The 57671-nt window shown below is 41.5% G+C and carries 65 protein-coding genes, 1 pseudogene and 2 other annotated features (1 of these 68 running past the window's edge); of the genes and pseudogenes, 6 read left to right on the top strand and 60 right to left on the bottom strand.

The window, feature by feature from the left end:
* From CSV80_RS17475 to CSV80_RS06035, 32 genes are all read right to left on the bottom strand, one after another.
* A protein-coding gene (locus CSV80_RS17475) for a LysM peptidoglycan-binding domain-containing protein (protein ID WP_158231865.1) crosses the window boundary here: on the bottom strand, positions 1-384 show its start. The gene continues 699 nt to the left of window position 1, outside the view; 384 of the gene's 1083 nt are visible here — the first part of the coding sequence; its start codon is at positions 382-384; its stop codon lies off the left edge, out of view.
* Positions 385-858: 474 nt separating this feature from the next.
* Positions 859-1743: a prephenate dehydratase gene (gene pheA / locus CSV80_RS06185; protein WP_099670055.1), complete on the bottom strand. Its 885-nt coding sequence runs from the start codon at positions 1741-1743 to the stop codon at positions 859-861.
* A 31-nt stretch (positions 1744-1774) separates the two neighbouring features.
* A complete protein-coding gene (locus CSV80_RS06180; RefSeq protein WP_029053700.1) occupies positions 1775-2230 on the bottom strand; it encodes an ACT domain-containing protein in 456 nt (151 codons plus the stop codon).
* A gap of 31 nt (positions 2231-2261) precedes the next feature.
* Positions 2262-3554, bottom strand: coding sequence for a GTPase ObgE (obgE, locus tag CSV80_RS06175; protein WP_099670054.1), 1293 nt, complete (start codon positions 3552-3554; stop codon positions 2262-2264).
* Between the two features lie 3 nt (positions 3555-3557).
* A complete protein-coding gene (locus tag CSV80_RS06170) occupies positions 3558-4091 on the bottom strand; it encodes a Spo0B domain-containing protein (protein ID WP_099670053.1) in 534 nt (177 codons plus the stop codon).
* Between the two features lie 329 nt (positions 4092-4420).
* Positions 4421-4714 (bottom strand): 50S ribosomal protein L27, encoded by a 294-nt coding sequence (gene rpmA, locus CSV80_RS06165; protein WP_029053698.1) that lies wholly within the window; start codon positions 4712-4714, stop codon positions 4421-4423.
* Positions 4715-4726: 12 nt separating this feature from the next.
* Complete coding sequence (locus CSV80_RS06160) at positions 4727-5053, bottom strand: ribosomal-processing cysteine protease Prp (protein ID WP_029053697.1); 327 nt, start codon at positions 5051-5053, stop codon at positions 4727-4729.
* 6 nt (positions 5054-5059) lie between these two features.
* Positions 5060-5368 (bottom strand): 50S ribosomal protein L21, encoded by a 309-nt coding sequence (rplU, locus tag CSV80_RS06155; protein ID WP_029053696.1) that lies wholly within the window; start codon positions 5366-5368, stop codon positions 5060-5062.
* 13 nt (positions 5369-5381) lie between these two features.
* Positions 5382-5458 (bottom strand) — a sequence feature (ribosomal protein L21 leader region).
* A 70-nt stretch (positions 5459-5528) separates the two neighbouring features.
* On the bottom strand, positions 5529-6146 hold the full coding sequence (locus CSV80_RS06150) for a metalloprotease (RefSeq protein WP_099670052.1): 618 nt from the start codon (positions 6144-6146) through the stop codon (positions 5529-5531).
* A complete protein-coding gene (locus CSV80_RS06145) occupies positions 6143-6685 on the bottom strand; it encodes a peptidoglycan DD-metalloendopeptidase family protein (protein ID WP_099670051.1) in 543 nt (180 codons plus the stop codon). Before CSV80_RS06145 ends, CSV80_RS06150 begins: the two co-directional genes overlap by 4 nt.
* A 100-nt stretch (positions 6686-6785) precedes the next feature.
* Positions 6786-7586, bottom strand: coding sequence for a septum site-determining protein MinD (minD, locus tag CSV80_RS06140; RefSeq protein WP_099670050.1), 801 nt, complete (start codon positions 7584-7586; stop codon positions 6786-6788).
* A 1-nt stretch (position 7587) separates the two neighbouring features.
* Positions 7588-8259: a septum site-determining protein MinC gene (gene minC / locus CSV80_RS06135; RefSeq protein ID WP_029053692.1), complete on the bottom strand. Its 672-nt coding sequence runs from the start codon at positions 8257-8259 to the stop codon at positions 7588-7590.
* 19 nt (positions 8260-8278) lie between these two features.
* Positions 8279-8800: a rod shape-determining protein MreD gene (gene mreD, locus CSV80_RS06130; RefSeq protein ID WP_099670049.1), complete on the bottom strand. Its 522-nt coding sequence runs from the start codon at positions 8798-8800 to the stop codon at positions 8279-8281.
* Positions 8797-9690: a rod shape-determining protein MreC gene (gene mreC, locus CSV80_RS06125; protein WP_099670048.1), complete on the bottom strand. Its 894-nt coding sequence runs from the start codon at positions 9688-9690 to the stop codon at positions 8797-8799. Before mreC ends, mreD begins: the two co-directional genes overlap by 4 nt.
* Positions 9691-9714: 24 nt before the next feature.
* Complete coding sequence (locus tag CSV80_RS06120) at positions 9715-10728, bottom strand: rod shape-determining protein (protein WP_099670047.1); 1014 nt, start codon at positions 10726-10728, stop codon at positions 9715-9717.
* A gap of 169 nt (positions 10729-10897) precedes the next feature.
* Positions 10898-11596: a RadC family protein gene (gene radC / locus CSV80_RS06115; RefSeq protein ID WP_029053688.1), complete on the bottom strand. Its 699-nt coding sequence runs from the start codon at positions 11594-11596 to the stop codon at positions 10898-10900.
* On the bottom strand, positions 11596-12195 hold the full coding sequence (locus tag CSV80_RS06110; RefSeq protein WP_158231864.1) for a Maf family protein: 600 nt from the start codon (positions 12193-12195) through the stop codon (positions 11596-11598). The genes radC and CSV80_RS06110 overlap by 1 nt, the downstream gene beginning before the upstream one ends.
* Before the next feature lie 85 nt (positions 12196-12280).
* Positions 12281-12907 (bottom strand): hypothetical protein, encoded by a 627-nt coding sequence (locus CSV80_RS06105; protein WP_099670045.1) that lies wholly within the window; start codon positions 12905-12907, stop codon positions 12281-12283.
* A 91-nt stretch (positions 12908-12998) separates the two neighbouring features.
* Positions 12999-13754, bottom strand: a complete 756-nt coding sequence (locus CSV80_RS06100) for a prepilin peptidase (protein WP_099670044.1) — start codon at positions 13752-13754, stop codon at positions 12999-13001.
* An 11-nt stretch (positions 13755-13765) separates the two neighbouring features.
* Positions 13766-14452, bottom strand: coding sequence for a pilus assembly protein PilO (locus tag CSV80_RS06095; RefSeq protein ID WP_099670043.1), 687 nt, complete (start codon positions 14450-14452; stop codon positions 13766-13768).
* Positions 14445-15152, bottom strand: a complete 708-nt coding sequence (locus CSV80_RS06090) for a PilN domain-containing protein (RefSeq protein ID WP_099670042.1) — start codon at positions 15150-15152, stop codon at positions 14445-14447. Before CSV80_RS06090 ends, CSV80_RS06095 begins: the two co-directional genes overlap by 8 nt.
* Before the next feature lie 7 nt (positions 15153-15159).
* A complete protein-coding gene (gene pilM / locus CSV80_RS06085) occupies positions 15160-16152 on the bottom strand; it encodes a type IV pilus biogenesis protein PilM (RefSeq protein ID WP_099670041.1) in 993 nt (330 codons plus the stop codon).
* Between the two features lie 252 nt (positions 16153-16404).
* Positions 16405-16731: a type II secretion system protein gene (locus CSV80_RS06080; protein WP_099670198.1), complete on the bottom strand. Its 327-nt coding sequence runs from the start codon at positions 16729-16731 to the stop codon at positions 16405-16407.
* A gap of 171 nt (positions 16732-16902) precedes the next feature.
* The gene (locus tag CSV80_RS06075) at positions 16903-17355 is read right to left on the bottom strand and encodes a prepilin-type N-terminal cleavage/methylation domain-containing protein (protein WP_099670040.1); all 453 of its coding nucleotides are present in this window, start codon (positions 17353-17355) and stop codon (positions 16903-16905) included.
* 118 nt (positions 17356-17473) lie between these two features.
* Positions 17474-18685: a type II secretion system F family protein gene (locus CSV80_RS06070; protein WP_099670039.1), complete on the bottom strand. Its 1212-nt coding sequence runs from the start codon at positions 18683-18685 to the stop codon at positions 17474-17476.
* Between the two features lie 2 nt (positions 18686-18687).
* Positions 18688-19725 carry a type IV pilus twitching motility protein PilT gene (locus CSV80_RS06065; RefSeq protein WP_099670038.1) on the bottom strand — a complete coding sequence of 346 codons (1038 nt, stop codon included), beginning with the start codon at positions 19723-19725 and terminating at the stop codon, positions 18688-18690.
* A gap of 11 nt (positions 19726-19736) precedes the next feature.
* The gene (locus CSV80_RS06060) at positions 19737-21404 is read right to left on the bottom strand and encodes a GspE/PulE family protein (RefSeq protein WP_099670037.1); all 1668 of its coding nucleotides are present in this window, start codon (positions 21402-21404) and stop codon (positions 19737-19739) included.
* Between the two features lie 15 nt (positions 21405-21419).
* Complete coding sequence (locus tag CSV80_RS06055) at positions 21420-22868, bottom strand: VanW family protein (protein WP_099670036.1); 1449 nt, start codon at positions 22866-22868, stop codon at positions 21420-21422.
* A 39-nt stretch (positions 22869-22907) separates the two neighbouring features.
* A complete protein-coding gene (locus CSV80_RS06050; protein ID WP_099670035.1) occupies positions 22908-24932 on the bottom strand; it encodes an autotransporter outer membrane beta-barrel domain-containing protein in 2025 nt (674 codons plus the stop codon).
* Entirely contained in the window at positions 24916-25404 is a 489-nt protein-coding gene (locus CSV80_RS06045) for a prepilin-type N-terminal cleavage/methylation domain-containing protein (protein ID WP_099670034.1), read from the bottom strand. Before CSV80_RS06045 ends, CSV80_RS06050 begins: the two co-directional genes overlap by 17 nt.
* A gap of 15 nt (positions 25405-25419) precedes the next feature.
* Entirely contained in the window at positions 25420-25854 is a 435-nt protein-coding gene (locus CSV80_RS06040; protein WP_099670033.1) for a PulJ/GspJ family protein, read from the bottom strand.
* A 107-nt stretch (positions 25855-25961) separates the two neighbouring features.
* Positions 25962-27173 (bottom strand): bifunctional folylpolyglutamate synthase/dihydrofolate synthase, encoded by a 1212-nt coding sequence (locus CSV80_RS06035; protein WP_099670032.1) that lies wholly within the window; start codon positions 27171-27173, stop codon positions 25962-25964.
* A 59-nt stretch (positions 27174-27232) separates the two neighbouring features.
* Between CSV80_RS06035 and CSV80_RS06030 the strand changes: the two genes are divergently transcribed.
* Complete coding sequence (locus CSV80_RS06030) at positions 27233-28099, top strand: ATP-grasp domain-containing protein (protein WP_099670031.1); 867 nt, start codon at positions 27233-27235, stop codon at positions 28097-28099.
* Positions 28096-28887 (top strand): ATP-grasp domain-containing protein, encoded by a 792-nt coding sequence (locus CSV80_RS06025; protein WP_099670030.1) that lies wholly within the window; start codon positions 28096-28098, stop codon positions 28885-28887. The genes CSV80_RS06030 and CSV80_RS06025 overlap by 4 nt, the downstream gene beginning before the upstream one ends.
* Before the next feature lie 184 nt (positions 28888-29071).
* On the opposite strand, the gene CSV80_RS06020 is transcribed toward CSV80_RS06025, so the two are convergent.
* Positions 29072-29491 (bottom strand): hypothetical protein, encoded by a 420-nt coding sequence (locus CSV80_RS06020; protein ID WP_099670029.1) that lies wholly within the window; start codon positions 29489-29491, stop codon positions 29072-29074.
* Between the two features lie 34 nt (positions 29492-29525).
* The gene (locus CSV80_RS06015) at positions 29526-29720 is read right to left on the bottom strand and encodes a DUF6980 family protein (protein ID WP_099670028.1); all 195 of its coding nucleotides are present in this window, start codon (positions 29718-29720) and stop codon (positions 29526-29528) included.
* Between the two features lie 158 nt (positions 29721-29878).
* Between CSV80_RS06015 and CSV80_RS06010 the strand changes: the two genes are divergently transcribed.
* Positions 29879-30463, top strand: a complete 585-nt coding sequence (locus CSV80_RS06010; RefSeq protein WP_099670027.1) for a helix-turn-helix domain-containing protein — start codon at positions 29879-29881, stop codon at positions 30461-30463.
* A gap of 20 nt (positions 30464-30483) precedes the next feature.
* Here the strand turns inward: CSV80_RS06010 and CSV80_RS17305 are convergent, their stop codons facing one another.
* The 24 genes from CSV80_RS17305 to CSV80_RS05900 all read right to left on the bottom strand — a co-directional run bounded on the left by CSV80_RS17305 (position 30484) and on the right by CSV80_RS05900 (position 53351).
* On the bottom strand, positions 30484-30660 hold the full coding sequence (locus CSV80_RS17305; protein ID WP_143560463.1) for a dienelactone hydrolase family protein: 177 nt from the start codon (positions 30658-30660) through the stop codon (positions 30484-30486).
* Positions 30651-30773 carry a hypothetical protein gene (locus CSV80_RS17990; protein ID WP_255407638.1) on the bottom strand — a complete coding sequence of 41 codons (123 nt, stop codon included), beginning with the start codon at positions 30771-30773 and terminating at the stop codon, positions 30651-30653. Before CSV80_RS17990 ends, CSV80_RS17305 begins: the two co-directional genes overlap by 10 nt.
* A gap of 176 nt (positions 30774-30949) precedes the next feature.
* Positions 30950-31399: a hypothetical protein gene (locus CSV80_RS06005; RefSeq protein ID WP_099670026.1), complete on the bottom strand. Its 450-nt coding sequence runs from the start codon at positions 31397-31399 to the stop codon at positions 30950-30952.
* 37 nt (positions 31400-31436) lie between these two features.
* Positions 31437-31955, bottom strand: a complete 519-nt coding sequence (locus CSV80_RS06000; protein WP_099670025.1) for a GrpB family protein — start codon at positions 31953-31955, stop codon at positions 31437-31439.
* Between the two features lie 46 nt (positions 31956-32001).
* Positions 32002-32601 carry a hypothetical protein gene (locus CSV80_RS05995; RefSeq protein WP_099670024.1) on the bottom strand — a complete coding sequence of 200 codons (600 nt, stop codon included), beginning with the start codon at positions 32599-32601 and terminating at the stop codon, positions 32002-32004.
* A gap of 17 nt (positions 32602-32618) precedes the next feature.
* Positions 32619-33650, bottom strand: coding sequence for a S66 family peptidase (locus CSV80_RS05990; protein ID WP_099670023.1), 1032 nt, complete (start codon positions 33648-33650; stop codon positions 32619-32621).
* Positions 33651-33663: 13 nt separating this feature from the next.
* Positions 33664-33918, bottom strand: a complete 255-nt coding sequence (locus CSV80_RS05985) for a hypothetical protein (RefSeq protein WP_099670022.1) — start codon at positions 33916-33918, stop codon at positions 33664-33666.
* Between the two features lie 22 nt (positions 33919-33940).
* Positions 33941-34426 carry a GNAT family N-acetyltransferase gene (locus tag CSV80_RS05980; RefSeq protein WP_099670021.1) on the bottom strand — a complete coding sequence of 162 codons (486 nt, stop codon included), beginning with the start codon at positions 34424-34426 and terminating at the stop codon, positions 33941-33943.
* A 237-nt stretch (positions 34427-34663) separates the two neighbouring features.
* The gene (locus CSV80_RS05975) at positions 34664-37309 is read right to left on the bottom strand and encodes a valine--tRNA ligase (RefSeq protein ID WP_099670020.1); all 2646 of its coding nucleotides are present in this window, start codon (positions 37307-37309) and stop codon (positions 34664-34666) included.
* Positions 37310-37362: 53 nt separating this feature from the next.
* Positions 37363-37581, bottom strand: a binding site (T-box leader).
* A gap of 227 nt (positions 37582-37808) precedes the next feature.
* Entirely contained in the window at positions 37809-38432 is a 624-nt protein-coding gene (locus tag CSV80_RS05965) for a hypothetical protein (RefSeq protein ID WP_099670019.1), read from the bottom strand.
* 165 nt (positions 38433-38597) lie between these two features.
* On the bottom strand, positions 38598-39893 hold the full coding sequence (gene hemL, locus CSV80_RS05960; RefSeq protein ID WP_099670018.1) for a glutamate-1-semialdehyde 2,1-aminomutase: 1296 nt from the start codon (positions 39891-39893) through the stop codon (positions 38598-38600).
* Between the two features lies 1 nt (position 39894).
* Positions 39895-40875 carry a porphobilinogen synthase gene (hemB, locus tag CSV80_RS05955; RefSeq protein WP_099670017.1) on the bottom strand — a complete coding sequence of 327 codons (981 nt, stop codon included), beginning with the start codon at positions 40873-40875 and terminating at the stop codon, positions 39895-39897.
* Entirely contained in the window at positions 40872-41636 is a 765-nt protein-coding gene (locus tag CSV80_RS05950; protein WP_099670016.1) for a uroporphyrinogen-III synthase, read from the bottom strand. Before CSV80_RS05950 ends, hemB begins: the two co-directional genes overlap by 4 nt.
* Positions 41629-42558, bottom strand: a complete 930-nt coding sequence (gene hemC, locus CSV80_RS05945; RefSeq protein WP_099670015.1) for a hydroxymethylbilane synthase — start codon at positions 42556-42558, stop codon at positions 41629-41631. Before hemC ends, CSV80_RS05950 begins: the two co-directional genes overlap by 8 nt.
* Positions 42559-42573: 15 nt before the next feature.
* The gene (ccsA, locus tag CSV80_RS05940) at positions 42574-43404 is read right to left on the bottom strand and encodes a cytochrome c biogenesis protein CcsA (protein ID WP_099670014.1); all 831 of its coding nucleotides are present in this window, start codon (positions 43402-43404) and stop codon (positions 42574-42576) included.
* A 221-nt stretch (positions 43405-43625) separates the two neighbouring features.
* Positions 43626-45002, bottom strand: coding sequence for a glutamyl-tRNA reductase (gene hemA / locus CSV80_RS05935; RefSeq protein WP_099670013.1), 1377 nt, complete (start codon positions 45000-45002; stop codon positions 43626-43628).
* A 129-nt stretch (positions 45003-45131) separates the two neighbouring features.
* A complete protein-coding gene (gene yihA, locus CSV80_RS05930; RefSeq protein ID WP_029053656.1) occupies positions 45132-45713 on the bottom strand; it encodes a ribosome biogenesis GTP-binding protein YihA/YsxC in 582 nt (193 codons plus the stop codon).
* Positions 45710-48031 carry an endopeptidase La gene (gene lon / locus CSV80_RS05925; protein ID WP_099670012.1) on the bottom strand — a complete coding sequence of 774 codons (2322 nt, stop codon included), beginning with the start codon at positions 48029-48031 and terminating at the stop codon, positions 45710-45712. Before lon ends, yihA begins: the two co-directional genes overlap by 4 nt.
* Before the next feature lie 130 nt (positions 48032-48161).
* On the bottom strand, positions 48162-49430 hold the full coding sequence (clpX, locus tag CSV80_RS05920; RefSeq protein ID WP_099670011.1) for an ATP-dependent protease ATP-binding subunit ClpX: 1269 nt from the start codon (positions 49428-49430) through the stop codon (positions 48162-48164).
* A gap of 210 nt (positions 49431-49640) precedes the next feature.
* Positions 49641-50927: a trigger factor gene (tig, locus tag CSV80_RS05915; RefSeq protein ID WP_099670010.1), complete on the bottom strand. Its 1287-nt coding sequence runs from the start codon at positions 50925-50927 to the stop codon at positions 49641-49643.
* A gap of 244 nt (positions 50928-51171) precedes the next feature.
* On the bottom strand, positions 51172-52137 hold the full coding sequence (locus tag CSV80_RS05910) for a tetratricopeptide repeat protein (protein WP_099670009.1): 966 nt from the start codon (positions 52135-52137) through the stop codon (positions 51172-51174).
* A 30-nt stretch (positions 52138-52167) separates the two neighbouring features.
* The gene (locus CSV80_RS17470) at positions 52168-52344 is read right to left on the bottom strand and encodes a hypothetical protein (RefSeq protein WP_158231863.1); all 177 of its coding nucleotides are present in this window, start codon (positions 52342-52344) and stop codon (positions 52168-52170) included.
* Between the two features lies 1 nt (position 52345).
* Positions 52346-52633, bottom strand: a complete 288-nt coding sequence (locus CSV80_RS05905; RefSeq protein WP_099670008.1) for a diacylglycerol kinase family protein — start codon at positions 52631-52633, stop codon at positions 52346-52348.
* Positions 52634-52721: 88 nt separating this feature from the next.
* Positions 52722-53351, bottom strand: a complete 630-nt coding sequence (locus tag CSV80_RS05900) for an SIMPL domain-containing protein (RefSeq protein WP_051210503.1) — start codon at positions 53349-53351, stop codon at positions 52722-52724.
* Between the two features lie 142 nt (positions 53352-53493).
* Here CSV80_RS05900 and CSV80_RS05895 point away from each other — a divergent pair, with 142 nt between their 5' ends.
* Entirely contained in the window at positions 53494-53682 is a 189-nt protein-coding gene (locus CSV80_RS05895; RefSeq protein ID WP_099670007.1) for a hypothetical protein, read from the top strand.
* A 364-nt stretch (positions 53683-54046) separates the two neighbouring features.
* Here CSV80_RS05895 and CSV80_RS05890 read toward each other — a convergent pair whose 3' ends face one another.
* Together CSV80_RS05890 and CSV80_RS18145 are read right to left on the bottom strand one after the other, a co-directional pair.
* Complete coding sequence (locus CSV80_RS05890; RefSeq protein WP_099670006.1) at positions 54047-54673, bottom strand: HD domain-containing protein; 627 nt, start codon at positions 54671-54673, stop codon at positions 54047-54049.
* A 476-nt stretch (positions 54674-55149) separates the two neighbouring features.
* Positions 55150-55314, bottom strand: a pseudogene (locus CSV80_RS18145) (peptide-methionine (R)-S-oxide reductase); the annotation flags it as partial.
* Positions 55315-55710: 396 nt separating this feature from the next.
* Between CSV80_RS18145 and CSV80_RS05880 the strand changes: the two are divergent.
* Positions 55711-56346 (top strand): DUF1232 domain-containing protein, encoded by a 636-nt coding sequence (locus tag CSV80_RS05880; protein WP_099670005.1) that lies wholly within the window; start codon positions 55711-55713, stop codon positions 56344-56346.
* A 23-nt stretch (positions 56347-56369) separates the two neighbouring features.
* Positions 56370-57446 (top strand): LCP family protein, encoded by a 1077-nt coding sequence (locus CSV80_RS05875; RefSeq protein WP_081657877.1) that lies wholly within the window; start codon positions 56370-56372, stop codon positions 57444-57446.
* Positions 57447-57671: the final 225 nt, after the last annotated feature.

Below are 57671 nucleotides of genomic sequence, written 5' to 3'. Positions count from 1 at the left end.
GGCCGGTTGCTGTTGCATCGGCGGTACTTGCGGCATTGGCTTTTGCTGCATCGGCGGCATCTGTGGCGCTTTTGGTAGTTGCGGCACTTGATTCGTTGATGGTTTCGTTTGTGGAGGTGCCGGTTTTGAAGGCTTCTCCTGGTGTGGCGGCTTCATCGGTTTTTCCTGATGTGGTTTCTCAGTTGGCTTCTCCTGCGGTTTCGTGTGATCACCTTTATGTTGAGGCTTTTTCTTATCCATCGGCAAAAATATTTTCATGCCGGGAACGATATAGTCCGGATTCGCCAGGTGCGCATTTACCCGCTTCAATTCCTCGAACGGTATACCGTATTGTCTTGCGATCTTCCATAATGTATCACCCTTGACGACAATATGAACTTCCACTTACAATTCCCCCTTCCATCAATCCATCGTATGAACGGACGCCTACTTTTGTGACAATGTGTGTAGGCCTCCTCTCTTGTTATGTATATTCGTAGGAAAATGGTTTATTCCAAATAAATAACCATCCTGTTGAATAGAGGATCGTGGAATGAAGTCATTTCATATAGAGTGGTCACGGGATTGAAACTCCAGCCGGCAGATACTTTTCCATGAGCCCACGGTGAGCGAGCTTGTCACGGCTCTCGTTCCTTTGTTGTTCTGCTAATCGGGCTGGCCCATCAAGAGTCGCCGTCTGCTTCCGCTTCAATCCTACTTTTTTAGTGGATGGCCGTAGAACTCTTATTTGCGATAGTGCGTGAATTAGTAAAGCCCTTGAACTTAGTTAAGTTCAAGGGCAGTTCAAGTTCTTTTTCAAGTACAGTTACGTAATACATGCCAATCTACTGATGCATGCCATTGCCAGCCTATCCTAACTCAGGAGATAAATTCCCCAGACTCATAGGCATAGTACGTTCCGAACGAGCGTGCTGTGCAGCCTAGTGCGTCTAGCTCTTCCATTGCGCCCTTCATCATCGGATGGTCCTCAGATTCATTAATATCAATAATAAAGAAATAATGACCAAGGCCCGTCTTTAACGGTCGTGACTCAATCTTGCTCAAGTTCAGTCGGCGCCACGAGAACACTGACAGAATTTGATGCAACATCCCTGGACGGTCATCTTCAGGCAACTTCACCATCAACGTCGTCTTCATCGTAGAAATATGCTTTGAATGCTCCAGCTTCTCCTTGCGCAACGACAGCACGACGAAGCGTGTATGGTTGAAGTGGAAGTCGTGAATATTTTCCTCTGCTATATGTAAACCGTACGTTTCTGCTGCCAAACGGTTGCCAATTGCTGCCACACGCAGTTCTGGCTGTTCAGATATAGATTTCGCTGCCGCCGCCGTAGACGTTGTCTGAATTAGCGGAACTCCTCGGTAACGATACTGCAAAAACTTATGACATTGCGCCAACGCATGCGGATGAGACTGAATCGAATCCAATTCCCCCAAATGATTCACCTGTGATTTATTCACTAACATATGTTGCTCAATTGGCGTGGAAATTTCAGCAGTAATGAACAACTCTTCACTATTGAATAAATAATCAATCGTTAACGGAACGGATCCCTCAAGTGCATTCTCCAACGGGACGACCGCGTAGGCAACATGTCCTTCTGTCACCGCTTCTATACAATCTGGAATCGTCGGACGTGGCGTTAAGCCTTCCATGCCGAATAAATCGGACGCTGCAATATGAGTGAATGATGCTTCAGGTCCCAAATATGCAACGGAAGGTACATACTTCTTTTCTGTCATGATTCTTTCATCTCCCCACTGATTTAAGAGGTTAGAAAACCCCTGAACTAATTAAGTCAACGGAATCAATAAATCGAGGTGCTTTGAGTCGCTGTAAAAATGCTTCTACCTTAATTTCCATTTCCGTCACATCCAACGATAACGTAATGTTCGCGCGCCCCTGGACAGGAATCGTCTGGTGAATCGTCAATACATTACACTTCGCCTCTGAGACGACTTCCAAAAGCACAGCTAACGAACCTTTTAAATCTTCCAGTTGAATAAAAATCGTCAAAATCCGGTCCCGTGCGATCGATTCGAACGGGAACACGGCATCACGATATTTATAGAAGGCACTGCGTGACAGACCGACCCGTTTGGTTGCTTCTTGGATCGTCGTCACTTCGCCCCTTGCCATCATACGTTTAGCTTCCAGCATTTTCTGCATTGACTCGGTCAATACATCTTCGCGGACTAAATAAAACTGGCCTTCCCCGATTTGTTCCATTTTGCTCCCCCCAAAACGAGCCAATCCGGTCTTACTCCAAGAACTCGAACTCGTAGCTCATGATACGTACGATATCGCCGTTTTTCGCACCACGTTCACGTAACGCTTCGTCGATTCCCATACCACGCATCTGACGCGAGAACTTGCGGACTGATTGATCGAAGTTGAAATCGGTCATCTGGAACAAACGCTCCAACGTATAACCCGACAACATGAATGCCCCATCATCGTCACGTGAAATAATGAAATCAGGTCCAGTCGTTTCATGCTTATACAATACAGAGTTACTGGCTTCTTCATCCGCATCAGTCAACATCGGGAATTCCGGTGTAGTTTCAAGCAGATCTAAAATTGCATACAGTAATGGATCTAAACCTGTTCTCGTCAATGCTGAAATCGGGAACACTTGAATCTCTTCATCACCAAGCGCTTCTTTAAATATTTCCAGATTCTCTTGCGCATCCGGCATATCCATTTTATTTGCCACAATAATTTGTGGACGTTCAGTCAAACGCATATTGTACTGCTCTAGCTCTTTATTGATCGTCTGGTAATCTTCAAACGGCTCACGACCTTCAAGTCCTGACATATCGATGACGTGCACGATTACGCGCGTACGTTCGATGTGACGCAAGAATTGATGTCCTAGTCCAATCCCTTCATGCGCGCCTTCAATCAACCCAGGCAAATCCGCCATGACGAATGTACGGTGATCATCCGTTTCGATCATTCCGAGGTTCGGAACTAATGTAGTAAAGTGATAATCCGCAATTTTCGGCTTCGCTGAAGAAACGACTGACAGTAACGTGGATTTACCAACACTCGGGAATCCAACAAGACCAACGTCAGCGAGAACTTTCAATTCAAGCACGATATCTTTACTAACACCTGGCTCTCCTTTTTCAGAAAGCTCAGGCGCTGTGTTCTGTGGCGTAACGAAACGGCTATTACCGCGTCCTCCACGCCCACCACGTGCGATGACTGCTTGCTGGCCATGTTCCACCAAATCCGCGATAATCGTTTCGGTTTCCGCATCTTTGACGACTGTGCCAGGCGGAACTTTTACAATCATATGCTTACCGCTACGACCGTGCATATTTTTACTCTGACCGTGTTCTCCGCGATCCGCTTTAAAATGACGCTGATAACGGAAATCCATTAACGTACGCAATCCTTCATCCACGATAAAGATGACATCTGCGCCTTTCCCGCCATCGCCACCGGATGGCCCACCATTAGCTATATATTTTTCACGACGGAACGAAACCATACCATCGCCACCGTCGCCACCTTTTACAAATACTTTAACGTGATCCACAAACATAATTTATAATCCTCCTAATTGTCCACTGATGGTAAACGTCCATTGATTCGGTTCACCGAGGACTTCGACCGTAAGCTGAGATGAATGTTCTGGGATGTCTAGTTGCTTCGCGTACAGCTCGGTAAATGTCAGTTGCATACTCCAAGAAGCAGTTTCCGTCGTGACTTCAATCGTCACAGGACAATCTGCGTAGCGCTGGATTTTCGCTTCCACAGCCAGCACAACTTGTTCCAAGTATTCGACCAGCTCTTGGTCAATTTCACTTGAATCAATTTTTTCTGTAATATCACAATACAATTGCACCTTTAGAACTGGATATCGCCACCCAAGTGTCGTGATCCATTCCTCAGTAAGTGGCATGTCCATTTTTTGCAGCAATGCCTCTCGCTGCATGTCCCCCGTTTTCTCGAGAATGCAGTTTCGCGCTTCTGTATATTTCCCCATATCAATATTCATGAGGATTAATTGCAGATCATTCATGTGATCGTGTCGACTAAATCTCACTGCCTGCGACACATTTAGCTCATTTTTCCCCATATTTTCACCACCAGCTGTTTTCGTACTTCTTAGTATAGCATTTTCGCGCGCAAATCACTAAAAAAATCATCACCTGCAGACAAATTGCCTGAAATGTATGACCAGTCGTCTTCTAGATTGGTCAAGCGCTCATTATTTATCGGTAAGCGCTCAATAAATCTTGTATCCGCTCATAGAGACGTACAAGCGATCATACATACTCGCTATCCGCTCTATCTGCAAAACTAAGCGCTCATACTCCCCTAACATTCGCTCATAACACACCAATCTTGACATAAGAAAAAGGACTGCAACAAGTGCAGTCCTTTTCACATCGTCACGCTATCCAATTAAGCTTCTTGCGTTGCTGCTGGGTAGACACTGACTTTCTTTTTGTCGCGGCCAAGACGTTCAAAACGAACGACGCCGTCGATTTTTGCGAATAGAGTATCATCTCCACCGCGACCAACGTTTTCACCTGGGTGAACTTTTGTTCCACGCTGGCGATAAAGGATTGATCCTCCAGAAACGATTTGTCCATCTGCGCGCTTAGCACCAAGACGTTTCGAATGTGAGTCACGACCGTTCTTAGTAGAACCTACACCTTTTTTCGATGCGAAAAACTGAAGATCTAAACGTAACATAGCTGCCACCTCCTACTTTTTAAAGGATAATTTTATATAATCTGCATAGTCTAATTCAATCGTTTGTAAAGAAATAATCATTGCTTGCAGGAGCAGCTGAACTTGCGCATCTTGATCCGTTACCGGAAACGCCACACGTAAGTATCCACCATCCGCACCTTGATCAACATCAGGTTCAATCGAAGTCAATTGCATAATAGCATTCACCGCACCAAATGATACGGCAGAAGCACCAGCACAAACTAGATCTTGTCCGTGTTCAGCAAAGTTTGCATGACCATCCATCTCAAAAACTGAGATGCGCCCAGAAGGCTCTTTCATAATTCTGACATGTATCATGCCGGATTATAGATTGATTCCGTCAATAACGATTTTCGTGTATGGCTGACGGTGTCCTTGTTTTTTACGGTAGTTTTTCTTTGCCTTATATTTGAAAACAACAATTTTCTTTGCGCGGCCTTGCTTGACAACCTTACCTGTTACAGTTGCGCCTTCTACGAATGGAGCACCGACTTTAACGTCATCTCCGCCCACCATTAGCACCTTGTCAAAAGTTACCACTTCATCCGCTTCACCAGCAACCTTCTCAATGAAGATCTCTTGGCCTGCTTCAACTTTGATTTGTTTTCCACCAGTTTCAATAATTGCGTACATACTTGCACCTCCTCTAATTATACAGACTCGCCTTGACAGGTGATTCAACCTACGAATACTTGAACCTGTTTAGTGCGGTTGTAGCACGGGTGCTACAATCAATAACAGTAAAATATTATCACATAGAAAAGAGCAGGTCAAGCATTATTCCTATAATCTTTTAAAAGAAGGAAGTTTCTTTTTTAGTGAGCTGTTCAAAGACCCGCTCGTACCTTCTAAAACGATAGGAAATAATGTTCTGCACTGCTAAAAATGATGTGATAATGACGAGTGGCAAACTATCCGGCAAATATGCAGTGAAAAATGCACAAAGCGATGCAGACACGATGATGGAATACAGTAAGAAGTTCGAGCGCGTAGTGTATTTCGTCGCGTCCGTCTCCAGCAAAACAGACACCACTTGTCCACCGTCAAGAGGTAGAATCGGTAATAAATTCACACTCAACAAAATCAGTTGAATCTTTACAAACTGCGCATCACCCGGGAATGTCAAACACATGCCAAGTACTAACAAAACGGCTGTCGCGACAGGTCCTCCGAGCGCCACGATCAGCCGTTGCTGTTTACTTGCCAGCTGCCGATTAACAAATTGCAATTCCCCTCCATACGGTAAAATTGTACAACTCCTAATTTTCATCCCGACGTGTCGAGCGGCCAATACGTGTCCTAGTTCATGAAAAAGTAAAGAGAATAAGAGCATCGCGTACAATGACACACCACCGACGATCATGAAAAATAAAAAGATCGGCAACAATACCGGATGAATACGATACTTCATTGCTGACCGCCTGACATATACGTTGCCAGCACAGTAGGCTCTAGCGGTATCCCATTGCGTTTCACGCGGATATACACTGCTTCCTCGTCCATCATCGCAATCTCATCCCCAAGCCTTACAGCCGTGTATGGAAGTGTCGAGAACGAGCCTACGAATCCATACGTTACCTCATCACCGTTATCGTACTGAACAGTCACCGTCTTCCCTGACTGTCTTGTATAGCCTGTAAAGACGACGAGCCCGCTTCCTTGTGAAGTAATCGACATCGGTTGAGTATACGAGATAATAGCACCGTCTTGATAGGGCTGGAACGATTCGTACGCCTCAAACGGATTAAATACGGAATCCCCGGACACCGTGATGACTTCATCTTCTGCCATCCAGGAAGACACCCACTTCTTCATCACCACAAAATCTTTCCCTGTCGTCACATATTGCGTAATCGGTATATTGACTAACTGGCGTTCTTCCAGTTTTGATAAACCTACAACAGACACCATCAGCACAATAGCGATGATCCATTTTGTTTTCCATTTCATCACGTCCCCTCCCTTACCTGCAGTGTATGAAAAGAGGGAGAATTAAATGACGAATGAAAAAAACTCAGTACCATAAAAGGCACTGAGATTTAAGTTTGTATTATTTACTGAACATGTTCTTGATCTTGCCGAAGAATCCTGCTTTGCTTTTCTCCATCGTCATCAATGGCACAGACTCACCTAAGATTCGTCGTGAAATATTGCGATAACCAATTGCAGCAGGGTTTGTCGGGTCCATCACGACAGGTTCGCCTTTATTTGAAGCAGATATAACGTTTTGATCATCCATTACGATACCTAATAAATCAATCGACAAATGTGTCGTGATTTCATTGACATCCAATGTTTCACCGCTTTCCATCATACCGCTTCTAATGCGGTTGATGATCAATTTCGGCGGCTCCAGTCCTTCTTCTGCTTCAAGCAGTCCAATAATACGGTCAGCGTCACGCACAGCAGAAATTTCTGGAGTCGTCACGACAATCGCGCGGTCCGCACCAGAAATCGCATTTTTAAAGCCTTGCTCAATTCCTGCAGGGCAATCAATCAAGACATAATCATAATCTTGTTTTAATTCTAAAACAAGCTTTTTCATCTGTTCCGGATTCACAGCACTCTTATCAGTCGTCTGTGCTGCTGGCAGCAAGAACAATCGGTCCTCGAAACGCTTATCTTTCACAAGAGCCTGATGAACTTTACAACGCTCTTCCACTACATCGACCAAATCATAAATGATCCGGTTTTCTAAGCCTAGAATTACGTCCAAGTTACGCAGACCGATATCTGTATCCACTAAACACACTTTTTTCCCTTGTAACGCAAGAGCGGTACCAAGATTAGCTGACGTTGTTGTTTTTCCAACGCCACCTTTACCAGAAGTAATGACAATTGCTTCTCCCAAATTATATACCTCCCTTAAATGTAGCAAGGTCCGGACGTAAATATCGGAGCTCCTGAAGACGGTCTATCGCAATCTGCCCATTCTTTTGAAGATACGCACATTCCATTTCAGGTTGCTCAGAAAGAATCGTCAATTCGTCGGTCATGATCTCGATCTTATCCGCAATTTTCAGATGCGTTGCTTCCAGCCAAGATGCAGCAATGACTGCATCTTTATTGCCTTGTGCTCCCGCATGCGCAATGCCTTTAACACGGCCCAGTACATATATACTGCCGCCTGCAATGACTTGTGCACTCTGATTCACGTCACCGATAATGACCAAATCGCCATCAGCTTTTACAACCTGACCCGATCGAACGATTCCTATATAGGTTTCGGACTGCTTCTCGATCAACTTTCTCTCACACTCTTTTAACGAAATGACGTCACTATGTACCTTCGAAACTCGCAAATGAGGGGAAGTATGAATGACCGATTGAATCTTGTTCATGTCTTTCTCGTCACAATAACGATGTCCTAGATGCAACTGTACTTCAGACACACCTTCAAGTACGCTGCTCTGCACTTTTTCTTTCAACTCACCTAGCAATTCGGTAAATGCGCAATGGTCATCTAATCGTAATACTAAGCCGTCTTTTGTTCCTTTTATCGTTATCAACTGTGATTTCGTCACCTACATCACCTCACAATACTTAAAAACCTGCTTGTTTTTGAAAAAATCTTTTCTCTGTAATCTGTTTGAACATATAGCCGAACATCACGATAAATAATGAATTCGCAATCATTGTCGGAATGAGTCGACTCGTGAAGAATTCGCCGAAATCAATAGACGTTAACGCAATCACACTAGCAAAAAAGTACGACAACAATTCCAGTAACACAATCATTACTACTGATAATACCATAACCGTCACGGTATGACGCTCAATTTGTCGAATTATTAACGCCGCAACATAACAAATCAGCGGATACATGAATGTGTATAATCCAATAATATCAATATGATACATATCATACAACAGTCCGAGGACAAATCCGTAAATAATCGCTCGCTTGCTATTATAATACGTCGCAATAAAAATTAAATAGACCATTAGGAACCTAGGCACCGTGATGTATAACTCACTGTTTATTTCAATTGGTGAAAACAGACTGAATATGGGTTCCAGGAAAAATAACAGGATAGCAATTAAAGGAATGATGAATCGGATCATGACTCATCGTCCCCTTCTGCATCTGCGGAGTTGCCTCCGTCGGTCCCGTCAACCACTGTCATGGTTCGCTTCGCAATCATCACGTGATCTAGTTGTGAGAAAGTGGCTGCTGGTTTTATATACGCTAGTTTCGTCAGACCATAGTCATCCGTGGAAACTTCGGTTACTTCCCCTATTAAAATACCTTTAGGGAAGATTCCTCCGAGACCTGAAGATATGACTTGCATTCCTTTTTTTACATTGAAGCTTGAATCTAGACGCTTCATGATCAACTGTCCGGAAGTTCGATCGTATCCTTCGATCAAACCGAACATTTCTTTTTCGCCAACTACCATTGCCGCCACACGAAAATCGCTATTTTCCGTCGAGATTAATTCGACTGTGGATGTAAATGGAGTCGACAAAATGACCTTCCCAATCAAGCCTTGTGCCGTCATGACCGCCATATTGACGTCCACTCCAGCCGTTGTTCCTTTGTCGATGATGATTTTCTCTTCCCATTGATCAGGATTGCGTGAAATCACTGTGGACTGAATTGGCTCAAATGCGCGCAGATCCTCTTGTTTATCAATGATTCCCCGCAGCTTCACATTATTCGCTTTGACATCCACTAACTCCGCTTGCATGGCGGCATACGTTTCCAGACGCTTTTTTAATCGTTTGTTTTCTTCGTATGTATTAAGCATCGTATCAATATTTTCAATAAGTCCCGTCACAAAATGGGCTGGTTTCGTAACAAGCGACTGCCCAAAACCTACGACATCCTTCACTGCTTGTTCCGGAACATTTGCATGATTTCGGTCGCGAAGTGAAAATGCAATTAATGCCACAAGGACGATTACTCCTACTAATAAAATGATTAATCGTTTATTGGAAAAAAAACGCGGCATTGCCTACATCTCCTCCAATTAATATTATGATTGAATTTTCTTAATGAGTTCTAAGTTATCCAAAGCCTTACCCGTTCCAATTACTACACAGTCAAGTGTATCTCCTGCTACAAAGGCAGGCATTTTTGTTTCCTCGGAAATAGCTTTATCGAGGTTACGAAGTAATGATCCGCCACCCGTTAAGACAATTCCACGCTCCATGACGTCTGACGCCAGTTCAGGTGGTGTCTGCTCAAGCGTCTTTCTCATACCTTCAATTATTAAATCCATCGGCTCTCTCAATGCTTTCGTAATTTCCTGCGAATTAATTTCCATCGTTTTCGGCAGACCCGTCAATAAGTCGCGACCGTGGATATCCATCTTTTCCGTCTTATCCAAATCAAACGCTGAACCAATTTGCATCTTGATGTTTTCAGCCGTACGTTCACCGATCATCAATTTATATTCTTTACGGATATACGTTATGATAGCCGTATCCATAGAATCTCCGCCTACACGGATCGAAGTGCTTGTTACAATGCCACCTAGAGAAATGATGGCCACTTCCGTCGTACCTCCACCTATATCGACGACCATACTGCCGGTTGGTTCCCATACTGGTAAATCTGCACCGATCGCAGCCGCAAAAGGTTCTTCAATCGTATATGCTTCTTTCGCACCCGCTTGACGTGCAGCATCGATCACTGCGCGTTGCTCCACAGATGTAATACCATAGGGCACACAAACCATGACAGTCGGCTTCGTCCATGAAGTTCCTGCTGATTTTAGCGCTTCTTTTAAATAATGACGAATCATAGCAGTTGTTGTTTCAAAATCTGCAATAACTCCTTCTCGCATCGGGCGAATGGCCACAACTGAACTCGGCGTACGTCCGATCATGGCATGGGCTTCACTGCCTACCGCAACGATTTCACCCGTCGTCGTATTTTTCGCTACAACAGAAGGCTCCCTTAGCACAATACCTTTATCCTTAATGAAAACTAGAGTATTGGCTGTCCCCAAGTCAATTCCTACGTTTCTTGATCTGAAACCAAACAAGTCAATTCTCCCTTTCTATCAAACCTTCATCGGTATTCTTAAAAGCATACACCACATTATAACGGAAAGGTAACTTAATTTACAGTGTCACCCGGCCAGTTTGCAAAAAACATCGAAAAAGAGACTGATTTCCCAGTCTCTCCACTTTTTCGCGACAAAATTCATGTTTTTATATGTAGCCTTTGTCTTTTAAACTGATGAATTTCTGATCACCGATGATGATATGATCGAGCACATCCACGCCCATGATCTGACCCGCTTCCATCAAGCGCTTTGTCACTTCGATATCTTCTCTTGAAGGCGTCGTGTCACCGCTCGGATGATTATGTGAAATAATCATCGATGCAGCCGAACGTTTGAAAGCTTCACGGAACACTTCGCGTGGATGTACTATGGAAGAATTCAAACTGCCAATGAAAATCGTCTGCTTATGTAGCACTTCATTTTTGACATTTAAAAATAACACAACAAAGTGTTCTTGGTTCAACGACGACATATCCGTCATCAAATAATTCGCGGCATCTTCAGGTGAACGGATCTTATACCGTTCATGCGGTGCAGTCCGATACAAGCGCTTGCCGAGTTCTGCTGCAGCTAGTAACTGCACCGCCTTCGCTTCACCAATCCCTTTAATCTTCGTCATCTCATCCACCGTCAGCTCTTTCAAATCTTGCAAACGGTCAATCGTAGACAACACACGGTTGGCGAGTACGAGAACAGACTCTGAGCGTGAACCTGTGCGCAGCAGGATCGCCATTAACTCCTGATTGGATAAACTGCTCGCCCCTTCTCGTATCAAACGCTCACGGGGCCTGTCAGCGATATGCACATCGCGGATCATCATTTGCGGTGCCAGATCAAGAGGCATCACGCGCCACCGCCTTCTAAAATCAGCAACCCTTCTTGACGCATACGGTTGACCAGATCACTGACCGGCAACCCTACGATGTTTTGATAATCACCTACCATATTTTCCACAAACAGCATTCCTTGCGTTTGGATGCCGTACGCGCCCGCTTTATCTGAAGCATCCCCTGATTTCACATAAGCGGAAACGAGCTCTTCATCCAGTTTTCTAAACTTCACTTGAGACAAACCAGCAAACTGAATCGTCTTACCGTTAGCCAGGATTGTTACACCCGTAATCACTTCATGCAACTCTCCAGACAGCTCCATTAAGAAGTCAATGGCCTGCGCGTCATCTTCGGGTTTCGGGAATACTCTGCCGTCTTTCACTACAATCGTATCTGCCGCAATGACGATCTCTTCTTCTGATTCAAATACCGCAAGCGCCTTTCGCTCCGATAAACCAACCGCATACTCATATGGCTCTTCGGGTGTAAACGGCACATCCTCATCCACATCACTCGGTCTCACCGAAAAATTAATTCCTGCTAACTGCAATAGTTCTTTACGTCTCGGCGAAGAAGATGCGAGCACGATAGGTTTTAAACTGTTAAATTTCATTGGAACAACCCCCTTTTTCATAGTGTACGCTATTCTACACGATTTGAAAAAAGGGCAAAATTCAATTCTTCCCCCGTATATTGGGTCAAAATTGAATTTTGAAGCATGGGTCTTGGTCCGAATAGTGTGCCAACAGATGCAGTCTCGCGACAGAGGAATCCTTTGTAAACGCAGTGATGGCGGTCACTTTCTTCGCAAAGTCTCCACCTTTCTTCGCATCTTTTCCATCCTTAGACAATTCAATTTTCGATAGATCTTCGGATAACAGCGCTTTTCTCACCTCACCGGCATCTGCAGACTTGCAAGCGCCCGGTACGACTGTGATTCTCTTCTTGAACGCATCTTCACCTTCCTTCAACAGGACATCGCTCTCTTTCAGCCATACTGCTCCCCAAACATAGAACTGTCCGCCTGCTGACACGACAGCCGTACTAGCGAGACTCGGATTCTCGGCCACGAAATCCGTCGCTGCTTCCTGGCTAGAAAACACGCCATGTTGCTTGACGAACATCGTATCTCCGCCCTCAACTGCCCCTCCCTTCTCCTCTGTCTTTGGCCCAGTCGTCGCTACCGTTTCACTCGCCTTATCCTCTTTCCCTCCCGTAGTCGATATCGTTAGCCCGATCACTAGCACCGCGACCAAGCCGATCGCCACTCCTTGCACTAACGCCCGAATCACAATGTTCTTTGAATACGTCCTGCGGAAATTCATTCCATCACTCCACTAGTTTTCTTCCACCTTACCAAAATAAATGTAAAAAAAGACGAGACTGTTGTCGTCTCGTCCATAAACATTTACCGATTTAGTTCAACAAACCTGTATACCAACTGACAAGCTGCGCACCGTAGAAATAGGCAATGAGTGCAGCGACCGCAATCGAAGGACCAAAAGGCACAGGCGTCTTACGTCCTTGCTTCGTCTTTTTCAAAAAGAACAGTCCGACAATCGCGCCAATTAATGAAGCAAGAAACAGCGTCACTAACGTCTGCATCGTTCCGAGCACTAAGCCGATAACGAAAAACAACTTAATATCGCCACCGCCCATACCGCCGTTCGACACGACTGCAATCAACAGCAACAGACCAAACCCAACTGCCGCCCCAAGCAAGCTATCCCACCATGGCGTCAGCGGACTGATGAAGCGCAAGATGAAAATTGCGATACCAAACGGCAACAAGATTTTATTTGGAATCAACATATACTTAAGGTCGGATACCGTTAAAATAACCAACATCGAAATAAACAGTAATGCTACAACAAGCTCCCACTGAAATCCGAAGTGCAAGTACGCACAAACGAACAATACACCTGTGATCAACTCCATCGTGGGATAAAGTGCACTGATCTTCTCTTTACACCCACGGCACTTGCCACGCAAGAACACGTAAGAGAAAACCGGCACTAGATCAACCGCCGTCAAGTTCCGATCACACGTCGTACAGTGCGAAGGAGGCGACACGACCGACTCCTTTAGCGGCACACGCATGCCGACAACGTTAAAAAACGATCCGAATGTAATGCCGTAGAGGAAGAAAAATATACTATAGAGCCATTCCATGAATTGCCTCCTTACTCCGCTTTCTCGGTACCTGTCATTTTATTGATCGTCGTCGGATCGAACTTCAATGCAGGTGGCGGCGCATCTACTTTCGGCGCCTCATTTTGCAAGTTGACAAGATCCGGACGGAAGTACGCATTAAATGAAATGACGACCTTCATTTCACCAATATCCGATTCCTCTTCCGTTTTCTCGGCAGTCGCTTCAAACTGGATTGTCTCTACATTCATGATCCGAATCATTTCTTCAATCTCGTATATGAACGTATCCACTTGCTTGTACGTATCCGCAGCGAGCGTCACTTCCATCAACACCGTTTCGAGATTTTGTACATTTTCAGGTAATAATTCTACATCGAATACTTCTTTCGAAAAATTAATTTCTTCTATTCGACTATTGGATTTCACTTCCGCCTTCTCCAGACGAATGAGTAATGCATCTTCAAGCGGTATAACTGGCACGACTTTTTGAAGTGGCGCAGACGTTACCGTTTCATTCGGATCTTTATTCGCCAATTGCTTTTGTAATGAAAACAACACATCACGTTCCGAAGCAAATTGAGCCGCCATCTGATCCTTCGTTTCTTTCGCTGGCAAGTAGACGTTCGTTACCGTGTAGTAGACAAGGGCAATAAGAAAAATCGAGACCAATACGACCAAACCGATCTCCATCTGACGTTTAGATAGATACTTACTCAATCGGATCGACCCCTTCCGTATTCGCATCTGCAGGAGGTTGCGGTACTTCAGGTGCAGGTTGCTGTGGCTGTTCTTCAGTAGGTTGGGCTTCCTCTTGCGGTTCTTCAACCGCATTAGGATCCGCATCTGCATCTGTACCTGGTAGAGCACGGTCATCAACAAACTGAATGAAATAGGTAGCGAAATATCTAGGCAAAACATTCTCGCGTTCTTTAATATCTAGTTTTTCCGTCTCAATTCCTTCGAATGTCGCATCAATTACTAACGAGGATGCTTTCATTCGTGTTAGATAGAGCGCAGGCTCCATCAAATCATCAAACTGTACTTTCAACGTCACTTCGTTCGGTGCAGCGAAAGTCAACTCCTGGAAGAATCCTCGATCAGGCAACGCTTTCGAAAGATCTTCTATAAGAGGTTGTGTTTTATATTGATGCCCCTTAAGAAACTCCACCGTCGCAGCTAACTGTTCTTTTTCCTGACCAAATGCGGACAACCGCATTTGGGACGTAATACTTTCTTGTTGTTTCTGTATTTCATATGTAGATTGTTGTAACTTTTGAGCTTCATCATCATATTTTTGAGCGAAGAAATACAGCACGGCGCAACTAATGAAAGCGACTAAAAGGATGGCAATCGCTATCCAAAGAAAAGTAGTCTTCTCCCGGATCTTCTCCGGCAGTAGATTTATATCGACTAACATACGCTTATTACACCTCTTCCTTCAGCGCGAGACCAATAACTCGGTGAAAATCCGCAGTAATAGCGGTTCCGTCCACACAACTAATCGGTTCCTTCACTAAGGGAAGTGCTTCGATCGCTAAGCGTTCTCGTACCATCTGTAATAATTCCTCTTGTTGTGTATAGGTTCCATTCCATACTAGATGGGTAATAGCTGAATCATTCTCCGCCAAATTAAAGCGATAGAAGTTCGCCAGTTTCTCGAGCTCCATGACGATCGTAAGTGGTTCAACCTGCTGTTCCAGCTCTTCACCCGTCGACATGCTGAGTGGCAACTCAAGTTCCATCGAGCGTATGAACAAAGGATAATGAGAATAGAAAATAGACACGGTCAGACTACGACCACGCAAATCAGCAAGGAGAATATGTTCCGTCCCCTCAAATTGATGCACATGATGTGCCAGACGATACAGAGAAAGCGGTGCAATGTCCGCCACAACCGGCTCCAACTTTACGGACTTCAGCACTTCCTCATATGTCTGCATAATACTTTCTTTCGACGCAATTAAAATCGCTTCATTCTGCGCATTATTCGTTGTATACGGAACGACATCAAATACCGGATCATCAAACGGCAAATAAATCGTCGAACCAATCTCGATAAAGAAATGGCTTTTCAGCTCTTCATCCTCCACCGTGTCTGGATATGCAACACGTCGGATAATGACATATGTATCGGGCGCAAGAAACGCCACGTCACGCTTCGCAAGATTCCAATCTTTCACAACCTCAGTCAAGACTTCCCGCAGCATATCTTCTTCGGCTATTCGGCCTTCTTGGATGATGTGTTCCGGTAGAAGCATCTCTTTCGCTGTATCTAGTACGATTGGATCCAAGGATTTTATTCGTACGTATCGAATCGCATCATCATCAAGAGTTAATGAATAAACACGTTTTTTACGGCTGAATGTTGGCATAGTGAGTTTGGAAAGCGGGCGTTTTAAATTAGATAATATAGACATGAACGAACTCCTTCCAGACGAGAGAACTCAAGGTGTTTGGTGATTTTTCTAGTGAACTAGTAATGGTAAGTATAGCAAATGTGGTGGGAGAAAGGAAGATTGGTAGGGAAAGGTGACGAAATATTATGCACTGTAGTTAATTACCAGATATTGCGGGTAAATCACCGCATGCCTCTGTTCCAACTTTAGTAGATTTACCACTGTTATTGATCATTTCTATTGTCGCTCTCCGAAATTCCACTTCATTTTTCTTTATGATTGCTTTACCGCAGATCCAGGATGGATTTGCGGTAAAGCAATCCAGAATGTATCATTGACTAAACTTTCATCTTCCAAATATCCATCTTTAATTAATGTGGGTATACCAACAGAGTTGATATAACCGTTTGGCTCAAAATGTTCTATGAAATATAAGTCAGCTGCATTGATTAATAAAACCGCATTATTCTTTTCTGATTTTATGCGAGTATTCACTACGATATTAGAAATTGAAGGTATTGCGATGGCGGAAATAATTCCCAGTATTACAATAACGCCTAATAATTCAACAAGCGTTAAACCTTTATTGTTGGTTAGCATATCTTTCAAAAACACACTTCCTTTTGCATTTTGGTCTCTCTATTTTTATATTTAAAAAAGATTGTTTTAAAAAAGACTCTGAAGAGAAAATCTCTGCAGAGTCCAATATTCATAAAGTATTTAGAGTTATTTTATATTCATAATGCTTATCAAAGTAGAGCTACCTTTTAATTACTCTCCAGCATTTCGGTTTACAACTACGCCAGTTCCACCAGCTTTTGCAGTAGCATCTGTTATCATTTTATTTGTAGCGTTAGTGTATGCAACACTTACGCCTTTTGTTTTAGCTGTTCCACTAATAGTATTGCCTGTCGCTACTTTCGTAACAGTTCCTACTGAAGTAGTTGTAAATCCACCAGTATCCTCTAAAAATCCTTCTGTTTTCAGTTCTTCGGAAGTTACTGTTGCCCCTTCTTTACTTCCATTTTCAGTAAAGTACAACTGAGCAGCGGATAAAACATTCTGTCCATCACCTTTTAATGCATTAACCTTAGAATTCGTAATAATATTCCCAATAGCCGGCACCGCGATCGCAGCAATAATTCCCAAAATAACAATAACTGCTAGTAACTCGACAAGCGTCAAACCTTTTTGATTTAATTTCTTCTGCAAAAACTTTTTCATATAATTTCCTCCTCTTGTTTTTTCTTACTCTATGAATATAGTATATCAGAGGTATTAGGAAAATAACACTAGTTTTATTGAAATAAATAAAAATAATACATAACATTTATTGTTTCTGTTACAAACTATCTATCTGTTCAAACATACTAAACATCGGCATCATAATTGCTAAAACTATAGTCCCGACAATCGCTGCTAAGAAAACGATCATTAAAGGCTCTATTAAAGCTTTTAAACGGTCCGTAGCAGCCTCTACTTCTTTCTCGTAAAAATCAGCAACTTTTGCTAACATAGAGTCCAAAGAACCAGTCTCTTCTCCAATTGCAATCATATGAGGTATTAACGGCGGGAATGCCCAGTGGTTCAACATAGGTTCAGTTAAAGATCCGCCACGTTCCATTGATACTCTAGACTCACCAATTACTTTTGAAATGACTTCATTCCCTACAACTCTTTCCGTCATAGTTAATGCTTGCAAAATAGGTACCGAGCTTGAAAACATCGAGCTCAATGTACGAGTCATCATAGCGAGTGAAGACTTTTGAGCGATGCTGCCGAATATAGGTAGTTTCAACAAAATGGTATCAAGAATATATTTCCCCTTTGGATTGCTTCTAAACAGTACATAACCAACAACTAAAGCTGAAACAATTAGAATTAACAAGTACCAGTAGTTTTCAATCCATTCACTAGCTGCCATAACAGCACGAGTTAGCCAAGGTAATTGTCCACCTATGCTATCAAACATATCTACGAACATCGGTACGACGAACCATAAAAGAAAAATAACTACTGCAACAGCTATAATCCCAACGACTACTGGGTATGCCATCGCAGACGTAACTTTTTGTCTCGTGCGATACGCTTTCTCGAAATGCTCCGCTAATTGATCCAATGATTCATCCACTGTTCCTGAAACTTCTCCTGCTGCTACCATATTCAAAACCAATGGTTCAAACACTTTAGGATGTTTCCCGAAAGCTATCGATAACGGTGTACCTGTGCGCAAATCTTCCTGAACTGAGGTCAAAATCTTTCGGAATGAAGCCTGCTCCACCTGCATAGATAAAATCCTCACCGCATCCACAATCGTAACCCCCGCTTGAAGAAGCGTTGAGAACTGTCGCAAGAACATGATCAATTGATCACGCTTTACCGGACTTCCAATAGTTATATCTTTCGTCAAGACCGTCTCTTTCTGTTCTACAAGACTTACTACACGAATTCCTTGCCCTTTAAGTTTGATTGCCGCATCACGTTTATTCGTAGCGGTTACCGTACCGCGGCGAATCGCTTTAGCATCTCGCCCTTCATATGTAAAACGAGCCACTATTAATCATCCCCTTGCAAAAACGGCAATGCTGCTTCATACGAAATGATTCGCTGATCCATCAAATTCTTTACGGAGTGATCCATCATATGCATCCCCTGCGCACGACTTGTCTGAATGACGTTCGGAATCTGGTGAATCTTCTCAGATCGTATCAAGTTCGACACAGCAGGATTATTAATCATAATTTCCGTTGCCGCACGTCTTCCTTGCTTATCCATCGTTTGGAATAAACGCTGAGAAACGACTGCTTTCAAAACGCCCGCCAATTGCACACGAATTTGCGCCTGTTGACCATGAGGAAATACGTCTATGATTCTATCAATCGTCGAAGCGGCACTCCATGTGTGTAAAGTCGCAAGAACTAAGTGGCCGGTTTCCGCAGCAGTAATGGCCGTAGAGATCGTCTCCAAATCTCGCATCTCACCAACTAGAATAACGTCCGGATCTTGACGCAAAGCAGCACGTAAACCGGCCGCAAACGACAGCGTATCAAAACCGACTTCACGCTGATCAATAATAGAAGAACCGTGCGCATGCATATACTCAATCGGATCTTCCAATGTAATAATATGCTTACGCATTGTTTCATTCATATAACGAATCATCGCAGCAAGTGTCGTGGACTTACCTGAACCTGTTGGCCCCGTTACTAAGATTAGTCCTTGTGCCGTATCAGATAAACTCTTCAACGTTCCCGGCATATTCAAATCATCGATTGACGGAATCTTTGTAGGGATCGTCCGGAATGCCAATGAAATCGCACCGCGTTGTTGAAATGCGTTGACACGGAAACGTGAAACGCCAGCGATTTCATAAGAATAGTCAATCTGTCCTGCTTCTTTAAAAGCTGGAATCATCTTTTCTGGGATCGTCTGATAAGCAATTTCTTTTGTGTCTTCTTCAGTCATAACCGTTTCACCAAAACGTTTCAAGTCGCCATGTACTCGGAAAACTGGCGGCACGCCTATAGTTAAGTGAATATCGGATGCTTTGATTTTAAAGGCCTCAGTTAGTAATTGATCAATTCTTTCCGTCACAGCAAACACTCCTAATCTAACAAGGCTACTCTCAACACTTCTTCAGTAGTTGTAATGCCTTGCTGTACTTTTTCCAAACCATCGTCTATCAAGAATATCGTTTCACTTCTCTCTGCAATATCACGGAATACTGTAGGTGCTGTGCCGCTATTAATAGCATCACGCAATTCAGCATTTATGATCAAAACTTCATGTATTGCAATACGCCCTCGATAACCAGTCATATTACACGCAGAACAACCTGTACCACGATGGATCGTTTCTATCGATTTCCCACGTCTGGCAAAAATTTCTTTTTCACGATCAGTAGCCGGCTGAGTAGTACCACAATCTCGACAAACACGACGAACCAATCGTTGAGCCACTATCGCATTTAGTGAAGCGGTCAAAAGGAAAGGCTCCACACCCATATCAAGTAATCGTGATATAGACGCCACCGAGTCATTTGTGTGGATCGTGCTCAACACTAAGTGTCCAGTCAATGAAGCACGTATCGCGATTTCCACCGTCTCTTTATCCCGAATTTCTCCGACCATTACTACGTCAGGATCTTGCCGTAAAATAGAACGTAACCCTGTCGCAAATGTTAACCCTACATTGGAATTCACTTGAATTTGATTAATTCCTTCCAATTGATATTCCACAGGATCTTCAATCGTAATAATATTTACCTCTTCGCTATTCAATCGATTCAAGGCTGCATATAACGTAGATGACTTACCAGAACCCGTTGGACCAGATATCAGAACGATACCATTAGGCTTCTCGATTTCATCGAGAAAACGCTCTAGATTCGTTGACCCAAAACCAAGCTTTGTCATGTCGTTTAACGAACTGCTCAAGTCTAAAATTCGCATAACGACTTTCTCACCAAAGACTGTCGGCAAAGTCGATAACCGCAAATCAATCGGACGGAAATCAATCATTACTTTAATACGACCATCCTGAGGCATGCGAGATTCGGTAATGTTCAAATTCCCCATAATTTTAATCCGTGCAAGTAACATGGACTGCATATGCTTTGGTAAAACTCGTTCCGTCTGCAACTTCCCGTCAATTCTAAAACGGATGATGACTTGATGTTCTTGAGGATCAATATGAATATCACTGGACTTCATAGACACCGCACTATAAATAATCTGGTTCACTAGACGCACAACAGGAGAATCATTATCTACGATATCATCTTGTTGCTCCATCTGACTTGCAGTAGTTTCTGGTTCTTCAAACAGCAAGTCATCAAATAATTCATCATCATAATATCTAGTAATCGTTCGTGTTATATCATCTTTTGACGCAATCGCAGTTTCTATATGAAATCCTGTGGAAAGTCGTAAATCTTCAATCGTATTGTAATCCATTGGGTCCGCCATCGCGACAAATAATTTATCTCCATCTTTTTTCAACGGAACAATCATTTTTTGCTGCGCTAAACCTTTAGGTACAATATTAAACAACTTCGGATCAAACGGATATCGGAACAAGTTGACGTGAGGAATTCCGAGTTGGAACTCCAACACTTCAATTAATTGCTGCTCCGTAATATACCCACGCTGCAATAACGCATCACCAAGTCGCTCATCCCGAGACTTTTCTTTCAACGTACTCATTAACTGTTCGTCCGTCAGCAAACCAGACTCTATTAATAAATCTCCAAGACGTTTTCTAGTTGTCGCCATCTGAATCCCCCTTTATCAATCGATTGGATTACCATTCTTGTCGACTTTAATCAGATTGCCGCCTTTATCGTAATCAAAGTTTACGTCATCTTTTTCACCGGAACCGTTCGAGTTACTTGAACCGCTTCCGTTAGATGATCCTGAGCCTTTGCTTCCCGCTTCCAAGTTACCATCGCTACCTGATCCGCCACCATTTGGAGAAGTGGAGCCATTTCCGTTAGAGGAATTAGACGGATTATCAGTCGACCCATTACCAGAAGTGTTTCCATCGGTATTGCCAGAGTTACTATCCACATTACTATCAGGGACTTTCTCTACTACTTTTTCTAAACTATGACGTTCAATAATTGGTTGCGGTGCATAGAAATCAACCGATACATCTTCAATCTCTTCCAATGAACCATTCAGCATAACATTACGTTTAACCGCAACCTCCATGCCTTTCTTACCTTTATCCACTACTTCAATCGCACCCGCATTTACAAAAGCGCTATAACGGATAACCGTTTTAGGGTCATATTTTGTAATTTTCTCCACTTCAGTATCGTAGCTATGCACAAATGGCAGACCTTCAATCGACAGCTCCAATTGTGAGCCTGTCCAATCCGTACGAATTGTGAAGACTGTTTGATTAGGGTTCGTGAAAAGAAAATCCAAATCGAGCTTACGATTAATCGCCGCTTCGAATCCTGGTTCAACGCCTGCTGGCAATTCAGTAGAAATATTTCGTTCATCCATGATCCAATTCGTTTGCAGTGCCGCTTTATATAGAAGAGAAGCCATAATCGTCATTTGTAAATCTGTCGCACTAGCAGCCTCTTTACCTTCTAGATATTTACGGAATGAAAACGAGGAATTCGGCTGAATTTCTAAACCATCCAAGTCGTCCATCAATAATTGGAGCCCTTTAGCTAATCCATCCACTTTATATTCAGCAGACGCAATGACTTGTTTCTGTTCATATAGCTCCGGTATAAAATTCGCTAGATAGACTTGCTGTGGCATAATCCCACTTTGTAGCTGAACTTCTATTTGTGAAGCAATCTTCTCCACGTCATCTTCACTAAATGTTAGCGAATTAAAATTCTGCTTCATTACCGTTCGAAGCCCTTCACGGGAGACATGTGAGACTAAGGAATTATCATCTCCACTTTTAGCTTGGGTTAATGTGGCGTCGGGATCAAAACTAACTACCTCTGCCGGTATATCTACTTGTAGATCTTGTACAATTAGCTGTACGGATAAAGTTTGTTCAAGCTCTGCAAAATTATTTACTAGCTTTTCTTTCGCATCTTTACGATTATGTTTTGATATCTCAAACGGCCCTGCATATGTGTGCTTACTGAACTTTTTAAAATTCGAGAAGAAGCCGTCGCCTGCATATGCTTGTTGGGTGAATACTGCGGAGATGACTAGTAGTAGAGCGCCTAGCGTCAATCCGACTTTGTATAGTTTTGGTTTCATTTTAGATGATCACCTTTTCGTTTCATTTAGTCAAACAGGTTAGTAGATCACATTCTCAAGAACAGGGGGTTGCCAATTTATCTTAACTGGTTCTTGAGGTTCAACTGGATTAGTAGGACTAGTATGAGTTTCTATACCACACTTCTTTTCATACTCAGTAGCTGAAAGTTTAATAACGTTATTACTCTTATACTTTGACTCCTTAGATGTTTTGAATGAGTTAGAATAGTATATGTTACTGTCATCATCCATAGTTAGTTTTCTAACATCAAAATCTATCGCACAGACTTTTGAATCGTCCATCGTCATAATGTCTGATGTTAAATAATTTGTAGATACAACAGAATCGTCTAATTTTAAAGTAGTACTAGATTTAATTTGCTTAGCTATCAATAAACTTTCTTCTAATTCTCCTCCGTTACCGAGTGTTAATATTCCACCTATGTTTAAATTAGTATCATCCAACTTAAACTTTGTTGAAGATTGATAATCTCCTAAAACAATCATATTAACATCATCCAAATTTGTTCCATTTGTAGCTGTTACTTTTCCACCTACAAACACATCTGAGTCTTCAGCTTCCAGTGGTTTTGATGTGTGTAGAAAATAACCATCTATATGCAAAACAGAATTCTTTATAGTTGAGCCATTGGCGGTATGTGCATCACCTTTTATTCTTACCTCTGATCCTTCAACATAAAAAAGACCACCACCAGTATCCATCCTTACACCTACATCCAAATTCGAGTTTATGAAGCTAGCACCACCTGAATTGTAATTCGTAGTGATTGTTAAATCAGTTTTAACAAAGTCAGCTTGCCCGTTCGCTTTGTATGTATTAGTACTAATAATGGAATTTCCAATATTAGCGGTTTGAACTTCTAATGAATTTGCTATTGTTAATTGGACTTCATTGAATGTTGTGGTACCACCATTAAAATCTCTAGCTATTATTTTTGAGTTTTGAATAGAATTTTTACCTGATGTAATACTAGTATCTACTATTACATCCGAGTTATTTATATTCAAATCAGCCGTTTGCTCGAATTTCTTCGTTTTAACTTTTGAATTATTAAGCGATATAGAACTATTACCTTTCAAAGTGCTTCCTACAACAATTTCAGTATTTTTAATATTTAAATTCGCTGCTTCAATTTGATTTTTAATATTAATAGATGAACCCACTATATCAATAGTGCCCCAAGAAGTTAGATAGTTATCAACAAACAACATGGAATTATTGATAGAAAAATTAGCTTCGTGTTTATTCGAAATGTAACAGTCAAGATTGGATAAATTTCCGGTTGAGGAAGTGCATGCATTTTTTTGTTTTATAATACCTTTAATATCAGCAGGAGCTTTTGGAGAGTTGGCCAGCCTTGGACTTTTTATAGATGGCATCGTAACGAGACTTCCACCAGAAGGAGATAATTTATCTGGATACACAGGTGTGTTACCTCCTGCTAGTTCAACTTTCGGGAATATATAAGTGTAACTAAAAGTAAGGTCTTTCGCTTTTTTTTGTAGTTTAGCACTCTGCGGCAACTCGCCCCCTACCATACCTTCTACTGTCACAAAGATATCTCCATCTATAGTTTTTAGTATGATTTCTGCGGCGATTAATTTGTGTCTGTACGAATCATCAACAAGTTCTATAGCTGATTCATTTAGCAAGGTGGTTTTGCGATCTTCTAGTTTAACAAGGAATTTTTTCACAATTTCATTTTGAATTTCAACATAGTCAATAGGAGTATCTACATAAGCTATTCCTTTCTTCTTTGCTTGTGCTGCCGCTATAGCTTTGGCGGTACGCGCTTCGTTTTCTAATCTAATAAATTCTGCTTCTAATTCATTTTCATCGTATACTTGCTTTAATTTCCAAGTATAATATTCCAGGCCAGATTCTGCTGATACCACTACCAAATTATTTTCATCCACAGTTGTTTCTTGCACACGGTTACTTAGTGCACCACGCATAAATACTGCTGTAATGACGGTAATAAATACAATGGCAAATAGGACAATAATTAAAGCATAACCTTTTTCATTATTTAGTTGTTTCATCACGTAAACCCCCTACATCAGGTTTATTAGTTTTAATACGAGCAATGGTAGTCGGTATCTGAACAACTCGCTTGCTATTTTTAGGATCGATTACCGCAAAATTTGTTAAATCCAAGTCCATAGTTGTAGGCGTTTGTAATTCATCTTGTAAAATATATCTATAGTTAAATAGATTGCTAATTACACCATCGTATTGAGGCTTAGGCAAATGTTTTGTATCATACCCTTTACATTCTGTAACCTTCACTTCATTCGTGCTAATAGTTAGTTTATATTCGTAACAATTTCGATGGACTTGCTGAAGCTCAGATATTATGTAATTGGCTTCTTGTTGTAATTTTAAAGTAGAAGTTTCACCAACGTTAAACTTTGTTGCGACTGAGATAGTCGTCCAAATGACACCCGTTACTAGTGTCAAGAGAAGGAGCGTTGCAAGTACTTCAACAAGTGTCATACCTTTTTCATTTTTCAAAATGACATCTCCTCTCTAATCTAATTCTACGTAACCGAAAGTTTCACTAATTGTGTTCTCACTGACTTTTACTCTAATATGAATTTTGTATAATTCTTTTTGTCTACTTGCCGTATCTTCACCTATACCACTGCATGTTTGACCATTGACATTATAACAATCTATTTCTACAACATTGTTATGTTTACCAAGCCAAGTATAGGTTTCATAATCATTGGTACTTATACTGTTTTTAATTTTTTCATTGATTATTAATTTAGAGGGATTCTTTTTCAAATTAATTAATTCTACCTTAGCTGAATTCATAGTCTGTAATTTCGTCTCTGTCCGATCATTCACACTCACCATCTGAGGAAATATCGTCATAAAGCTAATGAAAACAATCCCAAGAATCGTTAGTGAAGCTAGTATTTCCACCAGCGTAAAACCTCTCTCATTTTTCCACTTCATGACGTTACTCCTTCCCCATTAACATTTATCATCATATTCTACTACTCCCACTAAAACTAAATACCTGAATATGAAACTAACAGTCTATAAAACACATTCTATTAAGCCTATTGTCTCATTAAACTACTCAATAAGTAAAGAGAGCCAACGACTACTTTTATATATTTTTGCGAACTATTCAAATCTACTTCTTCATATGAAATTATGCGGCTCGCTTCTATAGGACAAACCGCCTGCAAGTCCCCCGCTTTAGCAGCTTGTTCATGTGGAAAATCTACGAATGTAAAACTATTTGCAATCGGCTCCAAAATCTCAAGTGTCGCCTTATAATCTTTCGTATTCAACATCCCGACAACCCAATCGACATTCTCTCCCGGAAACTGCTCTTCAATCGTCCGCACCAACATACGTGCCGCGGCGGGATTATGCGCTCCATCAATATACACATTCTCCGCAATTTTTTGGAATCGAAAAGGCAATGCAACATTCGTAATCGCGTCTGCCACTTTGTCTTGTTTTAAAGGCACCCCTGCCAATGATAAAGCTTCTAGTGCTACTGCATGATTGATTGCCTGATGTGGGCCTTTCATATGCCGCACTGGAATTTCAAATGTAGACATACCCCTAAACTTTTCCGTTTCCCCTTGCTCCATAGTGAAATTCTCTCCATATGCACGCACTAAACTTTTTTTCATCTTTGCTTCTGCCAGTACAACCTCTTTCGCTTCTTCTGGTAGCTCTCCTATTACTACAGGAGTATATGGCTTAATGATGCCCGCCTTATGCTCTGCGATCTTCGCTAACGTGTCACCAAGAAACCCAATATGGTCTAGCGCAATTGACGTAATAACGGATACTAAAGGCGTTACGACATTCGTGCTGTCGTATCTGCCACCCATCCCCGTCTCAAGCAACACATAATCAGGTCCCGCGTTACGGAATGCTAAAAATGCCGCCACTGTCAGCAATTCAAAGTCTGTCAGCATACCACTCAATCCTGCGGCTTCCATCTCCTCGAACACATACTCCAATTCCTCATGTGTAATTGGCTTTCCATTGATTCGAATCTGATCATGTACATCCACTATGGCCGGTGAAGAAAATACGCCCGTTTCAAATCCGTGTGCTTGCAGGACAGCTTCCATTACCGCAATCGTCGAGCCTTTACCGTTCGTACCCGCCACATGAATAATTCGTAAATCTCTCTCAGGATTCAACACACTCGCCAATGCCTCTTCAATCGCGTCCAAACCCGGTTTAATCAAATCATCACTCATTATGTCAAATTGTTTTTTATATTCATCAAATTTTGGAATCAAAGAAATTCCTCCTGTGCTAAAATTAAGTTATATACAGTATAGCAAAGGTGGCGTCGGGATTGAAAAGTTGTTGGGTTATTTATAATGGTAGTTTAACGAGTGATAAATTCGCAGATCAAGCACGGCTTATACAGGAAGCGGCAGAGCGTGCTGGTGTACGTACGACAATTTTAAAAAATTATGAAATTCAGATGGATGTGCAAAATGAAGTGAAAGATCCTCCTGATTTCGTCGTCTTCCTCGATAAAGATACGCTGCTTGCACAGTATTTAAAAAATATGGGGATCCCCATCTTCAATGATCCTGAAGTCATTGAAACTTGTGATAATAAAGCAAAACAGTATCTTGAACTGGCAAAGCATGGTGTTGCGATGCCGAAGACGATCATCGCACCGAAAGTTTATCCTAATTTCACGATTACAGAAAGCGGATATTACGAGATTGTCCTTGAGACTCTTCGCTTGCCTATGATTATTAAAGAAGGTCATGGCTCATTTGGTATGAAGGTGTATTTGATCGAGACGAAAGATGCGTTTTATGAGAAAGTCGATGAGCTGCGTGGCGTGGATTATATCTTTCAAGAGTTCATTGAGACGAGTAGAGGTCGAGACTTACGCGTAAACATAGTAGGAGATCAAATCATTGCGGCTATGTATCGCCACTCAGAGACAGATTTTCGAGCGAATATTACGAACGGCGGCGTAGCTGAAGTGGTGGAATTGACTAGCGCACAGAAAACACTAGCTATGGAAGCGGCAAAAGCAGTTGGAGCAGAATTCGCAGGCGTTGATTTATTATTCGGTGCGGATGAACAGCCCCTCGTTTGCGAAGTGAACGGCGCAGCACATATCCGTAACCTCTTGAACGTCACCGGCATTAACGTAGCCGATGCAATGATCGCGTACATTCTGGAGAAGATTGAATGAAAGGCGCCGTTTACTATAATGAGGAGGAAGCGAAGAGGAATCACGCGTTTATCGACGATCTTTTGAAAGAAGCGAAAAATCTAGGGATTGAATTAAAGCTGATAACTAATTCGCCTACCGAGCCGCTTGATTTCATTTTATTCCGAGATCGTGATCCTACATTCGCTTTGGAATTGGAACAAGCGGGCTACCGAGTGTTCAATCGAGCGAGTGTCCAGAAAATCGCCAATGATAAACTGCGTACATTTGAACTCGCTACCCTACTTGGTATTCCCGCCGTTCCCACATTCCGAGCGGATCAACTTCCCCCCTTGCCCTTTGTAATGAAAACGCGCGGAGGTCATGGCGGTAATGAAGTATTTCTATGCGAATCTGTGAAGCAAACTGAAACTATTCTAAATCAATTCAATCATAATGAACTAATCGTGCAACCCTTCATCGAATCGAATGCAACAGATGTCCGCGTATTCATGTTGGGTAATGAAGTGTTAGGTGCTGTAAAACGAACTGGAGCGAAAGATTCATTCAAAGCCAACTACACATTAGGCGGCACAGTGGAAAAGTACACGCTGAACGATACTGAAATGAAACAAGTTCAAGCGATTTCCCGGGCAATTTCAAGCGACTATATTGGCATGGATTTCATACTTCCAATTTCAGGTGGCTGGTTGCTGAACGAAATCGAGGATCCAGTTGGTGCCCGTTCACTCTATCGAACACATGAGTTTTCAGTAGCGAAGAAATTATTGGAGTATGTCAAAAATCAGTTGGGTGATGAATCATGTTAAGAAAGTGCTATACTATTTTGGATGAAGTAGATACAAGTAAGACAGCACAGGATATGATTCGTTGGCAGAAAGAACGTGATGAGATAAGAAAGACTAACGGATCGTAATCGAACAAGCACCAAAAAAGTAAATCGCCCACTCCCTCGCCTATTTTCTAAAGGCAAGGAAGTGGGCAGTTTTTCAATTAACTCTTTATAAAAGAAGTAATCCAGTTTCCAATATATTCACGGGGAACTGTTAGAGTAATTCCAAGTTTCGATTCAGTTCCCATATAGGAATTAATATAGCCAGTATCCATGAAAACCGTAAACTCATAAAGGCTTTCATCATGAGGATCTTTTGAATAAGCGAAAGAAACCCCTGGGGAAAGTACACTAAGAGTTCCACAACTCTTTTCATCCATTTTCTTCATTTGTTCCAATAACGTTTCGATTTCTTGATTTATCCAAATAAAATTATGTGAGTAATTCAAGAATCCATAAGAGAAGGTTAGTTTGAATTCAATTTCGAATAGCCCATCCTCTGATTCTCCAATTTTGATTACTTCATGTTTTACTTCTGTTTCACTGAACTCGAAACTTCTATCTTTAAGTGTATATTCCATAGTCACTTATCCTTTCAATAATCTAATAGCTCATTCATAATTTATTCCCACACAAAGGGAAAAAAGAAATACCAATACTAGAAGTACCTCCATCATGAATCAGCAGTCGGTAATCTTGATCTGTTTTATCAAACAGGATTAATTGATCCGGACAATCAAACGGTTCATCGTGTATGTCGCATGTGAAATTTGCATGATACGCCATATCTTCGCAACAATGCTGTTTCATTCCTATTGACCTTCCTTTCTGCTACCTCAGTGCCGTTCTTTTATATTATTAAGTAAATTAACCATGCTAGTACATATGAGTGTAACAAACTCCACGGAACGTTTGTTGATGCACGTGAGAGTTGCGCCTATGATATATAGAGAGCAGGAGGGAAAACGATGGATACGAGTAAAGTTGGAGAAGTAATCTATAATTTGCGCAAAGAAAAAGGATTCACACAGAAGCAATTAGCCGATCAAATGAATATCTCGGATCGCACCATTTCAAAATGGGAGCGCGGATATGGTTGTCCTGATGTAACGCTTTTATCTAGCTTATCTACACTGTTAGGTGTAAATATAGAAAACATTTTAGATGGTGAATTACTATCTAATGAATTTATAGGAGGTAACATGAAAAAATCAAAGTACTTTGTATGCCCATCTTGCCATAATATCGTATTAGCAACAGGAGATATTACAATATCTTGCTGTGGTAGGAAGCTGGAAGCTCTCGAAGCGAAGAAAGCGAGCGAGGCAGAAAAACTAACGATTGAAGAAGTGGATAATGAACATTTTATCTCAAGTGATCACCCGATGACAAAAGATCATTATATATCCTTTATCGCCTTCGCCACTGGTGATCAAGTTCAAATCATTAAACAATATCCTGAGTGGAGTTTCCAAACACGCCTGCCAAAACGAAAACATGGCACTTTATTATGGTACGATACACAGTTAGGGTTGTATTATCAATTTATCTAAACAGCTAAAAGCACTTCTCCTCATGAAGTGCTTCCCTCTACACGATTCATTCCATTATTTCTGAAGAAGTCTATTGTTTGCTTACAGGTCATGTAAGCCAGTTCTCTATTGTATGAAGAAGCGTAAGGATCACTAAACCCGTGCTCCCCATCATACATATGTACATCTACATTCGGCTTCTCTAATTTCAAAACCATTTCTTTGGCGTCAAATGACTTTTCGACATTCGGAAAATAGCGCTCTTCGATTTTTTCTTAGGCAATGCACCTTGCTTCATTTTCTGATCCAGTCTCTTAATAACAAATATCACAATCAGGCCCGCTATTATAATAGGTAATACAATACCCTAAATTTCAATAATTGCTTGCATAACTAAACCGCTCTCTGTGAGGACCTATAATAATATTATGTAAACCACCTTAATGAAATCTCAGTATTAGATTCACAATTCTAAAGATGGCTAGCACCTCTAGTAACGGTTCTCCACTACTCAATTAACACGTTCCCTACATATTCTACCGTTCCACTATCTGCAAGAAGGTGTAAGACAATAATATATTCACCCTTCTCGTTAGGCATGTTGAAAACTTCCCCATCTACCTCGATTTCTGTCTTGATTCCATCTTTCATGACATAAGCGCTTAACTTCCTGATAGCAAAATCCTGAGTGACAAATACGATTCTCACTTCTTGCCCTTTATGGTAAACCAATGTTTTCTGATCTCTTGCGACTGACAAAATATCATCTGTTTTCTTAGTATACAATTTGTCCGAATCCCACTCGATATTCACCGCGGTCAATTCTTCTGTATCAGGATATTCCGTATGATTCATTAGAGTAACATCTGGAGGGGTGAAATCATAATCTTCTCCAAAACATGCGGTTAGTAGAAGTGTTGAAAATACTATAATTCCTAACTTCGCGAATAATCTCATAGAACACCTCTTTACTTTTTAGTTTTCCTTCCACATATCACTCTTTGCCATCATACCAACTAAGCGCTTTACGCTCCAATTCCTTTACAAACAGATCCTTTCCATCTATATAGGATTCTATGTCGTTTGGAAACATGGAAGCTAGTTTCATTTTCAAGTCGCCATAGAGCTTACTCTCCTCGGGATATAGGCGAAGATAATCTCTAACAGCTAAATGACGGCCAATGTCATATGAATTGCCCTCCTCGAACACATGGATGTGATGCGTTCGAGTCTGTTCACCTTTTCTAAAATAACGTCTTCCCTTCATTCCAAATTCACCAAGCGCTTCATAACCGATTTCATTCATCTGCGTACTCAAGGCGTCAACATTTTCTATTGTCTTTACTACGGGCATTATATCAATAATTGGTTTAGCTGTTAGACCTTCTACAGATGTACTGCCGATGTGATGAATACTTACTAATTCTTCTTCAAAAACCGTGGCGATCTTTTGAGATTCTATTTTAAACAATTCTGGCCATTGAGTGTTGTATTCCACTACTTCCACTTTCATATCGTTCCTCCCTATCTATTTTATCGATCTACGTTTAACCACTTTGTTAATCTTCCCAATAAAAGATGGCATCCAACACTAGATATTGTCGCTCATTCCGATAAATTGTCGGGATTTTCGTTTTAAAAGATAGTGGTACACTCATTTCTTTTGCAGCTAATAGCTTGTAATCAAATTCCTCTAAAGCATTCTGTAATTCTAATGCTAGTATTCCTAATTCCTCACCAACAGCTAGCGAAATTGGTTCATCAAGAATTGTACCTTGTCCACTTCTTACTTCCTCGTTCGTCTCTATACGAATTGTTCTATACCTAACGTCTTCTCCCATTATAGCAACTGGTGCTAGACGACTTATATCGAGTATAATACCTTTTATCTCGATCTCACGCATTCCATTTTTTTCTTCCACAACGATACAATCTTCTTTCCAATAACAAAAAAACTCCACAAAGGAAGCATAGCCACTGCCAAAATGATCCCATTCCGCTTCGCAGAGCACATTGTGGATGCGATTGATTCGATAGAACAGCCGATTGATATGTGCCAAGATCTCTTTTTCATCATAGCTATCATAAGGAAAGGTGTCCCCTATAACTTCACCTTTGACAAGCATTCGCAATTGCTGATCTGTAAAAATTAAAAACACCTCATTTATCTACTATTTTACTCCACGCCACTCTCGAGAATCGAAAACGTCTCTTGTTCACAATCTATCTCTGCCAACGCCCCATACGGTAATATAAACTTAGGTTCTGTATGCCCAAAGTTCAAGTTGTATAAAATAGGCAAATGCTCCAAACCATATTCTTTCATCACGTTCAGAATTTCCTCTTTATACTCATTAAAATATTTTTCGTCTTGAGGTTTACCGAATATAATCCCATTCACTTTCTGTAAGATTCCTTGTGCTGCATAATTTCTTAACCAGTATCGAATCAAACTAGGCTCGGGCTTCTCTTCGGATGTTTCAAAGAATAATATACTGTTGTTCCAATACTCGTCTTCTGGCCAAATCGCCGTACCCTTCGCAAATTCTAATACTTCGATACACCCGCCGATCAATCGTCCTTGCACAGTACCTGAGCCTTGAAGCAGTTCGTATCCAGTATTCTTATTCATCGTACGTCGCTTTTCTTTATTCTGAGCGATCCATTCCAACCGCTCACTTGTCCACTTTTCAGCTGGCTGGATCTCACCAATAATTTCATTAGAAAAGAGAGTCCGATTTACCATCTCAACCGTGTAGGAATCCATCTCAATATTTTCAGCGAAATCGGTTAATATTGCTGGCCCGTAGAATGACGAGAGTCCTGCTTTATGACAAAACAGATGAGATACCGTAACATCAGAGTATCCCATGAAGATTTTCGGATTTTCTTGTATTACGCTAAAATCGATATATGGAAGTAAGCGGATGCTGTCCTCTCCTCCGATATTCGCAATAATCCCTTTAATATTCGGGTCCTTAAATGCAGTCATCAAATCTTCTGCACGAGCTTTCGGATTCTCATAGAGAAAGGCGGCCCCCTTTAAACTGTTTGGCATCGGCACAATAGTTAAGCCGAAAATATCTTCCAATCTCTTTACGCCTTGCTCATATCGCCACCTGATGTCCGGTTCGCCCGCGCCTCCCCACGAAGGACTCACTGTTGCGACCTGATCACCACGCTGCAATTTCTTCGGTTTAATTAACATTCGCTTCTCTCCTTTATATATTCATAGCTGTAAAGTACATATATAATATAAACATTACCGGAATAAACGTGATAATAAACCCTAAAACACGAATCCTTTTGCTTAACTGCAAAGCTAAGCCGACTGCCCATATTACGATTAAACCTAGTATGGCAATATTAGGAGTAGAATCTTCTCCCATTCCGCTAATTCCATAGCCTACAACACTATTAATCAGCACAAATAAACCAGTAAAAATATTTACTACAATGAACAGTATTCTATTCAAGCAAATTCCCCCCCTATTACTCTTAAAGAATCCATTTCATTTGTATCGTTTTCAACATATGGCCGTCAAAGTGATCATCATATTCTTTAACCGTCTCAAATCCTATCGCTTCATAAAACTTCCGCCCAACTAGATTTTCCTTTTCCACTTCGACCACAATTTCTCTCATCTCTCCCAGAACTTCAATTCCCTTTTGTATAAGAGCCGAACCCAATCCCTTCCCTTGTCGATCAGGATAAAGATAAATAGCACGCAGTTCGGATTTGACGCCTTCATCTACCTGTGAAAAATCAGCAAACCCAACTACTTCATTTTCATCTTCTACAACAAATAGATTAGAATTTTGTAGACGGGTATTCATCATACTAGTACTATAAGCCGCATCCAAAAAGCAATCTTGAATCGCACGCGGAATCATCCCCTCATACGTAGCATGCCAACTCACCCTAGCAATATCCTGTACTCTCTCAATATCCTTACTTAACATCTCCCGAACTAAAGAACCCATAGAGCACTCTCCTAACATTCATAATGTCGTGATTCCAATTATACCCATCCGACTGGATGAATACTATATTTAACATATGATTTTAGTTTGGGAGCGTAGGAGACGCCCCTGGAAAGCGTCCCCTACGAAGCGTAAATCCCTATCTCTCTTCCCTTAATCCTCACCAACCCCAAACGACAAAAGCCCATCCAACAGCATCGCGCTGTCAAATGGGCTTTCAACTTCTTCAAACTACTTTTAAATTTCCTTCAGTTCCGCAATACGACGTTCAACCGCCGCATACTTCTCCAAATAATCCTTCTCTTTCGCACGTTCTTCCTCAACAACTGACTCAGGCGCCTTGGCAGTAAAACGTTCATTCGACAACTTGCCCTGAACCCGCTTTACTTCACCTTGCCACTTGCCAAGTTCCTTCGTCAAACGAGCTAACTCTTCTTCAATATCAATCAATCCTTCAAGCGGCAAATACAACTCTGCCCCCGTCACGACTGCTGACATCGTCTTGCCTGGCGCATTCGCCTTCACGCCAATCGTCAACGTTTCTGGATTACAGAAACGCACAATATAGTTACGATTCTCTTCCAGTACCGCCACCGTCTTCTCATCTTTCGCCGAAATATACAAATCGACTTTACGACTCATCGGTGTATTCACTTCTGCACGGATAGTACGTACGGATTTGATAATGTCCATCAACAGTTTCATATTCGAAGCACGGGACTTGTCCATCATCGTTGCATCTACTTCTGGCCACTTCGCTACGGTGATTGACTCGCCTTCATGTGGAAGGTTCTGCCAAATCTCTTCTGTAATGAAAGGCATCAATGGGTGCAATAAACGCATCGTCTGATCTAGAACATGCGCAAGAACCGAACGTGTCATTTTTTTCGCTGCTTCATCTTCACCGTATAGTGGCAATTTCGCCATTTCGATATACCAGTCACAGAAATCATCCCAGATGAAGTTATATAACGCGCGACCCATTTCACCGAACTCATAACGGTCAGCTAAGCTAGTTACTGATTCAATCGTTTCATTCAGACGAGTTAAGATCCATGCATCTGCAACGGATTTCTCTCCTGATAGATCGATTTCTTCATACGTCATACCGTCCATATTCATTAACGCGAAACGGGAAGCGTTCCAAATTTTATTAGCAAAGTTCCAGATCGCTTCTACTTTTTCTGTAGAGTAACGCAGATCTTGTCCTGGTGAAGAACCTGTTGCTAGGAAGTAACGCAATGCGTCTGCACCATATTGCTCAATTACGTCCATTGGATCTACACCGTTGCCAAGAGATTTAGACATTTTTCGCCCGTCTTCCGCGCGTACTAATCCATGGATCAAGACATCCTTGAATGGACGTTCTTCGGTGAATTCAAGTGCTTGGAAGATCATGCGGGACACCCAAAAGAAGATAATATCATATCCTGTAACAAGGGCATCTGTCGGGTAATATTTTTTGAACGTTTCGCTGTCAACATCTGGCCAGCCCATAGTCGAGAACGGCCATAGAGCAGATGAGAACCAAGTATCCAGTACGTCATTGTCTTGTGTCCAGTTTTCTTCATCAGCTGGTGCTTCTTGACCCACATAAATTTCGCCTGTTGTGTTGTGATACCAAGCCGGAATTCGGTGACCCCACCATAGTTGACGAGAAATACACCAGTCGTGTACGTTTTCCATCCAGCCCAAGTATGTTTTCTCGAAACGTTCAGGCACAAACGTTACTTTTTCTTCTTCATTTTTCTGAAGATTGATTGCTTGCTCAGCAAGTGGCTGCATATTGACGAACCACTGTGTAGAAAGGTAAGGCTCGACTACTGCGCCGCTTCGTTCCGAGTGTCCGACAGAGTGCATATGTTCTTCAATTTCAAATAGCACATTCATCTCTTGTAAGTCTTTGACGATTTGTTTACGGCATTCGAAACGATCCATACCTTCATACTTACCTGCTAATTTATTCATCGTGCCATCTTCATTCATCACCAACACACGTGGCAAGTTATGACGGTTACCTATTTCAAAGTCATTCGGGTCATGCGCTGGTGTGATTTTGACTGCGCCGCTTCCGAAGTCCATTTCTACGTAGTCATCCGCGACGATCGGAATCTCGCGTCCTACAATCGGTAATTTGACCATTTTGCCGATTAAATGCTGGTAGCGTTCGTCATCCGGATGAACCGCAACAGCTGTATCACCGAGCATCGTTTCAGGACGTGTTGTCGCTATTTCAATTGAGCCTGTGCCATCTGTCAGTGGGTAGCGCATATGATAGAATGCACCCTGCACATCTTTATGGATAACCTCAATATCAGATATCGCCGTCTTTGTCGCAGGATCCCAGTTGATGATGTATTCACCGCGATAGATCAGCTTTTTCTCATACAACTTAACGAATACTTCGCGTACCGCTTTTGACAAACCTTCATCCAAAGTAAAACGCTCTTGGGAGTAATCGAGAGCCAGACCAAGTTTCGCCCATTGTGCACGGATATGGCTCGCATATTCTTCTTTCCATTTCCATGTTTCCTGTACAAAGTTTTCACGGCCAAGATCATAACGGGTTTTGCCTTCAGCGCGAAGTTTTTCTTCTACTCTCGCTTGTGTCGCAATTCCCGCATGGTCCATTCCTGGCAACCACAACGCATCATACCCTTGCATACGCTTCATGCGGATGAGCATATCTTGTAACGTCGTATCCCAAGCGTGCCCTAAGTGAAGCTTACCTGTGACGTTCGGTGGTGGAATTACAATTGTGTATGGTTCTTTTTCGCTTGTTACATCCGATTCAAAATACTTCCCTTTAAGCCACCATTCATAACGTCCTTTTTCAACTGCCTGTGGATCGTATTTAGTCGGCATCGTCAATTCATCAGTCATTTCAGTTCCTCCTTCAAATAAAAAGGGATACAAAAAAGCCCCACTCATCCCGGTAAAAGGACGAAGGAGCTCGTGGTACCACCTTTATTTATGAACGCTAAAAAGCATTACATCTTCATGATTTGGTAACGGTCTTCACCGGATCCTGCTACTACAACTTCACAGAAACTGCTCATAGGGGACTTCCATATGTTGTTTCCAGGTACGTTCCACCAATCGCACCCTCTCTAAAGAAAACGGTTCACATGTACTTTCCTACTCTTCGCATTTATATTCATATACCCATTATTATACGCGAAACATGTAGAGTCCGTCAACTGAATAGTAGTCTATAGAGAAAGGATGGTGAACGATGCGAAGAGGTTATAATCCATATCTATTGCCGCCATGGCTACGGAAAACGAGATTTTACTGTAAAGGCTGTATCATCCCATTAACCGTGTTTCAGTTGATCCGGTTGCTCATTGTCCCGACGACCGGCGACTTTTTAATATTTTGCTTACTCGCTGCTTTGTCCTTCTGCTTCTACAAAAACATTATTTGAATGGAAGATCTTTCTCGTTACATCGTCATCCATCTCGGCGATGTATAAGAGAAAGTCTTCCATTTCATTATTTACTTGTTCCACCGCACGGTCAGCATTTGCGAGAAACTCCATATGGGAAGTCGATGCAGCCACGAACTGTGGTGCTGCTGGCTCTTCTTCAATAACAACCGGTTCTTGTACAGGCTTTTCCTGTTTCAAGTAAACAGTCCACTCGAGCTTCAACCCTCCGTCTTCTTGTGATGAAGTTTTAATATCTGTTACTTCAAGTTGTAAGTCTCCATCGAGTTCTACCGGCAGATCAACATTCAAAGGCACAGCGTATTCAAAATATCCTTTACTATTTTCTACTTCCACGTCATTAATGACTAATACATCTTCAGTTATCAATTCCACTTGCTTGTCTGCATCAAATACAACGTTTGCCGCGATATGATAGATCCCTTGCAAACGGACCGCTTCTTCCGTACGATCCTCCGTAAACCCTGGTGTCACCTTTACCTCAGCCGATTCAGCAAATGCCCCATACTCAGCAGGGAAATAAAAAGACTCATGCAATGTCCATTGATGCGTCGTCATTTTCGCTTCACTCCTTTTCTTAACTCAGGCTACTATATGAAAAAATGGAGGAGTTTAGAAGTGAAGTATAGCGTAGATTGGAAATGAAATAATGGCTACCCAGCTATTCCGCAAATTTTTATCAAAAAAAGCGCCAAGCAAATAACTTTGCCTGACGCTTCATCATTATCGCTTCAATTTCTCAAACACTGTATGGAATGCTTCCACAGTTTTCGCGATGTGTTCTTCTGTGTGTGCTGCTGACAAGAACATACCTTCGAATTGGGAAGGTGGTAATAAAATACCTTCTTCCGCCATCAGACGGTAATACTCTGCAAACAACTTCAAATCAGATGTCTTCGCTTTATCGTAGTTATTAACACGTTGATCCGTAAAGAAGAACCCGATCATCGAACCTGCACGGTTGACGGTATGCGGAATATTATTAGCTTTCGCTGCTGCTCGGAAGCCTTCTTCCAACTGATCACCAAGCTTGATGAAGTGTTCGTATGTTTTCGGCGTCAACTTTCTCAACGTTTCGATACCCGCTGTCATTGCTAATGGGTTACCAGACAATGTACCCGCCTGATAAATAGTTCCTGCAGGCGCTACATGCTCCATAATCTCGCGAGAACCGCCATACGCTCCTACAGGCAGTCCGCCACCAATTACTTTACCAAGACATGTTAGGTCCGGTTTGATGTTGAAATGACCTTGTGCACATTTATACCCTACACGGAATCCGGTCATGACTTCATCAAAGATTAGTAATGAACCATTTTCTTCTGTCAACTCACGTAAACCTTTAAGGAAGCCGTTATCAGGTCCTACAACACCCATGTTTCCTGCAACTGGTTCTACAATAATTGCAGCAAGGTCGTTTCCGTACTCTTTAATAGCCAATTTGACACTTTCAAGGTCGTTATATGGAACCGTGATTGTGTTAGACGCAATCGATTCAGGTACTCCAGGGCTATCAGGTAAACCTAATGTAGCAACGCCGGATCCCGCTTTAATGAGCAAGGAATCCGCATGCCCATGATAGCAGCCTTCGAATTTAAGGATTTTATTACGCTTCGTATAGCCTCGAGCTAAACGAAGTGCACTCATCGTCGCCTCCGTACCGGAAGATACCATACGTACCATTTCGATGGATGGTACACGGTCGATTACTAGCTCTGCCAATTCATTTTCTAGAAGAGTGGGTGCTCCGAAACTTGTACCTGTTTCAGCTACTTTCTGAATTGCTGATACTACATCAGGGTGTGTGTGTCCTAGGATTAGAGGACCCCAAGACAGAATGTAATCTATATATTCATTGCCATCGATATCCTTAATAATCGCACCTTTACCACTTTCCATAAAGATCGGATCCATGTTGACTGATTTGAATCCACGAACTGGTGAGTTGACGCCACCTGGCATTAACTCAACTGCTTCTTTGAATGCCTGTTTAGATTTTGTATATGTTTTTTGTCCCATATTACTTCTCCTCCAACCAGCGAGCAGCATCTTTTGCATGATACGTCATGATGATATCTGCGCCTGCACGCTTCATACTTGTTAACGTTTCTAATACAATTTTCTTCTCATCTACCCAGCCATTTAATGCAGCAGCTTTGACCATAGCATATTCTCCACTGACATTATAGGCTACGACAGGCAATAATACGTGATTCTTCACGTCGCGAATGATATCAAGGTAAGACAATGCCGGCTTAACAATTAGGAAGTCCGCACCTTCAAGAATATCAGTTTCCGCTTCACGCATGGCCTCCATACGGTTTGCCGGATCCATTTGATACGTTTTACGATCACCAAATTGTGGTGTGGATTGCGCTGCTTCACGGAACGGACCGTAATAAGCAGATGCATATTTAACTGCATACGACATGATTGGAATGTTTTGGAACCCTGCATCATCTAGTGCTTGACGAATAACTGCCACAAATCCGTCCATCATATTCGATGGCGCAATAATATCTGCTCCCGCTTTCGCTTGACTGACCGCTGTCTTGGCAAGCAATACAAGGCTGGCATCATTATCTACATCATTGTCATGAATAACGCCACAGTGACCGTGATCTGTATACTCGCATAAGCAAGTATCTGCTACTACGACTAATTGCGGGTGACGTTCTTTCACTGCGCGTGTTGCACGCTGAATGATTCCTTCGTCGTCATATGCTTCAGAACCGGTTGCGTCCTTTTCGGAAGGAATACCGAATAAAATAATAGAGGAAATACCTAATTCGACTACTTCATCCGTCTCTTTCAATAATAAATCAATTGAAAACTGATCTACTCCTGGCATGGAAGCGATAGGATTACGTACGTTCTCGCCTTCTGTAACAAAGATAGGATAAATGAAATCCGCTGCTTTAATTTCCGTCTCTCTTACCATCGCTCGAACGGTCGGATGTGTACGAAGTCTACGATGACGCTTAAATTCTATTGGATTCATTTGAATTCTCCCTTTCGTTTGGCCAGTTCATGGACTAGCTCGACTAATGTATACGTTTCAGGTTTGACGTGAACGGGCGCACCTACTTTTAACAGTGCACGCTCCGTAACATGTCCAATTGCGCAAACCGTAAAGCCAAACCACGTCGTTTTCGGTGCAATACGTGAAGAGAACACTTCCACCGCTGACGGACTTGCGAACAGTACGGACACCTGGTTTTTATGAAGTATAAAGCGACTCAATTTATCTATTTCACTCGTTGCACTCTTGGTCTCATAGACTGTCCATTCCGATACATGAAACGGCAACTCCTCACGAATTAAACTTCCTGCGAGAGAACCTTTCAAAAAGACCACATGTAATCGTTCTGACTTTTTCGGATTAAACTGTTTGACGAAAACATCTGCACTAAACACGCTAGGAATGAAAGATACAGCAAAACCGAGTCGATCTAGCGCAGCCGCTGTTCGCGTTCCGACCGCGGCAACTTTTCCGTTATACGTATCCGCTGTTACATTGAAGCGTACCATTTTCGCACGGAATGCAGCAACTGCTGATTGGCTCGTAAAAATGAGCCAATCAGCTTTCATTGCTTGTTGCAACTTTTGCTGATCAGCCTTCTTCTGTATTTCTCCCACTTCAATAAGGGGAATCGAAACCGGAATGCCGCCGTACTTTTTCACAAGTTCGGCCGCTTCCGTAGATTTTGGTGTTCCGGTGAAAATAACCGTTTCTCCTGCTAACGGTAATGCATTACGCATCCATTTCCGCCTTCACTTTCTCGATTACTTCAGCAGCACCTTGGTCACGTAAAATTCTGCTAACTTCTTTACCAACTGCAACAGGATCTGTTCCTTTCACCGTTTCACGGAACACTTGAATTGCATCCGGAGACGCGATGAAGCCAGTCATTTCCACTTCATTACCATCAAACGTTGCAAATCCACCGATGGGTACTTGGCAAGAACCATCCATTTCATTAAGGAATGTGCGCTCAGCCTGTAACTCAACCCAAGTCTTCTCATCCGTGAGTTTCGCCAGTTCATTTAGTAATTCTGCATCATCTTCACGACATTCAATCGCTAATGCACCTTGTCCTACTGCTGGGATACAATCTTCAAGCGATAGGTGTTCTGTGACGATGTTATCATCCCAACCCATACGCTTAAGTCCCGCAGCCGCTAAGAGAATTGCGTCAAATTCACCGTCACGTAATTTACGTAAGCGTGTATCAATGTTACCGCGAATCCACTTAATTTCAATATCTGGACGCAACATTAATAACTGTGAACTGCGACGAAGACTAGATGTACCGACAACCGCTCCGATTGGCAAGTCCATGAAGCGAACATGATCGTTTGCGATGTATGCATCGCGTGGATCTACACGTTTAGGAATACAGCCGACAGTCAAACCGTCTGGAATTACCGCAGGCATATCTTTCATGCTATGTACGGCAAAATCAATTTCTTTATCAAATAATGCTTGCTGAATTTCTTTTACGAATAATCCTTTACCGCCAACTTTTGACAACATGACGTCCAAGATTTGATCGCCTTTCGTCACGATCTCTTTTACTTCAAACTCAAATGGTGCACCCGCCTGCTTCATTTGTTCGATGAACCATTTCGTTTGAGTTAATGCTAGTTTACTTCTGCGTGAACCTACAATAATTTTTCTCACAAAACTCTTCCTTTCCTATATCCATAAATGAAATTGTGACAGCGTACTGCCCAAAAAGAAATTAACGACCGTTAAGAGAAATGCAAATATTGTCATCCAGGCAAACTCCATTGATTGAAGCTTTCCCTTATAGTTGAAATAAATAACTGAAGAATAGATGAGTAATACTGCAAATGACCCCATAATTTTCACATCAAAAGGAGACCAGTGTTCAAGCGCTACGTACGCCCATTGAACTCCGAATAATAAACTAACGAATAAAATCGGAATGCCGGTATAAATCGACATTTTCATCCCCGTCATGGTCTGATGTAAATTAGGTAGACTGGAAAATCGTTTTCCAAACTTTTTACTTTTCAATACGTTATATACAATCAAATATAATACCGCAAAAACAAATGCTAATGCGAACACTGCGTACGAGAGGATTGCTGACGTAATATGAACAAATAGTACTTCTGAAATGAGCGAATCACCAACAGTGGATGCTGTGTATTTCAAATTGGAAAAGACATGAATCATTAAAAATGCAAATCCAATAATATTTGTGAAAAACACCATGAAGTTTACTTTATAAATCAACTGGAACACAATAGATAAAGTGACCAGCAACCACACATAAAAATATATTCCTTCAACTAACGATAATACCGGAAAGCGTTTCATCTGAATAATATAAAGTGATAAGATTGCGGTTTGTGTAAGCCATACGGTAACGATGAGCCAAAAAGCAATACGTTGGACAGCTTTTGACTTCTTCAAGTAATCAATAAAGTAAAAAACAAGACCGAGGGCATAAAGAACAATCATGAATTCCTGAAGTCTTGCGACGGTTAAATCAACCATATGCTATTCTCTGCCTTTCAAGCGAAAACCTCTCTTTTGATAGTAAGGTGTGTTCGTCTTCATTGTCTCAAATGAGAGGGTGATACTGCAAATAATTGCATCCATGGAAAGCATCTTTTTACTAGTGCCATGAATGCTTATACATAAATAGTATATTTACCTGCATTAAAAAAGTGGGCCTGTACCGTTCTTGTGAAAGACAGATACAGAACCACCTGGGATTAGTGTTGATAATGTAAGTTCGTCACATCAACAACATCTGATTTTTGATCAGCACGTTTTTGAAGACGTTCTTTTGCTTGTAATGCCAGCTGTTCCTTTTCTGTTACGACATCTTCGGAAATTCCAAAGATTTGTTCGAAAAGTGCGAGTTTCTCCGCTGCTTTTTTATCAGTAGATAATTCTTTAGCCTGTAGAATAGGTTCTTTTAATAATTGATTAATAATCGACTTTGTATGCTTGTTCAGAACCTTCTTTTCACGTTCTGTTAAATCCGGCATTTTATTTTCGATGCTGATCATTGTTTCACTCTGAATACGACTCGCCTTCTTGCGTAGTGCAGAGATCATCGGCACGACGCCAAGTGTTGTTAACCATTCTTTAAACGCAACAACTTCTTGTTCAATCATCAGACCGATCTCATCAGCTGCACGCTTACGTTCAGCCAAGTTTGCTTCGACAATACCTTGAAGATCATCGATATCATACAAGAATACACTGCTCAATTCACCAATTTTCGGATCAAGATCACGAGGCACAGCGATATCCACCATGAATAGCGGCTTGCCTTTACGTAGTCTCTCTACATAATCCATTAATTCATAATCGATGACGTATTCAGTAGCGCCCGTTGAACTGATTAAAATATCTGCTTCGAGTAACAAACACTGCAACTCTTGCATAGATTTCGCTTCACCATTAAATTTCGCCGCTAGAATTTCTGCCTTAGAGAATGTTCGGTTGATTACAGTAATCTTCCCAACACCACTTCCCTGCAAGTTCTTAACTGCTAATTCACCCATCGTACCTGCACCAAGAATGGCAATATGCTTATCCTTTAGTGAACCGAAAATCTTTCTACCCAGTTCTACTGCTGCATAAGAAACTGACACAGCATTTTCACCAATTGCTGTGTCGGTATGTGCTCTCTTCGCTGTTGTGATCGCTTGTTTGAATAACTCATTGAATACGGTACCTGTTGTACCAATATTTTGTGCAGCGAAAAAACTACTGCGAACTTGTCCTAATATTTGCGTTTCACCGAGTACCATGGAATCAATGCCTGCAGTTACACGTAATAAGTGTTCCACTGCACCATCTTCTTCATGAATGATCAAATGACTGGAGAATTCCTCCATAGGAATAGAGAACCAATCAGCAAGGAATTTTTTTATATAATATCGTCCAGTATGAATCTGATCAACCACCGCATAGATTTCTGTGCGGTTACAAGTAGAAATAATAATGTTTTCTAAGATGCTCTTTTGCTGTTGCAATGTTTGCATCGCTTGTGGCAAATCAGCTTCTACGAATGATAGCTTCTCTCTAATTTCGACAGGGGCGGTTCGGTGGTTAACACCGACAACGACTGTATACATTAGGTGCTCACACCTTTCGGAATCTTTTTCGTACATTCATTATAACATACATAGCGCTTTAGTCGGAATGCAAATTGTGAACAACGTTTGAAGTCATAATGTAGCAATTCCATCAAAACAACTCATTACTTACATGCGACTTTCAATTTCACGCCATGCTTCATCCATACCCATTCCCTTTTCAGATGAAAACAGGATTAGCGGCTCGTGTATTTCCATGTTAAATGTTGTCCGCACGATCTTCTTATGTTTTTCCCATTTACCTTTAGGTATTTTATCCGCTTTTGTTGCAATGACGATCGTAGGGATATTGTAATGAGACAGGAAGTCGTGCATCATGCAGTCATCTTTTGTCGGAGGATGGCGCAAATCAACAATCTGTACTACCGCACGCAATTCTTCACGTGACGTGATGTATTGTTCGATCATACCGCCCCATTTTTCTTTTTCGGTTTTCGAAACTTTCGCATAGCCGTACCCTGGTACGTCAACGAAAAATAATTTTTCTTCGATTTTATAGAAATTGAGTGTTTGGGTCTTCCCTGGTTTTGAAGATGTACGAGCCAAGCTTTTACGTCCGATCATTTTGTTAATGAAGGAAGATTTACCTACATTCGAACGCCCAGCTAAAGCAAATTCAGGATAACCTTCTGTTGGGTATTGTTCAGGTCTAACGGCACTCATAATCATTTCAACGTTATGGACTTTCATTTCTTTTCCTCCAAAGCGATATCGAGTACTTCATGAGCATCCGATACTAGTTTAAATGTCAATTCTTTTCTTACACTATCTGGAATATCATCCAAATCGCGTTCATTATCAGACGGGATGATGATCGTACGCAGTCCTGCACGGTGAGCACTAAGCGTCTTTTGTTTTAGTCCACCAATTGGCAGCACACGTCCACGCAATGTCACTTCTCCTGTCATACCGACTTCACGGCGTATCGGGCGTTCTGTCAATGAGGATACGAGTGCCGTGACGATAGTAATACCAGCGGAAGGTCCATCTTTTGGCGTTGCGCCTTCTGGGACGTGAATATGAATATCCCATTTTTCATGGAAATCAGGATCTATATCAAATGTCATGGCTTTTGAACGCACATAGGATAATGCCGTTTGTGCTGATTCCTTCATGACATCCCCAAGTTTACCTGTCAGCAATAATTTACCTTTACCTGGAGATAAAGATACTTCAATTTGCAATGTATCCCCGCCGACGGATGTATAGGCAAGTCCAGTAGCCATACCGACTTGATTAACCGTTTCTGCCTGCCCAAACCTGAAACGCTTTTTGCCAAGTAACACTTCTAAAGACTTCGGGCTCACTGTTAAGCTCTTCTTATCGCCTGCTAGAATTTGGCGCGCAGCTTTACGACAAATGCTTGCGATTTCTCGTTCAAGTGAACGTACACCAGCTTCACGTGTATAGTATCGTACGACTTCCAGTACTGCCTCTTCCTGGAAACGAAGTTGTGATTTCTTTAGGCCATGTTCCTTCATCTGTTTGGGAATCAAATGATTAATAGCGATCGATTGTTTTTCCTGTTCTGTATAACCAGGAATTGAAATAATTTCCATACGGTCTCGCAGCGGTCCGGGAATAGCCCCCAGGTCATTTGACGTCGCAATGAATAATACACTTGAAAGATCATATGGCTCTTCTATATAATGATCGCTAAAACTGCTGTTTTGTTCAGGATCGAGCACTTCCAGCATGGCAGACGATGGATCTCCTCGGAAATCATTGGACATTTTATCGATTTCATCGAGTAAGAATACCGGGTTGACAGTGCCCGCTTTTTTCATGCTTTGGATAATACGTCCAGGCATAGCGCCTACATACGTTCGGCGATGACCACGGATTTCAGACTCATCACGGACACCACCTAGTGATAAACGTACAAATTCACGTCCTAGTGACTCGGCGATAGAACGGGCTAACGAAGTTTTACCCACTCCTGGAGGACCATCTAGACAAAGAATCGGTCCACGCAGAGAATTTGTCATCTGACGTACAGCGAGGTATTCAAGAATCCGTTCTTTAACGTTTTCCAAACCTTCATGATCACGATTCAATATCTCTTCTGAACGAGATAAATTTAGTTGATCTTCTGTCGCATGCGTCCATGGCAACATAATGAGCCACTCAATGTAATTACGAATGATGCCACTTTCAGCTGAAACAGAAGGGATTTTTTCATAACGTTCCAATTCGCGCTCTGCTGCGTCTCTCACGGATTGCGGCATATTGGCTTCTTCGATTTTCTTTTTCAACTCGGACACTTCTAGACCTTTACCATCTTTATCGCCTAGCTCAGTTTGAATCGCCTTTAATTGTTCGCGTAAGTAAAACTCTTTCTGTGTGCGTTCCATTGCTTCCTTCACGCGTTCATTAATTTTTTGTTCAAGCTCCATAATTTCCTGTTCATTATACATTCGACTGATTAGCCATTCCAAACGTTCAGGTACGTTTAGAATCTCAAGCACTTCTTGTTTGGCAGTTAGTTTTAATGGCAAGTTGGATGCGATCATGTCCGCTAATCTACCCGGTTCTTGAATGCTTTCAACCGTCTCCAGTGTTTCGTCTGAAATCCGTTTGCTATTCTTCGCATATCGTTTAAACTGTGCAACAAGTGACCGCATCAGCGCTTCTGCTTGCGCGTCTATTTCTTCATTCTCTTCGTAACATGTGACATTGACAACTGGATACAGGTCAGCTTCTTGGTAACTGCTCCACTCTGCTCTATGTATGCCTTCGATTAACACACGGTACGTACCATTTGGTAATTGAGTCATTGATTTGATATTCGCCAGAGTACCTAATTCATGCAAATCTTCTTTTTCCGGATTTTCCAAACTCAAATCTTTCTGCGTTGCAAGGAAAACCTGATGATTATCTGCTAATGAATGTTCAATGGCGAAAATTGAGCGTTCTCGACCCACATCAATATGTAAAAGCATCGTCGGATACACTATCACTCCGCGAAGTGGCAATAATGGGATGTTCTGTTTTTGAATCGTCGGCATGATAAGCCACCTCCAAATAAATTATGTTTATGTATGTGTACTGCTTAAATGAAATCTTATGTAAGAAAAAGCCGACTGCCGAACGTATAAGATACGCATCGGTGGAGCCGGCCCTTTTGCCTTTTCGGCGTTATGCGGTATTTTTTTCGCTATCTGATTCGTATATAGATCCGTCTTCTCTGTGCAAGATCGGAGTCGACTTACCAAGAACAGAGTCCTTCGTAATGATACATTTCTTCACTTCTTCAAGTGAAGGAAGATCGTACATTACATCCAACATGATGTTTTCGATAATCGAACGAAGTCCACGTGCACCCGTTTTACGAGCGATCGCTTCTTTCGCAATTTCAATCAATGCGTCATCTTCAAATTGAAGTTCTACATCATCCAGTTCGACCATCTTTTGGTATTGTTTTACGATCGCATTTTTCGGCTCAGTTAGAATTTGATACAATGTATCCGCATCTAATGTATCGAGAGTTGCAATCACCGGCAAACGGCCGATAAATTCTGGAATCAAACCATATGACTGGAGATCTTCAGGAATCAGTTTAGCCAATAGGCTATCTTCTTCATTGATCTCTTGCTTGGATTCAGAACCGAAGCCGATCACTTTACGGCCAATACGGCGTTTAACGATATCTTCGATGCCATCAAAAGCTCCACCTACGACAAATAAGATATTTGTCGTATCGATTTGTAAGAATTCTTGATGAGGATGTTTACGACCGCCTTGTGGTGGTACGCTCGCAACTGTTCCTTCAAGAATCTTCAACAAAGCTTGTTGTACACCTTCACCGGATACGTCACGAGTAATCGATGCGTTCTCAGATTTACGAGCTACTTTGTCGATTTCATCAATGTAGATAATTCCTTTTTCAGCTTTATCAATATCGAAGTCCGCTGCTTGAATCAATTTCAAGAGAATATTCTCTACGTCTTCCCCAACGTAGCCTGCTTCAGTTAATGAAGTCGCATCTGCAATCGCGAATGGTACATCCAAAATACGAGCCAACGTTTGCGCAAGTAATGTTTTACCGCTACCAGTTGGGCCGATTAAGACGATATTGGATTTAGCCAGCTCGACATCATCAATTTTACTGCTTGAATTCACCCGTTTGTAATGATTGTATACTGCTACTGCGAGTGATTTCTTTGCGCGATCTTGCCCGATAATATAATCATCGAGGATACCTTGGATCTCTCTTGGTTTTGGAACGTCTTTTAGCTCGAAGCCTTCTTCAAGACCGACTTCCTCTTCCACGATTTCCGCACAAAGTTCAACGCATTCATCACAAATATAAACACCTTGACCTGCTACTAATTTACGGACTTGCTCTTGAGATTTTCCGCAAAAAGAACAGCTCAGGTTATCGTTTTCATCATTAAATTTGAACATTATGCTCACCCCTATTCAAGTGAATATACTACAAGATTACCATGACTTAATCAACTATTTAGAACTTAATGACCGATTCCTATCAGCCTGATATGTATCATTATTTATGTTCTAGCTTATGGAGTTTCCCAAAGTCTATACATGAAGTTGTTTCATTTAAGAAAAACAAGGTACGGACAAACCGTACCTTGTTACATTCATATAGAAAGATTAGTCGATGATTTTAGCGTTATCAACAAGTAGTTGTACTGTTTTATTGAAGCGAAGATCGTTCTCAAGTACAGATGTGCCACCAAGAGTTGTCTTGATTTGCTCAACGTCCATACCGAATTGCTCAGACATCTTTTCAAGCTCAGCATTTACTTCTTCTTCTGGAACTTCTACTTTTTCAGCAGCGCCGATTGCTTCAAGTGTCAATGAAACGCGAACGCGGCTTAACGCGTCGTCTTTCATCTGGTCGCGAAGTGTTTGCTCGTCTTGACCAGAGAACTGGAAGTAAAGATCTAAGTTCATACCTTGCATTTGTAGACGTTGTTCGAAGTCCTGCATCATACGATCCGTTTCTGAATCGATCATCGCTTGTGGGATTTCCATTTCAGCGTTGCTTGCAGCTTGTTCTACTAAATCGTCACGAAGAGCTGTTTCAGAATCATTCTTTTTCACTTCTTCAGCTTCTTCTTTCAATTTCGTACGTAGTTCTTCTACTGAAGATACGCTTTCATCGATTTCTTTTGCTAACTCATCATCAAGTTCAGGAACTTCTTTAGACTTGATTTCATTAACTTTCACTTTGAATATAGCAGGCTTTCCAGCTAATTCAGTAGCGTGATATTCTTCAGGGAAAGTAATTTCAATTTCTTTTTCTTCTCCTGTTTTCATGCCTACTACTTGCTCTTCGAATCCTGGAATGAATGAACCAGAACCTACTTCAAGTTCGTAGTTTTCAGACTGCCCGCCTTCGAATGCTTCGCCATTAGCGAATCCTTCGAAATCAATTGTAGCTGTATCGCCATTTTCAACAACGCCGTCTTCTTTGACTACCATTTCTGCTAGTGCTTCAGTACGTTGTTCAAGCTGCGCGTCTACTTCCTCGACTGTAACTTCAACTGCTTGACGAGTTACTTCAAGACCTTTGTATTCTCCAAGCGTAACTTCTGGCTTAAGAGCTACAACAGCAGTGAAAACGACAGGTTCGCCTTTTTCTAGCTTTTCGATGTCGATTTCAGGGGCTGCAATTGGATCAACGTCTGCTTCGTCTACTGCAGCAGAGTATGCTCCAGGTAGTACGATATCGATTGCATCGTTGTAAAGTGATTCTTCACCGTACATTTTGTTGAACATTTTACGTGGCATTTTCCCTTTACGGAAACCAGGTGCCTGTACTTTCTTAACTACTTTTTTGAACGCTTCGTCTAATGCTTCGTTGAAACGATCTACGGAAACTTCAAACGTAAGTTTCCCTTCACTACCTTCTAGTTTTTCCCATTTAACTGTCATATGTATGACCTCCAAATCATTTGTAATACTTTTATTTTTATTTTAATCAATTATACCTTCGCATGATTGTATCTGAATTTTTTCTGTACATCCTAAAAAATCTTCGACACTCTTTGAAGGCTTTACCTGAATCAGCTTATTTTGTTTCACCTGTAAGTAGCGACAACGTTGCTGAGGACAGATAAGCAGTTGACAACCATTTTAGTATAACATAGTCTATTCATCTTTCAAGAATTAATCACTGTCAGCTTTCCATTTCTTCATCTACCGAACGTATGAACGTCAGTAATGAAGATTCCTCCGTCTGCTTACCATACAATAACTGCTTTGTATACGCTACATACGCTCCTGCCACCTCTTCCGCCGTGTAAGGACCCCAGTGGAACGGAAACAGCAAGACACTATACTTAAGGATCAGATTGACGACCAGTTCACTAGCGGTTGGATCTTTCTCAAATTGCGCTTTCGCGAGAAACTGCACTTCTCCAATAAATTGATCTTCTTCGGGTGACACTAATCTTGATGGATTAGCTTCAGTCTCAAAGTGGTATTTTCGAACAGCTAGCGACTCTTGGTATCCCGTTTGTTGCAATAACATCAGTGCATAGGTCTTGACAACAGGTAACGAATCCTCTGCTTCAATTACCTCTACGAGCAACGGTATATGCGGCTGTAATTTCTGATGTTGCAACGATAATAAGAATTCCTGTTGTTCCATCGGTCCCATTTGGTAAAATTGCTCGCTTGTAATAGAGGGCTCCTCAATAGAAGGTTCTTCATAACGATCAGATAATCGACTATTCAATTCCCGCAAGTATTGGAACTTCTGCAAGCTATATTCTGGAATGATTTCTTTCTCCAAAAGACCTTGTATCGTCAGCTCTACCTCAGCGTAATGCTGTAACTGAATCGAGATCGAAAGATAAAGCTCAAGTAACTCTATGTAATCGCCTGCTTGGTTTTGCATAGCAAGAAGGGTGAATTCTTTCGCTCGTTCATACTCTTTCATTTCATATAAAGAAATAGCCAGACCATCGAAAACTGTGTAATCTTCTGGATTAATTTCCAATACAGATTCGAAATTCCGGACCGCTTCTTCATGAAGATCACGTTCCATTGCTTGTCTACCTTGCCGATGAAGACGTTCGAGTGTTCCAGGGAAAACAACCACATTTCCTTTTCTAATGACTTGTCTTTTCTTCTTTTGCATTGTAATCACCTGCCTGCTTTGTTCCTTTCACTATAGCACAGCATTCTCAATCGATTCCACCTTGACGCCATGAATGATATGAAGCGAGTACACTTGCGATTTATCCGCCACATACCACTTCTGCTGATCTACTTCGCAAATGACTGGCTGATCAGTAGTTGTCCAAATATATTTCCCGTCGGTATGGCGACCTACTGCCCGATCCATTTCAATGTTTTTGATTACTGACGGTGATTATCCAGACAAGGTAGAACACGCGTGCATCTGCATCGTTTTGAATTACCGCGTTAAAAGGTTTGAGGGTTAGTAATCTATGCGCTACAGTCAAAGCATACACTACGCTGCCAAGCTTCCATTTATCTAACGTCTCTTTAATAGTAGACGGACTAGCTGCCAATGAAACATCCAAGCCGAAATAACAATTACTTGCAAAATAACGTTGATGTACGTCATTCAATTGAACGGAGCCAAAGTCTACAGTTTTGTTCTGTTGCAATATATGATTTTACTTACTGTAAACTAGTGAATGCTGGAAACCACCTTGCTCATCATTTTATCATAGTCGCAGACTGCCAATTAACTTACTAGACGATTTGATATTTCACTTGCAGACTTGCGCTGATTGTAATCGTGCCGGACTCGATTGGTGTTCTGCCGGTATCCGCCATGGCCATCGCACGAAATGCTACCGGTTGAGATGTATGCTGTTCTTCAATCTTCATAGGAATGGGTCGGTTCTGTAATTTCAATGAAGTTCCAATCGTAATCATCTTTGTCTCTGCATCTTGCAGAGCTAGTACTAACGCTTGCTGATATTGTTCATCTTGGTCCGGCATCGTGAATTCGATCGAGCCGATTTGATTCGCACCATTTTTGACCGCAAGATCGACGAGTTCTCCTGTTCGTGAAAGTTCATTACTTGTAATGCGGATGGAATTAATCACTTCATAGCCTTGAAAGCGCTGTTCACCGTTAATATACTCATAGACTGGTCGAATTTGAAAATCAATCGTTTGAATAGACGTTTCCGCAATGCCCGCCTTTTGCAGCGACTGAATTACTTGATTCATACGTCTAGCATTTTCTTGCTGGATTTCTGCGAGTTCCGTACCTCTAGATATAACAGATAGTACAATATGAACCGTACTAGGCGAGACTTTTACTGCCCCTTCACCAAAAACAGTAATCGTACGTGCTTCCTGTTCGTTATACATATAGAACACTCTCCTTTTTACAGTATTATCATGTCTATGCCACACTCGAACCTAGTTAGACCTCTTTTTTGTTTGTTCACACACTTGAACGAGAATAAAGGCTTCATCATAACTTAAAGAAAACGGCTATGGAGGGATTCCTATGCGTGAAAGTGAAAAACAAATCGCGAAATTAGCATTGCTCGGTGAATCTATCGGCTTGTTCGGCCAAGCGATTACGACGCTAGCGGCTTATCTTGCATTAGTAGATGAGGAAACCGAAGAAGATAAATTTATTAAAATGCAGAGACAGATTGATGATTTATTGAGCGAGATTAGGCAGAAAAAGTAATGCAGTAAAGGATGGACACGACTACAGAAGTAAAAAAACTACAATTTAAATAGTAAAACCAGACAAATCCAGTAGTTACCCGCTTTTTGTTTAAAGAGTACTATTGGCGAAACTTTTAATACAAATAAAAAAGCTCCCGATCCATTACGACCGATGAGCTCTGAATATTCGTTTCAATATTAGAATGTGATGAATCCTTTTTGTACTGCGAATCCACCTAATGTAAACAAGGCGATGACAACGAGTGTAATGATGAATAATCGATTATTTCTGTCCAAGACGTCACCTTTTTCTCTATCGGATAGATTAGTATTGCTAGTTACTTTATTCTATCCTATCGAGTTCAGAATTGGCAATCTGATTTTCAATCAATCTCTTTTCTTAGTTGATGCAAAAAATTTTCCATGAAGTCATGTCGTTCTTTCGCCAAACGCGTGCCTTCTCTCGTGACCATCAATTCTTTCAGCAATAATAACTTCTCGTGAAAATGCGTAACCGTAGCCGTTTCTTTTTTACGGTATTCTGACACTGACATATCCTTGCGAGCTTCTTCTTGCTGATCGTAAAGTTTCCTGCCACGCGCTCCACCAAACGCAAATGCACGCGCTATTCCAACCGCGCCAATGGCATCCAAACGATCAGCATCTCTGACAATAGCACCTTCAATCGACGTAATATTTTTTGCGTTGCCACCACTGAATGACACGCTCTCAATCGCAGATATCACATTATCTGTAATCTGTTGTGTCGCACCTATTTTTTCAAGAAGCTCTATTTTAGTTGCTTCATGCATTTCTTTATATTTCGCATCTTCTACATCATGCAACAGGACTGCTAAACGTACGACTAGTTCATCCGCACCTGGCTCAGTCGCCAAAATTTTCTCTGCGTTTTTCATTACGCGATCAATATGATCGAGATCATGACTCGCATCAAATTTATTATAAATGCCTTCAACTTCTAACCTGCATTTCGCTATCATTTCTCGCATTCGATTCCTTCCCCTCTTTTTCATTAGTTATATGCGAATACCTCTCTGAAAATCAGTTCGTTTTCATGACGAGTAAAGCTCACTTCACTGAATTACCGAGTCGAATCGTTACTGTCGTACCTAATTTTGAAGAAGAGCTTACTGAAACTCCAGACGCTTCACCGTAATAGAGTTTACCACGCTCATCAACGTTGTGAATACCTACACCGCCAAGTTTTATCGTACTATGTGCTGATTAAACAGGCATATCCAATCCCGTTTACAGTTTCTTAAACGATAAATAGTATATGACCATCTTCAGATACTGCGAGGACTCGTATTTCACCTTATCGTGTAAACAGGAAAGGAAACCAAGGTGGCCCCTTTCCTTCTATTATAATTAGAGTATACTATTTCACATAACTTGTCAGATAGCCGTAACCTTTGGCTTCCATTTCTCCAAGCAGTATAAAATTGATCGATGCGCTGTTGATACACTAACCTAATCCGCCGCGATCTTTCAGCCGGTCTTCGAAAATGTGTACGAGATGGCTATCTCCTGCACGGCTTCTCACTTCAGTTCGCACCATATTGAAACTTTTATCAATATATTCCGTCAGTATTTCCGGAACGATTGGTCGGGTGAAGCTTGGCCAACCGCACTGTGAGTCATACTAATCGTCACTTGAGATTAATGGTTCAATTAGTGCGACATCGATAGAGATGCCATTTTCAAACGTATCTTATTATTCATTCAAGAATAATGCTTATGTATGGTCGCCTTGTGTCACTTAATACTGATCTTTCGTCAATTACTCTATCCATTCTTTATCGCTTGGTTTAGGAAAGTCCGCTATCGTTTGACATCTTCCTTTACTATTTATGTACCTAGTATGAATTAAAGACACGATAAAACCTATGGATTGATATAGCCAAATCCAGACGTTTTTTGAAAAAATGATCCTCGCCTATACCTGTTGACAATTTGCCAACAAACATTTATTCTTTTAAAGAAGTAGATATTTTTACCGTTGTCGTAGAAATGGAGGGGGAGTGTCATGTCAGAAGGTGGTCTTGGTCTATCTATCGGGCAATTATTGCGTAATGTTTTAGAAGAACGTTCATTGTCCATGCGCAAACTAAGCGAACTAACAGATATTGATACTTCAACTATCTCTAGGATCATCAACGACAAGCGCAAAGCAACACTAGACCACCTGGAGAAGTTTGCGATCATTTTGGAAATCCCTTTAGCCAAATTACTTCAGGCGGCAGGCTATCCGGTTGATCATAAACACACGATACGTTCTGGTTATGATGAAACCATTCAACATTTGGTCAATACTTCAGAACTTCTATCTGCGGATATCTCCATTGAAAAAGTTAAACTTCAACTTACAAGTTACGAAGCGTATGTTCAGACAACTGAAGGAAGAAAAAGAATTTTATATGACTTCGATAAGAAGTTAAAATTGGCAGGCGGAGTAGGTCCATTCGTCGATCAAATAAAAGAATTATTTACACGATTTACAATGCAAGACGTTGCAAAACGTGATCTAACCGTTATCGGCAGCGCATTATTGTACTTTATCGTTCCTGTGGATGTCATCCCGGACTACATTTTTGCGGTCGGATATCTGGATGATGCAATCGCAGTCCAAATTGCTTCAAGCGTACTAACAAAGAGTTCATAATCAGATGAGTAGGTGTGACATTAATGGAAAACAGAGAAACTGGAAAGCGTCGTAAGAAAAAACTTAAAAGAAAATATAAACGGGTACTATTCTTGGTATTCACTTTGCTACTATTAGCGGGTGGCGGATATGTCGCTGCACAATATTCAAACGGCCTGTCCTTTGCGAATGACGGCAACACAAACGAAATACATACAGAACTTAGCGATAGTAGTAATACCTTTTCTGATAGCAATTCCACCTTTGACGACTTTGAAGGTGGCGAATCACAATTTGGAGAAATTAACGTATTGTTGATCGGTGATGACGCAAGAGGCGACGAAGATGAAACTCGTTCAGACGCTTTAATGATTGGCCACTACGATCAAACAACCAACAAAGTAAAGTTGATCTCTCTAATGCGTGATACATACGTCGACATTCCAGGTCACGGTATGGAAAAGATTAATGCCGCTTATGCACTTGGTGGACCTGAATTAGTACGACAAACGATTAAGCATAATTTCGATGTGGATGTACAATATTACGCAATTGTTAATTTCGAAGGTTTCTCTAAAATCGTCGATGTTATTGCGCCTGACGGTATTGAAGTCGATATTCCATATGAAATGTCACACGGTCTAGGTTTAACGCTCTATCCTGGCCAACAAAAATTAAACGGAGATCAATTACTCGGTTACGTACGATTCCGCCACGACATCCATAGTGATTATGGTCGTGTGGAACGTCAGCAAGAAGCTCTAGCGAAACTGAAAGACGAAGCGATGAGTTTGCAGACACTCGTCAATATACCGAAACTTATGGGTGTTATTGATCCGTATATTGATACGAACATCGACAGTAAAACTATCTTTACCATTGCTAAAGGTATGTTGACTGGCAGCAAGAATAACGAAATGGAATCACTGCGTATTCCCGTAGAAGGATCATTTGGCGACCTACGCACAGACGTTGGTGCTGTTCTTGAGATTAATTTAGAACAGAACAAACAAGCATTACGAGAGTTTTTATCATTAGAGGATGAATCCGTAGATGATGGAAGCGTACAAGACGGAGAATATGCAGAAGATCAACCATATAATCAAGATCAGCAATTCTGAAACGATATACGTTCACATAAGAATAAGCTGTTCCAGTCATTCAACCGACCGGAACAGCTTATTTTTACGTTAAATTATTTATATGCCAGAATACACTAGCGTCGCATAAATGAGTTCACAATATTCCGTCTATACTTTTCTGTCCACAAGGAAAAAATCGAAGACAGCTGAACAGAGACAGTCAACATCCATTTTTTTACTATACCTTTTGGCTACTGTGACAGA

Origin of the sequence: Sporosarcina sp. P12(2017), from assembly GCF_002743035.1 — a bacterium.
GTDB classification, from domain to species: Bacteria; Bacillota; Bacilli; order Bacillales_A; family Planococcaceae; genus Sporosarcina; species Sporosarcina ureae.
Note: the sequence above shows the minus strand (reverse complement) of the source record. Positions and strands in the feature narration are given on the sequence as shown.

What these genes read in the sequence shown, in the direction of transcription:
- pheA (WP_099670055.1), bottom strand. Translation starts at nt 1,743, where the DNA reads ATGACAGAAAAGAAGTATGTACCTTCCGTTGCATATTTGGGACCTGAA.
- CSV80_RS06180 (WP_029053700.1), bottom strand. Translation starts at nt 2,230, where the DNA reads ATGGAACAAATCGGGGAAGGCCAGTTTTATTTAGTCCGCGAAGATGTA.
- obgE (WP_099670054.1), bottom strand. Translation starts at nt 3,554, where the DNA reads ATGTTTGTGGATCACGTTAAAGTATTTGTAAAAGGTGGCGACGGTGGC.
- CSV80_RS06170 (WP_099670053.1), bottom strand. Translation starts at nt 4,091, where the DNA reads ATGGGGAAAAATGAGCTAAATGTGTCGCAGGCAGTGAGATTTAGTCGA.
- rpmA (WP_029053698.1), bottom strand. Translation starts at nt 4,714, where the DNA reads ATGTTACGTTTAGATCTTCAGTTTTTCGCATCGAAAAAAGGTGTAGGT.
- CSV80_RS06160 (WP_029053697.1), bottom strand. Translation starts at nt 5,053, where the DNA reads ATGATACATGTCAGAATTATGAAAGAGCCTTCTGGGCGCATCTCAGTT.
- rplU (WP_029053696.1), bottom strand. Translation starts at nt 5,368, where the DNA reads ATGTACGCAATTATTGAAACTGGTGGAAAACAAATCAAAGTTGAAGCA.
- CSV80_RS06150 (WP_099670052.1), bottom strand. Translation starts at nt 6,146, where the DNA reads ATGAAGTATCGTATTCATCCGGTATTGTTGCCGATCTTTTTATTTTTC.
- CSV80_RS06145 (WP_099670051.1), bottom strand. Translation starts at nt 6,685, where the DNA reads ATGAAATGGAAAACAAAATGGATCATCGCTATTGTGCTGATGGTGTCT.
- mreD (WP_099670049.1), bottom strand. Translation starts at nt 8,800, where the DNA reads ATGATCCGATTCATCATTCCTTTAATTGCTATCCTGTTATTTTTCCTG.
- mreC (WP_099670048.1), bottom strand. Translation starts at nt 9,690, where the DNA reads ATGCCGCGTTTTTTTTCCAATAAACGATTAATCATTTTATTAGTAGGA.
- radC (WP_029053688.1), bottom strand. Translation starts at nt 11,596, where the DNA reads ATGCCTCTTGATCTGGCACCGCAAATGATGATCCGCGATGTGCATATC.
- CSV80_RS06110 (WP_158231864.1), bottom strand. Translation starts at nt 12,195, where the DNA reads ATGAAATTTAACAGTTTAAAACCTATCGTGCTCGCATCTTCTTCGCCG.
- CSV80_RS06105 (WP_099670045.1), bottom strand. Translation starts at nt 12,907, where the DNA reads ATGAATTTCCGCAGGACGTATTCAAAGAACATTGTGATTCGGGCGTTA.
- CSV80_RS06100 (WP_099670044.1), bottom strand. Translation starts at nt 13,754, where the DNA reads ATGGAATGGCTCTATAGTATATTTTTCTTCCTCTACGGCATTACATTC.
- CSV80_RS06090 (WP_099670042.1), bottom strand. Translation starts at nt 15,152, where the DNA reads ATGTTAGTCGATATAAATCTACTGCCGGAGAAGATCCGGGAGAAGACT.
- pilM (WP_099670041.1), bottom strand. Translation starts at nt 16,152, where the DNA reads ATGTCTATATTATCTAATTTAAAACGCCCGCTTTCCAAACTCACTATG.
- CSV80_RS06080 (WP_099670198.1), bottom strand. Translation starts at nt 16,731, where the DNA reads ATGCTAACCAACAATAAAGGTTTAACGCTTGTTGAATTATTAGGCGTT.
- CSV80_RS06075 (WP_099670040.1), bottom strand. Translation starts at nt 17,355, where the DNA reads ATGAAAAAGTTTTTGCAGAAGAAATTAAATCAAAAAGGTTTGACGCTT.
- CSV80_RS06060 (WP_099670037.1), bottom strand. Translation starts at nt 21,404, where the DNA reads ATGGCGACAACTAGAAAACGTCTTGGAGATTTATTAATAGAGTCTGGT.
- CSV80_RS06055 (WP_099670036.1), bottom strand. Translation starts at nt 22,868, where the DNA reads ATGAAACCAAAACTATACAAAGTCGGATTGACGCTAGGCGCTCTACTA.
- CSV80_RS06050 (WP_099670035.1), bottom strand. Translation starts at nt 24,932, where the DNA reads ATGAAACAACTAAATAATGAAAAAGGTTATGCTTTAATTATTGTCCTA.
- CSV80_RS06040 (WP_099670033.1), bottom strand. Translation starts at nt 25,854, where the DNA reads ATGAAGTGGAAAAATGAGAGAGGTTTTACGCTGGTGGAAATACTAGCT.
- CSV80_RS06025 (WP_099670030.1), top strand. Translation starts at nt 28,096, where the DNA reads ATGAAAGGCGCCGTTTACTATAATGAGGAGGAAGCGAAGAGGAATCAC.
- CSV80_RS06020 (WP_099670029.1), bottom strand. Translation starts at nt 29,491, where the DNA reads ATGGAATATACACTTAAAGATAGAAGTTTCGAGTTCAGTGAAACAGAA.
- CSV80_RS06015 (WP_099670028.1), bottom strand. Translation starts at nt 29,720, where the DNA reads ATGAAACAGCATTGTTGCGAAGATATGGCGTATCATGCAAATTTCACA.
- CSV80_RS06010 (WP_099670027.1), top strand. Translation starts at nt 29,879, where the DNA reads ATGGATACGAGTAAAGTTGGAGAAGTAATCTATAATTTGCGCAAAGAA.
- CSV80_RS17305 (WP_143560463.1), bottom strand. Translation starts at nt 30,660, where the DNA reads ATGGTTTTGAAATTAGAGAAGCCGAATGTAGATGTACATATGTATGAT.
- CSV80_RS06005 (WP_099670026.1), bottom strand. Translation starts at nt 31,399, where the DNA reads ATGAGATTATTCGCGAAGTTAGGAATTATAGTATTTTCAACACTTCTA.
- CSV80_RS06000 (WP_099670025.1), bottom strand. Translation starts at nt 31,955, where the DNA reads ATGAAAGTGGAAGTAGTGGAATACAACACTCAATGGCCAGAATTGTTT.
- CSV80_RS05990 (WP_099670023.1), bottom strand. Translation starts at nt 33,650, where the DNA reads ATGTTAATTAAACCGAAGAAATTGCAGCGTGGTGATCAGGTCGCAACA.
- CSV80_RS05980 (WP_099670021.1), bottom strand. Translation starts at nt 34,426, where the DNA reads ATGGGTTCTTTAGTTCGGGAGATGTTAAGTAAGGATATTGAGAGAGTA.
- CSV80_RS05975 (WP_099670020.1), bottom strand. Translation starts at nt 37,309, where the DNA reads ATGACTGATGAATTGACGATGCCGACTAAATACGATCCACAGGCAGTT.
- CSV80_RS05965 (WP_099670019.1), bottom strand. Translation starts at nt 38,432, where the DNA reads ATGACGACGCATCAATGGACATTGCATGAGTCTTTTTATTTCCCTGCT.
- hemL (WP_099670018.1), bottom strand. Translation starts at nt 39,893, where the DNA reads ATGGGACAAAAAACATATACAAAATCTAAACAGGCATTCAAAGAAGCA.
- hemB (WP_099670017.1), bottom strand. Translation starts at nt 40,875, where the DNA reads ATGAATCCAATAGAATTTAAGCGTCATCGTAGACTTCGTACACATCCG.
- CSV80_RS05950 (WP_099670016.1), bottom strand. Translation starts at nt 41,636, where the DNA reads ATGCGTAATGCATTACCGTTAGCAGGAGAAACGGTTATTTTCACCGGA.
- ccsA (WP_099670014.1), bottom strand. Translation starts at nt 43,404, where the DNA reads ATGGTTGATTTAACCGTCGCAAGACTTCAGGAATTCATGATTGTTCTT.
- hemA (WP_099670013.1), bottom strand. Translation starts at nt 45,002, where the DNA reads ATGTATACAGTCGTTGTCGGTGTTAACCACCGAACCGCCCCTGTCGAA.
- yihA (WP_029053656.1), bottom strand. Translation starts at nt 45,713, where the DNA reads ATGAAAGTCCATAACGTTGAAATGATTATGAGTGCCGTTAGACCTGAA.
- lon (WP_099670012.1), bottom strand. Translation starts at nt 48,031, where the DNA reads ATGCCGACGATTCAAAAACAGAACATCCCATTATTGCCACTTCGCGGA.
- clpX (WP_099670011.1), bottom strand. Translation starts at nt 49,430, where the DNA reads ATGTTCAAATTTAATGATGAAAACGATAACCTGAGCTGTTCTTTTTGC.
- tig (WP_099670010.1), bottom strand. Translation starts at nt 50,927, where the DNA reads ATGACAGTTAAATGGGAAAAACTAGAAGGTAGTGAAGGGAAACTTACG.
- CSV80_RS05910 (WP_099670009.1), bottom strand. Translation starts at nt 52,137, where the DNA reads ATGCAAAAGAAGAAAAGACAAGTCATTAGAAAAGGAAATGTGGTTGTT.
- CSV80_RS17470 (WP_158231863.1), bottom strand. Translation starts at nt 52,344, where the DNA reads ATGGATCGGGCAGTAGGTCGCCATACCGACGGGAAATATATTTGGACA.
- CSV80_RS05900 (WP_051210503.1), bottom strand. Translation starts at nt 53,351, where the DNA reads ATGTATAACGAACAGGAAGCACGTACGATTACTGTTTTTGGTGAAGGG.
- CSV80_RS05895 (WP_099670007.1), top strand. Translation starts at nt 53,494, where the DNA reads ATGCGTGAAAGTGAAAAACAAATCGCGAAATTAGCATTGCTCGGTGAA.
- CSV80_RS05890 (WP_099670006.1), bottom strand. Translation starts at nt 54,673, where the DNA reads ATGCGAGAAATGATAGCGAAATGCAGGTTAGAAGTTGAAGGCATTTAT.
- CSV80_RS05880 (WP_099670005.1), top strand. Translation starts at nt 55,711, where the DNA reads ATGTCAGAAGGTGGTCTTGGTCTATCTATCGGGCAATTATTGCGTAAT.
- CSV80_RS05875 (WP_081657877.1), top strand. Translation starts at nt 56,370, where the DNA reads ATGGAAAACAGAGAAACTGGAAAGCGTCGTAAGAAAAAACTTAAAAGA.